The sequence below is a fragment of the Mesobacterium pallidum genome, assembly GCF_019966535.1.
Classification (GTDB): domain Bacteria; phylum Pseudomonadota; class Alphaproteobacteria; order Rhodobacterales; family Rhodobacteraceae; genus Mesobacterium; species Mesobacterium pallidum.
This window is the reverse complement of sequence record NZ_JAIMID010000019.1, coordinates 56,563-112,321: the sequence shown is the minus strand read 5'-3', so window position 1 is coordinate 112,321 and position 55,759 is coordinate 56,563. Positions and strand designations below refer to the sequence as shown.

The window sequence follows — 55,759 nt, the reverse complement described above, 5'->3', positions numbered from 1 at the left end:
GCCGTCGTGGATGGCCGCGACGCCCTCGGCGCTCAGCGGTTCGGTGGGGCGGTCGATGTTGCGGACCGGGCCCCAGGGCATCTGGTCGATGATGTCCACCCCGCGCCGGGTGGCATTGCCCGCCCGTCCGCCGGTGCGTTTCCTGCGCTGCACTGCCTTGTCCATGGCCGGCCTCCGTTCGCGCCCGTTCCCGTCATGGAACGCCTGCGCGGTGGCGCCTGCCTGCCCGTTTGCGACGCGATGTGTCGCGAATGACGGCTCAGAAGGCCTTGAAGGTCAGCGTGGTGAGGGTGCGTTCGATGCCCGCGATGTCGGCCACATGGTCGTTGATAAACTTGCCCACGTCTTCGCCCCGGGGAATGTAGAGCTTCATCATCAGGTCGTAATCGCCCGAGGTCGAGTAGAGCTCGGAATGGATCTCGCGCAACACGATGTCCTCGGCGACGCGGTAGGTGGCGCCGGGCTTGCAGCGGATCTGGACGAAAACGCAGGTGGTCATGGGGATCTTTCCGGATTGGGTCGCGGGCAAGGTGCCATGGGGCGCGGGGCGGTGCAACGGGGTTTGGTTCGCATCGCAGGACGGGCTTCTTTCTTACTACATGATGTGACGAGGCTGGCGTTAGCCCGGTGTGGACCAACCGTAGTAGAGATGTGCGAAGGGCTGCCCCCGGCCGCGGGTGGGGGTGAAGCCCCCGCCCGGGGGGGCGGTCGGGGGCTGCCCGGCGTGCCGCCGGGCGGAACATCTCCCAGAGGATGGCAACAACCAGGCTGGACGAACGTGCGCCCCTTACCCCGGCGGAAACTGCCGCAGGCAATCGTCCGCCTGCCGCATGAACTCATCCACCGTCTGCTGTGGGCTGCGCCGTTCGGACACGGCCTTCAGTGCCGCCATCTTCTGCCGGTCGGTCCCGCTGACATACCGCTGCAACACGATCGCGGCGTAAAGCTGCGCGAATTCCTTGTTCCGGGTCGAGGTCAGCCCCGCCCGCTCGGCCATGCTGACCGAGGCCGCGACGATCCAGGCGCATTTCAGCGCGGCCGCCTCCTCGCCCGCATAGACGCGCCGCTCGGCCTGGGCAGGGGCAGCGACACAAAGGGCAAGGCCCATGGCGAGGGTCAGGCGGCGCATGGGCGATGTCCTTTCAAGTCTCTTCAAGGACCGAGGTTGGCATGCGGGCCACGGCGCTGGCAAGACCTGCACGCTCGGCCTTGGCGCGCCCGCCCCCCGCGCCTATAAGGCCCGCGAGACCAGCCAAGGGAATGAGCCGATGCGCAAGGCCCAGATCATCCGCGAAACCGCCGAGACCAAGATCGATGTCGCCATCGACCTCGACGGAACCGGCCGCTACGACATGCAGACCGGCGTGGGCTTTTTTGACCACATGCTGGACCAGCTGTCGCGGCATTCGATGATCGACATGACCGTGCGGGCAAAGGGCGACTATCACATCGACGACCACCACACGGTCGAGGATACCGGCATCGCCCTGGGCCAGGCCCTGACGAAGGCGCTGGGCGACAAGACAGGGATCCGCCGCTACGGGTCGTGCCTGCTGCCCATGGACGACACGCTGGTGCGCTGTGCTCTGGACCTGTCGGCGCGGCCGTTCCTTGTCTGGAACGTCGACCTGCCCTCGCCCAAGATCGGCAGCTTCGACACCGAGTTGGTGCGCGAGTTTTTCCAGGCGCTGTCGACCCACGGCGGGATCACCCTGCACATCGACTGCCTGCATGGGTTCAATGCGCACCACATCGCCGAGGCCACGTTCAAGTCGGTCGCCCGCGCCCTGCGCGAGGCGGTCGAGCCCGACCCGCGCGCGGCCGGCTCCCTGCCCTCGACCAAGGGCGCGCTATGAGCACGGTCATCGTCGATTACGAGAGCGGCAACCTGCATTCGGCTGAAAAGGCCTTTCAATGCATGGCGCGCGAGGGCGATGCGGGTGCGGTCACGGTCACCTCGGACCCCGAGGTGATCCGCCGCGCCGACCGCGTGGTCCTTCCCGGCGATGGCGCCTTCCCGGCCTGCAAGCGCGCGCTTTTCGATCACCGTGGCGTCTTCGAGGCGATGGAAGAGGTCGTGGTCGCCCGCGGCCAGCCCTTCCTTGGCATCTGCATCGGCATGCAGATGATGGCGCGGCTCGGCCACGAGTTCGAAGAGACGACCGGCTTTGGCTGGATCGATGGAGAGGTGGTGCGGATCGCCCCCTCGGATGCGACGCTCAAGGTGCCGCACATGGGCTGGAACGACCTGGTGATCGACCAGCCGCACCCGGTCTTCGACGGGATCGAAACCGGTCACCACGCCTATTTCGTCCATTCCTACCATATGCAGGTCAGCTCGCCCGGCCAGCTTCTGGCGCACGTGGAGTACGGCGGGCCGATCACGGCGATTGTCGGGACGGGCAACATGGTCGGCACCCAGTTCCACCCGGAGAAAAGCCACGCCACCGGCCTGCGCCTGATCGCCAACTTCCTGGCTTGGAAGCCCTGAACCAGGACCCTTTGCGGGCCGCGCGGCGGTGAGCGGCCGGCCCCCTCGCACCAGAGGCGCGGCACAACAAAAGTCGAGGGGCCCTGCCCCTCGCGCCAAAGGCGCGGCACAACGAAAGTCGAGGGGCCAGCCCCTCGAGCTCCCCGGGATATTTATGGCAAGATGAAAGGGGATCGGCGGCTGCCTTTCATCTTTCTTCAAATATGCAAGCCGCCACCTCCGCGAGCGCCACGCAGGAAAAGAGGCGCCGCCTTGCCGCTGGCGCCCCTCCCTTTCACTTTTCTTCAAATACTCGATCCCCGGCCAGCCAAGCGCGGCCCAGCCAGCCAAGGCGCGCGTCAGTTCACGCGGCTCCAGGTGCCGCCATCGCGGCAAATGCCCAGCACGCAGCCTTCGACTTTCAGCCGGTCGCCGCTGAGCGTCAGCTTGGAATTGTAGGTCTTGTTCCGGTCCGGCGACCAGACCTTGCCACCGCCATAGGCGCCGCCGCCCTCGGGTTTCATGTCCCAGATGATCCGCTTGCCATTGTTGGGCGAATTGAGCGTCTTGCCGCTGCCGTCGAAGCTTTTGACCAGAACGCCGCAGAAGGCGCTGCCGCAGGGCGCGACCTGGATGTGGCCAAAGTTGCCATTGTCGTCGGGGATGGTCTTCCAGGTGCCCTCGATCGGGTCGGCCAGCGCCGCCCCCGCCCCGGCCAGCACCAGCGCCACCGCCATCACGATCCGTTTCATCGCCCTTGCCTCCAATTGGGTTCGATGGCCGCGATCCTGCGCGCCGGGCGTCCCCGGATCAAGCCTGACGTGACGCCGTTGCATTTCCGTGCTGCACGTGCAAAAGAGCGCCGATCTTACGATACGGCAAGGAACGCGCGCGAATGATCCTGTATCCCGCCATCGACCTCAAGGACGGCAAGGCCGTGCGCCTTCTGCGCGGCGACATGGAGGCGGCGACCGTCTTCAACGAGGACCCCGCCGCCCAGGCGCTGGCCTTTGTCGCGGCCGGCTGCGAATGGCTGCACCTTGTCGACCTGAACGGCGCCTTTGCCGGCCAGCCCGTGAATGCCGCCCCGGTCGAGCAGATCCTTGCCTCGACCAACACGCCCGCGCAGCTGGGCGGCGGGATCCGCGACATGGCCACGATCGAGATGTGGCTGAGCAAGGGCCTGGCCCGCGTCATCCTTGGCACCGTGGCGGTCGAGAACCCGGAACTGGTGCGCAATGCCTGCCGCGCCTTCCCGGGCAAGATCGCCGTCGGGATCGACGCCAAGGACGGCTGGGTCGCGACCAAGGGCTGGGCCGAGGTGACGGATGTGAACGCTGTGGACCTTGCCAAAAGCTACGAGGACGCGGGCGTCGGGGCGATCATCTACACCGACATCAACCGCGACGGCGCGATGCAGGGGCCCAATGTCGAGGCGACGGCCGCATTGGCCAACGCCGTGACGATCCCGGTAATCGCGAGCGGAGGCGTGTCGTCGCTGGCCGACCTGAAGGCCCTGCGCGATTGCGGCGCGGCGCTGAACGGCGCGATCTCGGGCCGCGCGCTGTATGACGGCGCGCTGGACCTCAAGCAGGCGCTCGAGGCGCTGGCAAAGTAAGCCCTGCGACATCCCGCGCCTTGCCCCCGGTGCGGGGCGGGCGCACCCTCCGCGTGCATTGATACCCGGAGGCCCCTGATGCCGCTAGATTTTTCCCACTCTCGCCCCGAGATCCGCAAGGAACCGCACCCGCAGGTGTCGCAGCTCTGGCGGCTGGTCCAGCCCGGCGATTTCATCGACGGCTACAGCGTCGAAAGCGGCGCCAGTGTCGCCGAGGCCGTTCAGACCGGGCTGTCCTTGCCCGGCTGGGCCGATGCGCTGCTGGCCCTGCGCAATGCGCTGATGAAGCCCTTCGGCCTCAAGACCGAGGTGTCGGATGCGCCCTCGGGCATCTTCCCCGTCCTGCATGACAGCGACGTGGAACGCATCCTCGGCACGAACGACAAGCACCTCGACTTCCGCATCTCGATCCTGCGCCAGGCCGGGCGCATCCACATGGCGACCTGGGTGCATCCGCATAACCTGGGCGGGCGCGCCTACCTGACGGCCGTGATGCCGTTCCACGTGGCGATCACCCGCAACGCGCTGGCGCGGGTGGCTCGCGCCTACCCGGCCTAGATCGACCCCGCATCCACCATGTAGTTGCTGGCCGTGCACATGGCCGCGTCGTCCGAGGCGAGGAACAACACCATCCGCGCCAGGTACACCGGGTCGATCAGCTGCGGCATGCACTGGCTTTGCTTGTGTGCCTCGAGCGCCTCGGGCGTGGCCCATTTTTCCAACTGCCGTTCGGTCATGATCCAGCCGGGCACGACGCAATTGACCCGGATCATGTGCGCCCCGAGGTCGCGCGCCATGGTGCGTGTCAGCCCGTGCACGGCCGACTTGGCGGTGGCGTAGGCCGGGAAACCGCCGACCGCCTCCCACCAACTGTTGGACCCCATGTTGATGATCGACCCGGCCTTTGCCGCGATCATGTCGGGGGCCACGGCCTGGATGGCAAAGAACATGTGGCGCAGGTTTGTCTGCATCCGCTCGTCCCAGTAGTCGGGCGTCACGTCCTGCCAGCCGTGGCGGTCGTCGCGGGCGGCGTTGTTGACCAGAACCTCGGCCGCGCCGATCCGGTCCCTGAGCCGCGCGAAAGCCCCCTGCAAGGCGCCGATGTCGCGCAGGTCGGCATACTCAAAAGCCGCGCCGGTCTCGTCCGCCATGGCAAGGCCCCCCTCTTCGTCGAAATCGACAAAGCCGACCTTTGCCCCCTGCTCGGCAAAGCCCCGCACGATCCGCGCGCCAATGCCCGAGGCGCCGCCGGTGACATAGACCGATTTTCCCTTGAGACTGGGGTAGATGGCGAATTGCGGCTCCATGGTGCGGCTCCCTTTTGCTGTTTCGCGGCAACTTGCCAGCCCCGGCGCCCGCGCGTAAAGGGAAGACATGCTCAAGACACGCATCATTCCCTGTCTCGATGTCGCCGATGGCCGCGTGGTCAAGGGCGTCAATTTCGTCGACCTGCGCGATGCAGGCGACCCGGTGGACGCCGCCCGCGCCTATGACGCGGCGGGCGCGGACGAGCTGTGTTTCCTCGACATCCACGCGACGCATGAGAACCGCGGCACCATGTTCGACGTGGTCACGCGCACGGCCGAGCAATGCTATATCCCGCTGACCGTCGGCGGGGGCGTGCGCACCCACGAAGATGTCCGCGCCCTGCTGCTCGCGGGCGCGGACAAGGTGTCGTTCAACTCGGCCGCCGTGGCCAACCCGGACGTGATCGCCGAGGCGGCAGACCGCTTTGGCAGCCAATGCATCGTCTGCGCCATCGACGCCAAGACGGTCGAACCCGGCCGGTGGGAGATCTTTACCCACGGCGGACGCAAGCCCACCGGGATCGACGCCGTGGACTTCGCCCGGACCGTGGCCGCGAAGGGCGCCGGAGAGATCCTGCTGACCTCGATGGACCGGGACGGCACCAAGGCGGGCTTCAACCTGCCGCTGACCCGCGCCATTTCCGACGCGGTGGACGTGCCGGTGATCGCATCGGGCGGCGTCGGCACGCTGGACCACCTGGTCGAAGGCGTGACCGAGGGCGGCGCCAGCGCCGTGCTCGCGGCGTCCATCTTCCATTTCGGCGAATTCACCATCGCCGAGGCCAAGGCCCACATGGCGGCCGCCGGCATCCCGGTGAGGATCGGCGCATGACCCTGGAAGAGCTGGAAACCATCGTCGCGGCCCGCGCCGCCGCCAGCCCGGATGACAGCTGGACCGCCAAGCTGCTGGGCAAGGGCCCGGAAAAATGTGCCGAGAAATTCGGCGAGGAAGCCATCGAAGCCGTGATCGAAGCGGTCAAGGGCGACCCGGAGCGCCTGGCGTCCGAGGCGGCGGATGTGCTGTTTCACCTGCTGGTCATGCTGAAATCGCGCGATGTCGCGTTGTCGGACGTCATGGACGAACTGGCCCGGCGGCAGGGCCAATCGGGTCTTGCGGAAAAGGCAGCCCGGCCGGCGAAATAGTGCCGACCCACTCAAACCCCTGAAATCATTGGCCATCATGCATGAACGCCGTCCCACCTGGGCGGCGTTTCTCGCACTTTCGTGTCCGTTCGTGAAAACAGGGCGACCTTCGGTGGAACCCGATGCCGCCCTGCACGTTGCCTCCCTGACCAGTCACCACAACGGTCGTTAAGCAACGATAGGAGGATACCATGAAACGTTTTCTGACGTCTACCGCACTTGCCCTTACCCTCGCAGGTCCAGTCCTTGCAGAAGCGCACATGTCTGCCGATGCAGAAGCCGGCGCCAAGTTCAGCGCCACCAGTGAACAAGGCGCCGTGATGGCGTCCGAGTTGATCGGCGCACGCCTGTACACGAGCGAAACCGAGGTCGACGAAACCGTCTTCGGCCTGAATGACAACTGGGAAGACGTGGGCGAGATCCACGACATCGTGCTCGGCAAGGACGGTGAAGTCGACCAGGTGATCGCCGATATCGGCGGCTTCCTCGGCATCGGCGAAAAGTCCGTGGCCGTGTCGATGAGCGAGCTGAAATTCATCAGCGATGGCGAGGACAGCGACGACTGGTTCGTCGTGATCCAGGCCGCCGCCGGCGATCTCGAGAACGCTCCGGCCTACGAATCGGCCGCCGTGATGGCGCCCGAGACCGACCTGAGCGCCCAGGCATCGGCCGAGATGGAAGAAATGGAGACGGATGCCGAGATGGCGGCCGAGGCCACCGGTGACGAGTTGCAGGACGCCGCAGCCGCGACCGGCGCCGCGCTGGACAATGCCGGCGAGGAAGTCGACCAGGCCGTCGATGCGACCGGCGAAGCGCTGGACAACACGGGTGAAGAGGTGGCCGAGGCCGCCGATGCCACCGGCGAAGCCATCGAGAACACCGGCGAGGCGATCGTCGCCGAGGCCGATGAAGCCACGGACGAGATGGCTGCCGAGATGAACGAGCCGGAATATGCCGCCGCCGAGTTCGGTGACATGCCCCGCGACGAGATCGTCGGCACCCGCGTCTATGACGCCAACGGCGAATGGATCGGCGAAGTCAACTCGCTGGTCGAGACCGATGGCACCATCAGCGAGGCCGTGATCGACGTGGGCGGCTTTCTTGGCATCGGCGAAAAGCCGGTCGCCGTCAGCATCGCCGACCTGCTGATCGAGCGTGAAGCCGAGGGCGACACCTTCCGCATCTCGATCAACGCGACCGAGGACGAGCTGAAGGCGATGCCCGAATACGAGGCGATGTAATCGCGTCGCCCCTGTAAACAGTACCCGCCGCCGGCCCTGCGCCGGCGGCTTTTTCATGCGCGCTCAGGTGCGCTTGGGCTGTTTCCAGCGCCAGAACTCGTCGATCGGAAACCCGGTCATCCGCGCCACTTCGTCGTAGACCGACTCGTAGCGCGACTTGAACGCCGCGTATTCCCCCTGCCCCAGCACGTTCGAGGTGCGCGAGACGTTCACCTCCTTGTCCACGGGGGGCTCGGACAGGGTCACGTCCAGGAATTGCCCCAGCCGGTCCAGCGCGGGCGTGTCGAAGAGCCGCTCGTAAAGCTCGACATAGACACCGTCGCGGCCAAAGACCTTGTAGAGGTTTTCCAGCGTGGTCTGGTAATTGGCGCGCATCCGCTCGCCCGGACTGTCCTGCGCCTTGCGCATCGCGGCCAGCTCGTCCTCGCGGGTCGGCTTGCGCTTGGTGTCGCGGAAATGCATCCGCACCATGCTTTGCAGCCGATAGACCGGGTCGCGCATCAGGAAGACCGGGCGCACCTCGACCCCGCGGCGGCGGAAGTTTCGGCGGATCGCGCGCAGCGTGTCGATGCTGAGCCCGGCATAGGAGGGCGTGATGTCGCCGGTGATCTTGATGCCTTCGGCGTTCAGCACCGAGCGGAAGTAATCATAGTAGCTTTGCGGGTTGGCGACAAAGTTCAGCCGGTACAGATGGGTGCTGTCGCGCAGGCCCTTCAGCCCGCCCTCCATCTGGGTCGCGACCTTCAACACCATGTTTTCAAGAAAGAACTCGCATTCCGGAAGGGTCCGGGCGTCGAAGATGTGGTATTCCTTCTCGAACCCGAAATCGACGAACTTATGCGTGCCGAGGTAATAGTGCAGCCAGGTCGTCCCGCATTTCTGACCACCGACGCCAAGGATGAATTGCGACAAGGGGCCCCCGTCCGTTCTGCCTGAAATGTTCCGGTGCCCGTTCTAGCCCGCCGCCCCCTGCGGCGCAATCCGTCAGAGCTTGGACGAGATGACGCCCGTGGCGAAACCGCCCATGCGCAGCTCACCGAAGAGGCGCTGGTACTCGATCTTGGGGCAGCGGTTCTGGATCACGTCGATGCCGCGCGCCTCGGCCCGGGCCGCCGCCTCGGGGTGGGTGACGCCGATCTGCATCCAGATGGTGCGGAGGTTCGGCAAGACCGCGAGCGCCTCGTCCACGATCGGCGGCACCGCCTCGGGGCGGCGGAAGATGTCGACCATGTCCACGGTGTCGGGGCAGTCCGCGAGGCTGGCCCGAACCTGCTGGCCAAACAGCAGCTTGCCGGCGTGGCCCGGGTTGACCGGCACCACCTTGTAGCCCTTGAGCGAGAGATACCGCGCCACGTAGTAGCTGGGGCGGACCGGGTTCATCGACACGCCGACCACCGCCACCGTCCTGGTGCGGGTCAGGATGTCTTTCAGGTAGATGTCGCTGTAGTCCATGCCCCCTCCATAGCGCGCCGCGCGGGCGCACGGAAGCGGGGCAAGAAAAAAGCGCCCAGGGCTTGAGCCTGGGCGCCAGTCACGGAACGAGGGACAGTGTGAAAGAACGCGGGGGTTCCGACCCCGCGCCTCATGACTGTGACATAAGTGACGCGATCCGTGTTTAAAGAGAATGTAAAGAATTCGTGATACTTCTCAGACCGCTGCGGGGGGCGCCGGGGCAGCGTCTGGCGTGCCCGGACCGCGCGTGGCCCGGCCATGGGCGGTGGGATGGATCCGCTCGGTCGGATCGCCACCGACCACCCGGCGCTTGCGCAACAGAAACAGCTTGCCCCAGGCGCGCCAGGTCCCGGCCGAGGGGGCGCCCGAATCCATCGGGAAGCGCGCCTGCCAGCCGGGCGGCAGCGGCAGGCCCGCCGCCTCGGCCCGGCCCAGCATCCAGGTCAACGGGATATGCGACAGGGGCCGCGCGGCGTCGAAGCCGCCGAGCTGCCCGCCGATATCGCCATGGGTGCCGGCAAACCACATCTGCTCGACCCGTTCGGGCCGGTCCTCGGGCGCGGTCCACATGACCGGCTCGAAGACCTCGCGGGTTTCGTCCAGCGCCAGCGCATGGAAACCGTGACGCACCTGCGCACCGATCTCGTGGTTGTGGAAGGCATGGCGCGCCTCTGTCCAGCGCCAGGCCAGCGGCAGGCGCAGGCCCAGTGACTTGACCGTGTCAAAGCAGCACAGCGCCTCGATCGGGGTCTCGGGGTGGCAATGCGCCTTGGCAAAGGCGCGGCCCGCGGCGGTCATGTTGGGCTGTTCATACAGGCGATAGACCTGCCGGATATTGCGCGTCAGCGCCTGTTCGGGCCGCAGCAACCCGACGCGGTCGATCACACCCGCCAGCGAGCGCACGGCATAGGCCCCGCGCGAATAGCCGATCAGAAAGATCTTGTCCCCCGGCCGGTAGCGCGAGGCAAGAACGCCGTAGGCGCGGCGGATCTGGCGGTTGATCCCCCGCCCCATCATCACGTGATGCGTGTGCTTCCAGTCGGCCCACTGGATGCCCGGTTCGTAATACAGCGACAGGCCCCGCACCTCGCGCAGGAGCTTGTAGGTGAGCCCGACGTTCGTCTCTTCGCCGTCGTCGAGCGAGGACAGCGTGCCGTCCAGCAAGATCACGTGGATGCGCGGGCCCCTGACGCGGACAGCCGGGCTCAGCTCACCGGGCGGGCGCCCGGTGAAGACCCAGCGGAAAAGGTTATTCAGCCGCCTCAGCATGTCCCTGCATCATCTGCCACACCCGGTGCGGGGTAAAGGGCATGTCGGCCTGGCGCACGCCGGCATCCCACAGCGCATCGCCCACCGCGTTGGCCACGGCGGCCATGGATCCGACGGTCCCCGCCTCGCCGCAGCCCTTCATGCCCATGATGTTCGCGGTGGAGGGCACGGGTTCGAATTCGAGATCGACAAAGGGCATGTCGGTGGCGCGCGGCATCCCGTAATCCATGAAGGAGGCGGTCAGAAGCTGCCCGTCCTCGTCATAGACCACGTGTTCCGTCAGCGCCTGGCCCAGCCCCTGCGCCACCCCGCCATGCACCTGGCCCGCGGCCAGCATCGGGTTGATGAGATTGCCGAAATCGTCGACGACCGAGTAGCGTTTGGCCGTCACCTGCCCGGTCTCGGGGTCGACCTCGACCTCGGCCACGTGGCAGCCATTGGGATAGGAGCGGCCCGGCAGCGTCGCCGTCTCCTGGTGGACCAGCAGATCCTCGCGCCCCGCCTCGCGCGCCATCGCGGCCGCCTCGAGGAAGGTCGGCGTCAGGTTCGAGCCGGGCGCACGGAAAGTTTCGTCATCGAACGTCACCGCGGCGGCATCCACGCCCATCTTGTCCGCAAGGAACGACGTGAAGGCCGCGATCATCTTGTCCACCGTCGCCAGCGTCGCCGTGTTCTGCGTGGTGACCGAGCGCGAGCCGCCTGTGCCGCCACCCGTCGCAATCAGGTCGCTGTCACCCTGGATGACCTTGATCCGGTCCATCGGGATGCCGGTCTGGTCGCTGAGGAAGGCGGCATAGACCGTCTCGTGCCCCTGGCCGTTGCTTTGCGTGCCCACGTAGATCGACACCGTCCCGTCCTCGTGAAATTCGACCTTCGCCGTTTCGGAAGGATCGCCGAGAATGCTTTCGATATAGTAACAGATGCCGAGGCCGCGCAGCTTGCCCGCCTGCGCACTGGCCGCCTTGCGGGCGGCAAAGCCGGGGATGTCGGCCAACGTCTCGGCATGACCCAGAACGCGGGCAAATTCGCCCACGTCGTAGTTTTCGCCCGTCGCGGTCTTGTAGGGGAACTGGTCCGGCTTGACGAAGTTCTTGCGCCGCAGCGCGCCCGGATCGACGCCCAGCTCGCGCGCGGCGCGGTCCATGATGCGTTCGAGCACGTAGATCGCCTCGGGCCGGCCGGCGCCGCGATAGGCGTCGACGGGGGTGGTGTTGGTGTAATAGCCCTCGACCGCCAGCCAGGTGGTCTGGATGTCGTAGGGGCCGGTCAGCACGCGGGCAAAGAGGTTGGTCTGGATCGCCTGGGCAAAGTTCGAATTGTAGGCGCCAAGGTTGCAGCGCGTGGTGACCCGGTAACCGGTGATCTTGTGATCGGCATCGAACGCCAGCTCGGCCACCGATTCGAGATCGCGGCCCGCGTTGTCGGTCAGCATCGCCTCGCTGCGGTCCGACATCCAGCGCACGGGCCGGTCCAGCACCCGCGCCGCATGGGCGACGGGGTAATATTCCTGGTAGGACGGCATCGACTTCATCCCGAAGGCGCCGCCGACGTCGGGGTTGGTGACGCGGATCATCTCGGGGTCCATCTTCAGGTACCTGGCCAGCGAGGCCTTGAACGACCAGACCCCCTGGCCGTTGACCGAGAAATGCAGCCTCTCGCCTTCCATCTCGGCATAGCAGCCGCGCGGCTCCATCGAGGCGACCATGATCCGGTTGTCGCCCACGTCCAGCCGGACCACGTGAGCGGCGGCGGCAAAGGCCGCCTTGGTCTCTTCCTCCTTGCCCAGGCCCCAGTCGAAGGCGCGGTTGTCCGGGGCCGCGTCATGCAGGGGCGTGTCACCGGCAGAAAGCGTCATCTGCGCGGGCAGGTCCTCGATCTCGACCTCGATCAACTCGGCCGCATCGCGGGCGGCATCGAGGCTCTCGGCCACGACCATGGCGATGGCGTCGCCCACGTGCCGGACCTTGTCGGAACAAAGGAACGGACGCACCACGTCGGCGGCCTTGGTCCCATCACGGTTGTCGACGATCGCCGCGCCGCGAATCCCCTCGGCCAGGCCCTGTTCGGCCAGGTCTGCCCCGGTCCAGACCAGGTGCACGCCCGGCACCTCGCGCGCCGCGGAGGCGTCGATCGAAACGATACGGCCGTGAGCCTGCATCGAGCGTAGGAAATAGGCGTGCAGCGCGCCATCGGGCGCGATGTCGTCCACGTAGCGCCCCTGCCCGGTCAGCAGGCGCAGGTCCTCGACCCGCTTGACCGACTGGCTCTTGCCGAATTTCTCCATGATCCCATCCCTCTCCCTGCTGCGGACGCGCCCAAAGTATCGCGCCGCTGCGCATAGTCCAGTGCCGGCGGGGCGCATTCACCCCCGCGTCACGAATTGTCGTCACAGGTGCCGCCATTGGGGGCGCTGCCCCCCGCGGCCTGACGGCCACGCCCCCCGAGGTACTTGGAAAACAATGAAGAGACGGGCGCCTTTGCCTTCATTGTTTCGAAAATACCTCCGCCGGAGGCCATGGCCCGGTTTCGGGCCATCCCGCGCGCGCCCTGGCGCGCGCGATCCCGTCAGAACGGGATGTCGTCGGCGGCCATGATGAACTTGGCGACCACCTTCTTGGTGCCCGCCTTCTCGAAGGCGATCTCGAGCTTGTCGCCCTCGATCCCGGTGATGGTGCCGTAGCCGAACTTCTGGTGGAACACCCGTTCGCCCGTTGTATGCGCGCTGACGGCGGTGGCGTCGATCACCATGTTGCGGCTTTCGCGCGGCTGGCTCACGCCGCGCTCGCCGGCGCGGGATTGCATGCGCTTCCAGCCGGGGGAATTGTAGACATTCGCCTCGGCCGCGCGGGTTTCCACGCTGGATTGCGCCGCGCCGAAGCCGCCGCCGTAGAGACCCGGCGGGGTCAGCACGTCGACATGCGCCTCGGGCAATTCGTCGATGAAGCGCGAGGGCAGCGCCGATTGCCATTGGCCGAAGACGCGCCGATTGGCAGCGAAGGAGATGGTGCAGACCTCCTCGGCCCGGGTGATGCCGACATAGGCCAGGCGGCGTTCCTCTTCGAGGCCCTTGAGGCCGCTTTCATCCATCGAGCGTTGCGAGGGGAACAGCCCGTCTTCCCAGCCGGGCAGGAAGACCGCCGGAAACTCGAGCCCCTTGGCCGCGTGCAGGGTCATGATCGACACCTTGGCGCCGTCGCTTTCCTGTTCGTTGTCCATGATCAGCGCGACATGTTCGAGAAAGCCCTGCAGGTTCTCGAAGCTTTCCAGCGCCTTGACCAGTTCCTTGAGGTTCTCGAGCCGCCCCGGCGCCTCGGGCGTCTTGTCGTTCTGCCACATCGCGGTGTAGCCGGATTCGTCCAGGATCATCTCGGCCAGCTCGATGTGGCTGACGTCCTTCGCGCCGACCAGCCCGCCCCAGCGGTCGAGATGCCCGATCAGCGCGCCCAGTTCGCCCGCGCCCTTGCCGGTGATCCCCTTGTCCTGCAAGAGCAGCCGCGCCCCGTCGAGCAGGCTGACGCCGTTCACCCGCGCCGTCACCTGGATCTTCTGCTGCGCCTTGTCGCCAAGGCCGCGCTTGGGCGTGTTGACGATCCGTTCGAACGCCAGGTCGTCGTCCGGGCTGACCACGACGCGGAAATAGGCCATGGCATCGCGGATCTCGAGCCGTTCATAGAAGCGCGGGCCGCCGATCACCCGGTAGGGCAGACCGATGGTCAGGAAGCGGTCCTCGAAGGCGCGCATCTGGTGCGAGGCGCGCACGAGGATTGCCATGTCGTCGAGATCGAACGGCCGCATCCCACGCGCGCCGCGCTGCATCGCCTCGATCTCTTCGCCGATCCAGCGCGCCTCTTCCTCGCCGTCCCAATGGCCGATCAGGCGGACCTTTTCGCCGCCCGCCGCGTCGGTCCACAGCTCCTTGCCCAGCCTCCCCTCGTTGCCGCGGATGACGCCCGAGGCGGCCTTGAGGATGTGTTCGGTCGAGCGGTAATTCTGTTCCAGCCGCACCACCTTGGCGCCCGGAAAATCCTTTTCGAACCGCAGGATATTGCCCACCTCGGCGCCGCGCCAGCCGTAGATCGACTGGTCGTCGTCGCCCACGCAGCAGATGTTCTTGTGCGCCGAGGCCAGCAGCCGCAGCCAGAGGTACTGCGCCACGTTGGTATCCTGGTACTCGTCCACGAGGATGTAGCGGAACCAGCGCTGGTATTGCTCGAGGATGTCCGGGTGGTCCTGGAAGATCGTGACCATGTGCAGCAGCAGGTCGCCGAAATCGACCGCGTTCAGCTCACGCAGGCGGGTCTGGTAGTAATCGTAAAGCTCCGTGCCACGGTGATTGAAGGCAGAGGCCTCGGCCGCCGGCACCTTGGCCGGGGTCCAGGCGCGGTTCTTCCAGTTGTCGATCAGGCTGGCCAGTTGCCGCGCGGGCCAGCGCTTTTCGTCGATGTTCTCGGCCGCGATCACCTGTTTCAGCAGGCGGACCTGGTCGTCGGTGTCGAGGATGGTGAAGTTCGACTTGAGCCCCACCAGCTCCGCGTGCCGCCGCAGCAGCTTGACGCAGATCGAGTGGAAGGTGCCCATCCAGGGCATCCCCTCGGCGGGCTGACCCAGCAGGCGGCCGACGCGGTCCTTCATCTCGCGCGCGGCCTTGTTGGTGAAGGTCACCGAAAGGATCTCGTTCGGACGCGCCCGGCCGGTGGTCAGCAGGTGCGCGATTCGCGTGGTCAGGGCCTTGGTCTTGCCCGTCCCCGCCCCGGCCAGCATCAGCACGGGGCCGTCCAGCGCCTCGACCGCGGCACGCTGCGCCGGGTTCAGGTCATCCAGGTACGGGGTCGGCCGCGCGGCCATGGCACGCGCGGACAGCGATGCGCCCTCGAAGGCGTCCATTTCGTCGAAACTGCTCATGCCGCCAAGGTAGCCGGTCATGCGCGAAAGGAAAAGGGTGTTCCACCTATGTTCCGCCTGCGCGGGCGCGGAACCGCGCGCTCGTTGCCTAGCCTTCGACCGTTTCCACCGGCAGGTCGGTGAAAGAGTTGAGGAAGCTGCGGATCAGCACCTTCACCTTCATGTCCGGTGCCGACATGCGCGGCCCGTCCTGTTTCAGCTGCGACAGGTGCTGCAGCATGCCCTGCATGTCGTCGTCGAACTTGCCGGGATCAGCGCAGGCCATGGAAAACTCGGGGAAGACGCGGTCCGCCACCTCCTCGCGCAGCAGGACGGTCGGGTTCTTGTGACGCCAGTTGTGCGAAATCCGCGCATACGAGGCCTGCACCGCCTCGGACGGCCCCTCGAGCACCTGGAGGAAACTGCCGTCGTGGTAGATCAGCAGCCCGGTCAGATCGTTGGCCGCGTTGCGCGCACGTGCGTTGGCGGCCAGGACCTGCACCTCTTCGGTGTCGAAATCCCGGACGGCGCTACTGATGTATAGAAGGCGACACAGCGACATGGCATACACCCGGATGACTTGTCGCGCCAAAGTGCGGACGCGGAGTTAAGTCCGGTTTAACAACGCCGCCCCTGTCGGAAAAAACCGCGCCCGGACCGCACTGGCGGTTTTCGCGGGCGCGGTGTCGCAGCCGGCCTTGCGCTGCGCTGCGGCGAAAGCGTAACCTCTCATCAACGGAAAGACCTTCGGGAGGCGTGCGAAGATGGCCGAATTCAAGAAAATCCTCATTGCGAACCGCGGCGAGATCGCGATCCGCATCATGCGGGCGGCGAACGAGATGGGCAAGAAGACCGTCGCCGTCTTCGCCGAGGAGGACAAGCTGGGCCTGCACCGCTTCAAGGCGGACGAGGCCTACCGCATCGGCGAGGGTCTGGGCCCGGTGGCTGCCTACCTCAGCATCCCCGAGATCATCCGGGTGGCAAAGGAATCGGGCGCCGACGCGATCCATCCGGGCTATGGCCTGCTGTCCGAGAACCCCGATTTCGTCGATGCCTGCGCTGCGGCCGGCATCACCTTCATCGGGCCCAAGGCCGATACCATGCGCGCGCTCGGCGACAAGGCCAGCGCCCGCAAGGTGGCGATCCAGGCCGGCGTGCCGGTGATCCCCGCGACCGAGGTGCTGGGCGACGATTTCGAGGCCATCGCCAGGGAGGCCAAGGAAATCGGCTATCCGCTGATGCTCAAGGCCAGCTGGGGCGGCGGCGGGCGCGGCATGCGCCCGATCAACGGCCCCGAAGAGCTGAAGGAAAAGGTGCTGGAAGGCCGGCGCGAGGCCGAGGCGGCATTCGGCAACGGCGAGGGCTACCTGGAAAAGATGATCACCCGCGCGCGCCACGTCGAGGTGCAGATCCTCGGCGACAGCCACGGCAACATCTACCACCTCTACGAACGCGACTGCTCGGTCCAGCGGCGCAACCAGAAGGTCGTCGAACGCGCCCCCGCGCCTTACCTCAGCGAGGCGCAACGCGAGGAGATCTGCGAGCTTGGCCGCAAGATCTGCGCCCATGTGAATTACGAATGCGCCGGCACGGTCGAGTTCCTGATGGATATGGAGACGGGCAAGTTCTACTTCATCGAGGTGAACCCGCGCGTGCAGGTCGAACATACCGTCACCGAGGAAGTGACGGGCATCGACATCGTTCAGGCGCAGATCATGATCGCCGAGGGCAAGAGCCTGTCGGAAGCGACCGGCAAGGCCAGCCAGTACGACATCCGTCTGACCGGCCATGCGCTGCAGACCCGGATCACCACCGAGGACCCGACCAACAACTTCATCCCCGATTACGGCCGCATCACCGCCTATCGCTCGGCCACGGGCATGGGCATCCGGCTTGACGGCGGCACGGCCTATGCCGGCGGGGTGATCACGCGCTACTACGATTCGCTGCTGGTCAAGGTTACGGCCAAGGCGCCCACGCCCGAAGCCGCGATCCGCCGCATGGACCGCGCGCTGCGCGAATTCCGCATCCGGGGCGTCAGCACCAACATCGACTTTGTCATCAACCTGCTGCGGCACCCAACCTTCTTGTCGAACCAGTATTCGACCAAGTTCATCGACACCACGCCCGAGCTTTTCGACTTCAAGCCGCGCCGCGACCGGGGCACCAAGGTGCTGACCTACATCGCCGATATCACGGTGAACGGCCACCCCGAGACCAAGGGCCGCGCCGAGTTGCCGGAGGGCTACAAGACCCCCGTGCCGCCCGCGCCCAAGGGTGAACCGGCCGCCGGCACGCGTAACCTGCTGGACGAAAAGGGCCCCAAGGCCGTCGCCGACTGGATGCTGGCGCAAAAGCAGCTGCTGATCACCGACACGACCATGCGCGACGGGCACCAGTCGCTGCTGGCGACCCGTATGCGGTCCATCGACATGATCCGCGTGGCGCCGACCTATGCCGCGAACCTGCCCTCGCTTTTCTCGGTCGAATGCTGGGGCGGCGCCACCTTCGACGTGGCGATGCGGTTCCTGCAGGAAGACCCCTGGCAGCGCTTGCGCGACATCCGCGCCAAGATGCCGAACATCCTGACGCAGATGCTGCTGCGCGGCTCGAACGGCGTGGGTTATACGAACTACCCCGACAACGTGGTGCAAAGCTTTGTCAAACAGGCGGCGGCCACGGGCATGGACGTCTTCCGCGTCTTCGATTCGCTGAACTGGGTCGAGAACATGCGCGTCGCCATGGATGCGGTCGTCGAGACCGGCAAGATCTGCGAAGGCACGGTCTGCTACACCGGCGACATCCTGAACCCCGACCGGGCCAAGTATGACCTCAAGTACTATGTCGGCATGGCCAAGGAACTGGAGGCAGCGGGCGCGCATGTCCTTGGCCTCAAGGACATGGCGGGGCTCTTGAAGCCATCCGCCGCGCGGGTGCTGATCAAGGCGCTGAAGGACGAGATCTCGATCCCGATCCATTTCCACACCCATGACACTTCCGGCATCGCCGGGGCGACGATCCTCGCCGCCGCCGAGATGGGGGTCGATGCGGCCGATGCGGCGATGGATGCGCTCTCGGGCAACACCTCGCAGCCGACGCTGGGGTCCATTGTCGAGGCGCTGATGCACACCGACCGCGACACCGGCCTCGACATCGAGACCATCCGTCAGGTCAGCGATTACTGGGAGGCCGTGCGCGGCCAATACGTGGCCTTCGAGAGCGGCATGCAGGCCCCGGCGTCGGAGGTCTACCTGCACGAGATGCCGGGCGGGCAGTTCACCAACCTCAAGGCCCAGGCCCGGTCCATGGGGCTGGAAGAGCGCTGGCACGAGGTCGCCCATACCTATGCCCAGGTGAACCAGATGTTCGGCGACATCGTGAAGGTGACGCCCTCGTCCAAGGTGGTCGGCGACATGGCGCTGATGATGGTGAGCCAGGGGATTTCGCGGGCCGAGGTCGAGGACCCCAAGCGCGACATCTCCTTCCCCGACAGCGTCATCGACATGATGCGGGGCAACCTTGGCCAACCCCCGGGCGGCTTCCCGGAAAAGCTGGTCAAGAAGATCCTGAAGGGCGAAAAGCCCAACACCGAACGGCCGGGCAAGCACCTGCCCCCGGTCGATTTCGAGGCCGTGCGGAAAGAGGTCAGCGACAAGCTCGAGGGGCGCGAGATCGACGACGAGGACCTGAACTCGTACCTGATGTATCCCAAGGTCTTCACCGACTACGCCCAGCGGCACGACATCTACGGGCCGGTGCGGACCCTGCCGACCAAGACCTTCTTCTACGGCATGGAACCGGGCGAAGAGATCACGGCCGAGATCGACCCCGGCAAGACGCTCGAGATCCGGATGCAGGCGCTTGGCGAGACGACCGAGGATGGCGAGGTCAAGGTGTTCTTTGAACTGAACGGCCAGCCGCGCACGATCCGCGTGCCGAACCGCGCCGCGACGGGCGGGGCCGCGGCGCGGCCCAAGGCGGACATGGCCAACCCCGACCACGTCGGCGCGCCCATGCCGGGCGTCGTCGCCTCGGTCGCCGTGCAGGCCGGGTCCAAGGTCGGCAAGGGCGATCTGTTGCTCACCATCGAGGCGATGAAGATGGAGACCGGCATCCACGCCGAGCGCGACGCGACCATCAAGGCCGTGCACGTCACGCCCGGCGGCCAGATCGACGCCAAGGACCTGTTGATCGAGCTGGAGTGATCGCCGGCCGATGAGAGCTTTGCGCGGCGCCTCCCCGGGGCGCCGCGTTTTCATTCAAGGGAGACCGCCATGCCCCGTATCGCGCTTTTTTCCGTGCTGGTGCCCGAGTACGATGCCGGGATCGCCTTTTTCATCGACGCGCTTGGCTTCACGCTGCTGGAAGACACCGACATGGGCGGTGGCAAGCGCTGGGTGCGCGTGGCCCCGCCGGGGGCCGAGACGGCGATCCTGCTGGCCCGTGCCGATGGCCCCCGACAGGAGGCCGCGATCGGCGAGCAAGGCGGCGGACGGGTCTGGCTGTTCCTGGAAACGGATAATTTCGCCCGCGATCATGCGGCCTTCACGGCGCGCGGCGTCACCTTCGAGGAAGCCCCGCGGCACGAGCCCTATGGCACGGTCGCGGTCTTCCGCGACCCCTTCGGCAACCGCTGGGACCTGATCCAGTTTGCCCCCGCCTGACCGCCGGGTTCCATCGCCCGGGACAGAGCAAGACAGGGGATCAGGTCGGCGCCTGCAGGTGCAGGACCGTGTCGAGCGCAGCCATCAGCCCCGCCGGGCCTGACCAGAGGCACCCGTGCCCGCCGTACATCGGGGGCGCATCCCGCGTGAAGTCCGCCGCCCCGAAGATCAGGTTCGGCTCGAGGATGAACCGGCCGTCCGCGCGCAACTGGGCGACGTTGCGCTGCACGCCCGCGTTGGTCCACATCGTGCCGTTCATCGCCGGCACCAGCAGAACCGGCGCCCGGCTGGCCGTGATGGTGAGCGACAGCAGGTCCGAGCAGGCAGAGCGCGCGATCCGGTCCAGCGAATCCGCCGTGGCCGGCAGCACGCAGATCACCTCGGCCTGCGCGGCCAGAGTCGCATGCGGAACCCGCACGTCGCCCTGGCTTTCGAACCCTTCCTGCCAGCAGCGCATGCCATAGGCCTCAAGCAGATCGCGCGTCACGAAGCGGGCCGCCGTGTCGGTCAGGATCACGTCGAGTTGCTTCTGGAAGCCGGCAAAGCGCAGGCTCAGCAGCGTCTGGGCCATCAGGCCGGCCACCACGCTGCCCGTCACGCCGACAAGCAGCGCCCCGCAGCGCGGCGCGGCCGCCTCGAGATGCAGGGCCGGCGCAGCGGACAGCGCCGCCTGGCGCAGCCCGCGCAGGGCTGAGGGGTCTTCCGCCTCGAGCAGGTGCCCGTCCGCGACCAGCGCGTCCACCAGCGCGGCATCCAGCCCCGTCCCCCAGCAGCTGCTCTCTCGGGCATGGGTCAACAAGGTCCTGCAGCAGGGCGGACCAGGCCGCGGGGCGATCGCTGCCAAGAACCTTCGCCGGTGACGGGCCGCCACAAAAGGCGACCTGCCGCGCGCCGGTGACCACGACCCGCGCCAGGTTGCGCATGACGTGGCGCCCGCCGCTCACGGCCGCGCGCCCCGCCGGGCGTCCCGGCAATAGACCAGCCGCGTCTGCCGCTCGCCGTGGAATTCCACCTCGAAGCGGCCGCACAATTCGAAACCGAAACTCTCGCTCAGGTGCTGGACCTGCCCGATCCTGGGACGGGTGCGGATGAACAGCCGCTCGCAGCTGCGGTCCCCGACCTGCCGCAGCCAGGCATCGAACAGCAGCCGCGCCAGGCTCGCGCCGCCCGGATCGGGGTGCAGAAGCTCCGCATCGGCCGGGCGATAACGCCGCCCCTGCGCATGCGGGACGATCCCGATGAAGCCAAGCAGCCCGTCACCCGGCCGCGCGCCGTAATCCGCCAAACCGTACCGGTCGATGATGTCCGCGTCGAGAACACTGCCGATGGCACTGCCGATCACCGCGTCCTCGTCCAGCGGCCGCGCGGCCACCATGCCGACCTGTGCGCCGAACCCGTGAATGATCCCCAGCGCCGACAAGGGGTCAGTCCGGCTGCCAAGGGGCATCGGCGCTGTCGCCCATAATCCCGAAGAGAATGCCTCTGACAGGCAGCCGGCGACCGCAGATAGGGCTCCGGCGTGTTCAGGCGCGGGGCGCCATAGTCGAACCGGTCCAAGCCTTGCGTGATGATCGCATGACTGCATCGCGTCCCGTCCCTTGGGATCTTAGCGGCGACTGCTTCCCCCAGAGGCGCTGAAACCCCTGAATGCATTGAATAAATGTTAGCATGGAACCGGCGGGAAAACAATCTGCCGAGAGGCTTGCACCGTGCCGAAACGGTCTCAAGCCGCAGCGGACCAAGGCTGCCGTGCGGGACCGATCACGGGCTGTCCGGGCCGTTGCGTCCCGCATCCGGCCCGTCCCGTTTCATAGCCAAGCCCGATCCGGGCCCGGCAGGAGGCCTCAGCCCTTCGCTTCGAGCGCGTCGAGCCGCGCCTTCAGCGCCTCGTTCTCCTCGCGGGCCTTCTGCGCCATGGCGCGGACCGCGTCGAATTCCTCGCGCGTGACGAAATCGCGATCGGCCAGCCAGCGGTCGATCATGCCCTTCACGGCGGTTTCCATCTCATCCTTCGCGCCCTGCGCCACGCCCATGGCATTGGTCATCAGCTGCGAAATGTCGTCGAACATCTTGTTGCGAGTCTGCATGGTCACTCCTGTTCGGCCCATTGCATTTCCCGACTATATGGGCTGCAAGGGGCCCAGCCGCAAGCAGCGAGGCCAAGGACCGCCCATGATCCCCTTTCCCGACATCTCGCCCGAGATCGTGTCGATCACCCTCTTCGGCGTGACGCTGTCGCTGCGCTGGTACGCCATGGCCTATATCGTCGGCATCCTCGTTGGCTGGGCACTGGCGCACCGCGCACTCAAGCGCCCCACGCTCTGGCAGGGCGACACGGCCCCGATGGCGCCCGGCAAGACCGAGGACCTCGTCACCTGGATCATCCTCGGGATCATCCTCGGCGGGCGGCTGGGCTACGTGCTGTTCTACCGGCTGTCCTATTACCTCGCCAACCCGCTCGAGATCCCGATGATCTGGACCGGCGGCATGTCCTTCCACGGCGGTTTCCTGGGCGTCGTGATCGCGGCCGTGATCTTCTACCGCCGCCACGGCGTCCCGCTGGCCTCGGGCGCGGACTTGATCGCGCTGGCGGTGCCGCCGGGCCTGCTGCTTGGGCGGCTGGCGAATTTCATCAACGCCGAGCTTTGGGGCCGTCCGACCGATGCGCCCTGGGGCGTGGTGTTTCCCGGCGAGGCCGCGCAATCCTGCGGCCAGGCGTTGGGCCAGCTTTGCGCCCGCCACCCCTCGCAGCTTTACGAGGCCGCACTGGAAGGTCTGCTGCTGGGCGGTGTGCTGCTGTGGCTCGCCTTCCGTCGCGGGGCGCTCAAGCGGCCGGGCCTCATCACCGGCCTCTTCCTTGCAGGCTACGGGCTGGCGCGGTTCCTCTTGGAATTCGTCCGCCAGCCGGATGCGCAATTCGTGACCGAGGGCAACCCGCTGGGCCTGGCCTGGCACATCGGCGGCTGGGGCCTCACGCAGGGCCAGGCGCTGTCGCTGCCGATGATCGCCGTGGGCCTCTGGCTGGTGCTGCGGGCGCGCCGATGACGCCGCTGGGCCAGATCCTTGCCGCGCGGATCGCCGCGACCGGGCCGATCACGCTGGCCGAGTACATGGCCGAGTGCCTGCTGCACCCGGCGCACGGCTACTACGCCACGCGGGACCCGCTGGGCGCGAGCGGAGACTTCATCACCGCGCCCGAGATCAGCCAGATGTTCGGTGAGCTGATCGGCCTCTCGCTGGCCCAGGCCTGGCTCGACCAGGGCGCGCCGGCACCCATCACGCTGGCCGAGCTTGGCCCCGGGCGTGGCACGCTGATGGTCGACGTGCTGCGCGCCACGCGCGGCGTGCCAGGCTTTCACGCGGCGCTGCGCCTGCACCTGGTCGAGGCCTCGCCCACCCTGCGGGCCGCGCAGGCGGAAACGCTCGCCGGTCAGGCCCCGACCTGGCACGACAGCGTCGACACCTTGCCCGAGGACGCGCCGCTGCTGCTGGTGGCGAACGAGTTCTTCGACGCCCTGCCGATCCGCCAGTTCCAGCGCGACGGGGACGGCTGGCGCGAACGGCATGTCGGTCTGGATGGCACGACCCTGACGCTGGGCCTTGGCCCGGCCGCGCCGCGGCCCGAGCTGGCTGCGCGCCTCGAGGACACCACTGACGGCGACATCGTCGAGACCTGCCCCGCCGCAGCGCCGATCACATCGGCCATCGCGCAGCGGATCGCGACGCAGGGTGGCGCGGCGCTGATCATCGATTACGGCGACTGGACCTCGCTCGGCGACACGTTCCAGGCCCTCAGGGCCCATGAACCGACCGACCCGTTCGCCGCGCCAGGCGAGGCGGATCTGACCGCCCATGTCGATTTCGCGGCCCTCGCCGCGGCCGCCGCACCGGCCCGCCACAGCCGGGTGACGCCGCAGGGCGTCTTTCTCGAACGGCTCGGGATCACGCCCCGCGCCCGGGCGCTGGCCGCGCGCGGGGACGCCGATGCCATCGCCGCCCAACATCGGCGGTTGACGCACCCCGATGAAATGGGAACCTTGTTCAAGGTGCTCGGGCTCTATCCCGACGGCGCCACGCCACCCCCGGGGCTCGAGCCCTGATCCCCTGCCGCCCGAAGCCGTGAAAGCCCGGACCATGACGCTGGAAATCATCACCGCCGACGCCCTCGCCCCGATGCGCCACGGGTTCTTTACCCGCCGCGGCGGTGCCTCTTCCGGCATATTCGAAGGGCTCAACTGCGGGCCAGGCTCGTCCGACCAGGCCGAGGTGGTGTCGATCAACCGTGCCCGTGTCGCCAGCGCGATGGAGGTCGCGCCCGCGGCCCTTGTCACCGTGCACCAGGTCCATTCGGCCAAGGTCGTCACCCTGGACGCGGCGCCCGGTGGCGATCGCCCCAAGGCCGATGCCATGGTCACCGATACCCCCGGCCTCGTGCTGGCGATCCTGACCGCCGATTGCCAGCCCGTGCTGTTCGCCGATGCCGAGGCGGGCGTGATCGGCGCCGCCCATGCGGGCTGGCGCGGGGCCCTGTCGGGCGTGCTCGAGAACACCGTCGACGCGATGGAGGCGCTCGGGGCCGACCGGGCGCGCATCACCGCCGTGATCGGGCCGACGATCAGCCAGCGCGCCTACGAGGTCGGGCCGGAATTCCTGGACGATTTCCTGGTCGAAGACCCGCAGAACGTCCGGTTCTTCGCCAATGGCGACGGCGACCGATTGCATTTCGACCTGCCCGCCTTCGGCCTGCACCGCCTGCGCAAGGCCGGCGTGGGCGGGGCCAGCTGGACGCGCCACTGCACCTACCACGACCCCGAGCGGTTCTATTCCTACCGCCGCGCGACCCACCGGAAGGAAGCCGACTACGGGCGGCTCATCTCGACGATTCGACTCTGAGCGGGGCACGAATGTGACGCTGCCACCTTGGCGCCACACTGATTTGGCCCATCGCGGTCGTCCTGACCGGCGCGGCGACGCCCCCGCTGCCCGATTTTAACCCTAATCCCGCGCCACAGCCCTTGTTTTCAAGGTCCGGACCACTGTCGGCACCGGCGCGACAAAAGCCATTCTTTGACGGATTTATCGCCCCATCCTCGCCCGAATGCGCCGCCAGATTGGTCCCATAGCACGACAGGCGCACCAGGACGGGTGCGCCGGTGAACCCGGAGGTCCCGCCATGAACAAGCGCAACCGCTTCATCCAGTCCATCCTTCGCACGGCCGAGGACCAGGCGGTCGAGCTGCCGTGGCAACGGGTCAAACGCCGGCTCGAGGACGCCGCCGAGGCGGCCGAGATCGAGAAGCTGCGCGCCAGCGCCTGACCGCACTTCGCGCATGACTCGTGGCGGCCCGTGTCGGGGGGCCGCCTGTCCCCACGAATGACCCCGACGTGTCGACTGCCCGGGAACACCGCCCGAAACAATACCGCCCTGCCAGGCTGTACTATCTCGAGTTTCGGAACCAGTACTTTGTTTTCCTTGACAGTTTCTTGATTATTGGCGCATTCTGGCGCCGTAGTGAAACAGCGTTGCTCTGTTGTCGTCGGTGGGGGCCGATGCGGACGCGGCCAACCTGTGATGGTACCTGCATGAATACGCCCCTCCGCTCGGACGATCTGCCCGCCCGATCCGATTCTACCCGCACCACGCCCGTTTCCCGCACGCAGGTCCTGCGTTCCCGCCCGGCCCGCGCCCCGTCGTCGCTGATGCGCAAGTACGAGGTGCAGTCGCTGAACGGCGAGGGCCACGCCGTGAGTTCGCATCACATCGCGCCGGCGACCCCGCTGTTCGAGGACGCGGCCTCGGCCTTTGCACGTGGCACGCTGATCACCACCGACACCGGCCCCATGGCGATCGAGGACCTGCTGCCCGGCGACCGCATCCAGACGCTGGATGACGGGCCGCAAAAGGTGATATGGATCGCCTCGACCATGCTGGTGCCCTCGGCCCCCGGCCAGTCGGACCGGATGAAGCGGCTGACCCGCGTGATGACCGATTCGCTGGGCCTTGCCCGGCCGATGTGCGACCTGGTGCTGGGCCCCGGCGCGCGGATGCTGCGCGACAAGTCGGCCTACGGCGCGCTGACCGGGTCGAACAAGCTGCTGATGCCGGTCACCGATTTCATCGACGGCATGGGGATCATCGAACTGACACCGCCCACGCCGGTGCGCGTCTACCACCTGGCGCTCGAGCAGCATTCGGTGATCCGGGTCGGCGGCATCGACATGGAAAGCTACCACCCAGGCCGCCACGCGACCGAGGGGCTTGGCCAGAACATGCTGTCGCTGTACCTGTCGCTGTTCCCGCATATCCACGACGTGGCCGATTTCGGCCCGCTCGCCTTCCCTCAGGCCGACATGGCGCTGCTCGAACAGATGTCGCAAGCATGATGCCTGCGCGAACGGCCCTGCCCGCCTGAAAGATGGCCCGAGCAATCAAGTAACGGCGCAGCCCCGGCGGAGGGGGTCGCGCCGTTCGCTCGTCAGGGGGTCAGGCGCTGCGGGCCAGCCGCTCTTCGAGCACCTCGAAGGGCACGCCGGGTTCGTCTTTGGCGCAACGGATCACCAGCGAGGTCTTGACCGAGCCCACGTTGTCCGCGGTCAGCAGTTCGTCGGTCAGGAAGTTCTGGAAGGTCGACAGGTCCGGCGCCGCGCATTTCAGGATGAAATCCACCTCGCCGTTCAGCATGTGGCATTCGCGGACCAGCGGCCAGGCGGCGCAGAGCGCCTCGAAGGCGTGCAGGTCGGCCTGGGCCTGGCTTTGCAACCCGACCATGGCAAAGACCTGCACCTCGAACCCCAGCTCGCGCGCATCGACATCGGCGTGGTAGCCCTTGATGTACCCCTGCTCTTCCAGCGTGCGGACGCGGCGCAGGCAGGGCGGGGCCGAGATGCCGACCCGCCGGGCCAGTTCGACATTGGTCATGCGGCCATCCGCCTGCAGTTCGGCCAGGATCTTGCGATCGATCGGATCAAGCCGGGTGCCGGGCATTTGGGGAAACCTCCGATGGGTCTGAATTTGCACTTCTTATAGCACCGCCGTTCGCTTGCGCAACTTTATTACGCAAAACCGCAAGATTCTTGTGCGACCGGGCGGGGCCTTGCCGAATCTCTCTGCATCCCTCAGGGGGTGGCAGAAATGGGTCGCGGCGCATATCTATGCTGCGACCGGAATATCATGCGAGGAACCAGACATGTCCGAGACGCGCAAAACCAAGGTGCTCATCATCGGCTCGGGCCCGGCGGGCTACACGGCCGGTGTCTATGCAAGCCGCGCCATGCTGGAGCCGATCCTGGTGCAGGGCGTCGAGCCCGGCGGCCAGCTGACCACCACGACCGAGGTCGAGAACTGGCCCGGCAACACCGAGATCCAGGGCCCCGACCTTATGGTCAACATGGAGGCCCATGCCAAGGCCATGGGGACCGAGATCATCGGTGACATCATCGTGGACCTCGACCTCAGCAAGCGGCCCTTCGTGGCAAAGGGCGATTCAGGCACGACCTACGTGGCCGATGCCGTGATCCTGGCGACGGGTGCGCGGGCCAAGTGGCTGGGCCTGCCGTCGGAAGAGGCGTTCAAGGGCTTTGGCGTGTCGGCCTGCGCCACCTGTGACGGCTTTTTCTACCGCGGGCAGGAGATCGTGGTGATCGGCGGCGGCAACACGGCCGTCGAAGAGGCGCTGTTCCTCACCAACTTCGCCAGCAAGGTGACGCTGATCCACCGCCGCGACGAACTGCGCGCGGAAAAGATCCTGATCGACCGGCTGATGAAGAACCCCAAGATCGAACCCCTCTGGCACCACGTGCTGGACGAGGTGGTCGGCACCGACAGTCCCAAGGGCGTCGAGGCGGTGCGGGTCAAGCATGTCGACACCGGCGAAGTGACCGAGATCCCCGCCAAGGGTGTCTTCGTCGCCATCGGCCATGCGCCCGCGTCCGAGCTGGTCAAGGACCAGCTCGAGCTGCACAACGGCGGGTACGTCAAGGTCAAGGCCGGCTCGACCGAAACCTCGATCCCGGGTGTCTTCGCCGCCGGTGACCTGACCGACCACAAGTACCGCCAGGCCGTGACCTCGGCCGGGATGGGCTGCATGGCCGCGCTCGACGCCGAACATTTCCTCGCCGCGCAGGGCGATGCCGAGGTCGCCCCCGAGGCGACCGTCGTCGCCGCCAGCTGAGGGTCGCACATGGCACATGATTTCGCCGCCCAGAAGGCCGAGACCCTCTCGGCCTTCGCCGATCTCGACGGCGCGCAGGACCTGCCCGATGCGGCGGACGTGGATTTCTTTTTCGTCCCCGGCGGGCCCGAGGCCGACTGGCGCCCGCTGGCCGACCGGCTGACCCGCGAGGGCTATGAATGCGAATGGGTCGACGGCACCGCCGGGGACGAGGACGCAGAGCCCGACGAGGAGCCCTACCTTGTCGCCACCCTGCCCGACCAGCCGCTCTCGGCCCAGTCGATCTGGATGGCCGAAGAACACGCAAGCCGCATCGCACTGGAACACGGCTTTGCCCCCGACGGCTGGGGCTTTGAAAGTTAACGCGCCTGAAAGCACCTGTTAACCCTGCCGGAAAGCATGGTTAACAGACCCCTGCGGGCAACGCGGCCGGGTGAATAAAACCGCGCAACGCGCTGTAAACGCCCGTATTTTACGGTGGCAAATCGAGGAGATTTGCCATGAGCCACGCCGACGCCCTGTCCCACATCCCCGCCCCGCGCCAGCTGCCCTTCTTCGGCAACACGCTGGATTGCATCCACGACAGCGACGGGTTGCAGGCGCGCTGCGTGCGCGACTTCGGCGAGCTTTACCGCATCTCCCTGCTGGGGCGCTGGCGGGTCACCTTCGCCTCGGCCGATGCGATCGACTACATCCTGACGGACCCCGATCACATCTTTTCCGCCGCCGGCGGGTGGGAGATGATCGCGCCCCTCTTCGGCGGCGGGTTGATGCTGCGTGACGGGGCCGATCACAAGGCGCATCGCCGCATCATGCAGGCCGCCTTCCGCAAGCCGGCGATGGACAGTTACCTTGCCATGATGGCGCCGGCGCTGGAAAATCTGCTCAAGGACTGGCCGCAGGGGAAACGCTTGCGCTTTTTCCCCGCAGTCAAGGATCTGACCCTCAGGATGGGGGCGCATGTGTTCATGGGGCTGGCGGTGGACGACCCGCAGGCCGAGGTGCTGAACCGTGCGTTCCGGGCAGAACTGGCGGGCGCGCTGACCCCGATCCGGCGGCCCCTGCCCTTCACCGCCTTCCGCCGCGGGCTGCGCGGCAAGGCCGAGCTGACCGCCACCTTCCGCGCATTGATCGCCGAACGCCGCGCCGCGGGCGGCGACGACTTCTTTTCCCGCATGTGCCGGGCCGAGGACGAGGCGGGCCGGGCCTGGACCGACGACGAGATCGTGACCCATTTCAACTTCCTCATGATGGCGGCGCATGACACCACCGCCTCCGGCCTCACGACCATGGCCTGGGCCCTGGCCCAGCATCCCCACTGGCAGGACCGGCTGGCCGCCGAGGTCGACGCCCTGGACGACGGGCCGATGACGCCCGCCATGCTGGGCGCCATGCCCTTGACGGAACAGGTGTTTCGCGAGGCGTTGCGGCTGATCCCGCCGGTTCCCTTCATCCCGCGCCGGGCCACGCGCGCCTTTGACTGGCGGGGCACGCATATTCCGGCGGGCACCGAACTGACGCTGGCGATGGGCTGGGTGATGCGCAGCCCCGCGCATTTCACCGATCCCGAGACCTTCGATCCCGACCGCTTTGCCGAGGGCCGCGCCGAACACCTGTCGCACCGCTATGCCTGGGCACCCTTCGGCGGCGGCATGCACAAGTGCATCGGGCTGCATTTCTCGATGATGCAGGTCAAGGCCTTCACCCGCGCGCTGCTTTCGCGCCACCGGATCGAGCCGGCGCGCCCCGGCCCGACCACCTGGGCGATGATGCCGATTCCGCGCCCCAGGGGCGACTTGCCCCTGCGTCTGGTGCCCCGCCTGGGCTGAGGCGCGCCCGCGCAACAATCGCATACGTCGGGCCACCGGCCCGACATTTCGCGAAAGCCGCTCAATTCGTGACCATGCTGCAGCGCGGCATTTGCGCACCAGCCCGCCGTTTCACCGCCATTCCTCTTGCGTCATGCAGTTTGCCCGATTAAGGCACGGCCAATCGCAGTGGCCTTGTCCGGGCCGCCATTCATATTCAACGCGAGAGACTTGACCACATGAATACGCCCAACCTGGCCCCGATCCCCGAACTTTACGTCTCGCACGAAAGTGCCCAGAAGATGAAGCTCGAGGCGGCGGACCTCACCAGCTGGGATCTGAGCCCGCGCCAGATCTGCGACCTCGAACTGCTGATGAACGGCGGCTTCAACCCGCTCAAGGGGTTCCTGTCCGAAGCCGATTACAACGGCGTCGTGGACGACATGCGTCTCGCCAACGGCGCGCTCTGGCCGATGCCGATCACGCTGGACGTGTCGGAAAAGTTCGCCGAGGGCCTCGAGCTGGGCCAGGACATCGCGCTGCGCGACCAGGAAGGCGTGATCCTCGCCACCATGACGGTCACCGACCGCTGGACCCCGGACAAGTCGAAAGAGGCCGAAAAAGTCTTTGGCGCCGATGACCAGGCCCACCCGGCCGTCAACTACCTGCACAACACCGCCGGCAAGGTGTACCTGGGCGGTCCGATCGTCGGCATCCAGCCGCCGATGCACTACGACTTCCGCGCCCGCCGCGACACCCCGAACGAGCTGCGCGCCTATTTCCGCAAGCTTGGCTGGCGCCGCGTCGTCGCGTTCCAGACCCGGAACCCGCTGCACCGCGCCCACCAGGAGCTGACCTTCCGCGCCGCGCGCGAAGCCCAGGCCAACCTGCTGATCCACCCGGTCGTCGGCATGACCAAGCCGGGCGACGTCGACCACTTCACCCGCGTGCGCTGCTACGAGGCCGTGCTGGACAAGTACCCGGCCTCGACCACCACGATGTCGCTGCTGCCGCTTGCCATGCGCATGGCCGGCCCGCGCGAGGCGGTCTGGCACGGGCTGATCCGCGCCAACTATGGCTGCACCCATTTCATCGTCGGTCGTGACCACGCCGGCCCGGGCTCGAACAGCCAGGGCGAGGATTTCTACGGCCCCTACGATGCGCAGGACCTCTTCCGCGAGCACCAGGAAGAGATGGGCATCGAGATGGTGGACTTCAAACACATGGTCTGGGTCCAGGAACGCGCCCAGTACGAAGCCATCGACGAGATCGAGGACAAGGACAAGATCACCATCCTCAACATCTCGGGCACCGAGCTGCGCCGCCGCCTGGCCGAGGGCCTCGAGATCCCCGAGTGGTTCTCGTTCCCCGAGGTGGTCAAGGAACTGCGCCGCACCAAGCCGCCGCGCTCCAAGCAGGGCTTTACCGTGTTCTTCACGGGCTTCTCGGGGTCGGGCAAGTCGACCATCGCCAACGCGCTGATGGTCAAGCTGATGGAGATGGGCGGCCGCCCGGTGACCCTGCTCGATGGTGACATCGTGCGGAAGAACCTCAGCTCCGAGCTGGGCTTCTCGAAAGAACACCGCGACCTGAACATCCGCCGCATCGGCTATGTCGCGTCCGAGATCACCAAGAACGGCGGCATCGCGATCTGTGCGCCCATCGCGCCCTACGCGACCACCCGCCGCGCCGTCCGCGAGGACATCGAGGCCTACGGCGCCTTTGTCGAGGTGCACGTGGCCACGACCATCGAGGAATGCGAGAAGCGTGACCGCAAGGGGCTCTACAAGCTGGCGCGCGAGGGCAAGATCAAGGAATTCACCGGGATCTCCGACCCCTACGACGTGCCCGCCAACCCCGAGCTGCGTCTCGAGACCGAGGGCGTGGACGTGGACAACTGCGCCCACCAGGTCGTTCTCAAGCTGGAAAGCATGGGGCTGATCGGCGCGGAATAAGCGCCGCGAGACCGCTGGAATGATGGAAGGCCGGGCACCATGCCCGGCCTTCTTGCTTTCAGTGCCACGGCCCTGCCCGCAGGTGCGGGCGCCGCGCCTGCGCGGTCAGAAAATGAAGTCGGACGCGTCGAGGTTGCCCACCGAGAAGCCCTGCAGGCCGATGATGTTGTCGGTCGTGTCGAAGCTGACGATGGTCAGCCCGCCCAGCCCCTGGAAGGCATTCACATTGGCCCAGCCAAAGGGCAGTGCCAGGGCGCTGACGTCCAGCTTGTCCTCGCCATTGGTGAAATCGGTGATCGTGTCGCTGTCGGTGCCGGGCTCGAAGACAAAGACATCCGCGCCGCCCCCGCCGGTCATCGTGTCGTCGCCCGCGCCACCGACCAGCGTGTCGATCCAGCTGCCGCCGTCGAGACTGTCGTCGCCGTCGCCGCCCATCAGCGTGTCGCGCCCGGCGTCGCCCCACAGCGTGTCCGCGCCGTTCTCGCCCTGAAGCAGGTCGTGGTCTTCGCCGCCGCGGATCGAATCCGTGCCCCAGCCGCCAAAGACCGTGTCGTTCCCCGTCCCGCCCAGCACCGTGTCCGCGCCCGAGCTGCCGTCGATCAGGTCGTGGCCCTGCCGGCCCTCGATCAGATCGTCGCCCAGCGCGCCGCCGATCTCGTTGTCCTGCGCGTCGCCCCTGAGCGTGTCGTTGCCGAAGCCGCCCAGCAGGTCGCGGATGCCGAAGAAGGTGGTGGTCGAGGTCTCGCCGCTGGCCGTGGTCAGCACGATCTCGGAGGCGTTGAGGTCGAGCGTGCCCGCGATGCCGAGCTCGAGCGCGATGCGGTTCGCCCCGATGCCGCCGTAGATACTGTCGTGCCCCGGCCCGTCGCCCAGGACGAACAGGTCGTCCCCCGCGCCGCCATACATCGTGTCGTCCCCTTCGCCACCGCGCAGCGTGTCGTCGCCGCCGCGGCCCGCAAGCACGTTGTGTCCGATGTTGCCGATCAGGTTGTCGCCCGCGTCGGTGCCAAAGCCCTTGATGTCCTCGGTGCCCATCAGCTCGAGATATTCGACATTCTCGGCCGCCGTGGTGGTGTGCCACGACAGGATGCGATCATAGCCGCTGTCGCCGGCCGCCTCGGTGATCTCGACGCCGCCCCAGGCCCGCAGCTCGTAGGTGTCGCCGCCGTCGCCGCCCGTGACCGGCCCGGTCACGGTGCCGCCGCGATAGACAAAGGTGTCGGTGCCCGCGCCCATGTCCACCGCGCCCATGATCGTGCCCGAGGTGTCGATCAGGTCCGCGCCGCGATCCAGCTGGACCTGGCCGGCCAGGACGCCGGAATTGAAGATCGTCACCGGTCCTTCGGATGCGTCGGTGCTCTGATCGACCGCCCAGATCGCGTGATTGCCCTGGATCTCGCCCGAGTTGCGGATCGTCAGGCTGCCGTCGCCGACCGCCGCGCGGATGGCGGCAGTCTGGCCCAGGATCTGCCCGGTATTGTCAATGGTCGCATCCCCGATCCCGTCCGGGTTGGAGGCATAGACCGGGGCGAGGTAGATCGCGTATTCGTAGTCCTCGACGGCGCCTCCGATCAAACCGGCATTCGAGATGGCGGTGTCCCGCCCATAGGCGCTCATCTGTCCGACGCCGCCGGTGTTCGCCAAGGACACTTCGGCATGGGCCGAAAGAATGCCGAAGGTGCCGGTGTTCTGAAGGGTGACGGAATCGTAGAAATAGGCGGATTCGACAGACCCGGCGTTCTCGAGGCTGCTCGCGGCTTGCCCGCCGTCGAGGTCGTGGCCGGTGAAGTACCGCATCAGGCCCGTGTTCACGACATCGAACCAATGCAGTTGGACATGGCCCTGGATATGGCCCGTGTTCGACAGGTAGCTGATGCTGTCGACAAAGGAATCGTCGTAGCGGTAATCGGTCACGCCGCCTTCGATGAGGCCCGCGTTGACAATGTCCACCATTCCGGTCGCGGCGACGGTCCCGATGATCTCGCCGGTGTTGTTGAGCGCCAGGGAAAAGCCCAGAACCGCCCCGGACATCGAGCCGGTCGCGGAAATCGTACCGGTGTTGGTGACCTCGTCGGCGCCGTAGATGGCCCAGCGTTCCTCGAAGGGGCTGCTTGTGCCGGAATGGACATCCGCGATGATCGCGCCATCGTTGAGGATATGGCCATAACCGCCCGTGATCACGGTGTATTCGCCCATCAGGGTGCCGGTGGCCGAGACGTGGATGACGTTGCCGAAGTGCCCCCGCTCGTCAATGGCGCCCGCGGCGCCGTAGACGAAGCCGTCGATCTGGAATTCCGTGTCACCTGACCCATCGGCCCCGGCAAAGCTGAGACCCGCGCCGGATTCGGCCGCGATATAGGTGCCTGCGGTGACGATGGCGACATCGCCGGCTGTAACGGTCTGGGTCGTGGTCTGGTTGGTGTCGAAGATGCGGACGGCCATGGCAGGTTCCTGTGCGATACGTGATGAAATCGGTCGGCGGGACCCGACCAGCTTACGGAACGTCAGGCGAGCGCGTCACGGGGAGCCCTCGGCGGCCTTTCCCCGGCCACATGCACAAGAAAGCCGCACCCGGGCGGGCGCGGCTTTCAATTCGGTCGTCTCGGTCGTCTCGGCAGAGGTGCGGCGTCAGTGCACCGTCACCGGCGCCAAGTCGTTCTGGCGGGCGAGGATGAAGGCCAGGCTGCGGTCCTTGACCAGAGCGAGGCGTTCGCCGTCGGCCTTGTGGACGGCGTAGAGGGTTTCGAGCCCGCCCGCCTGCTCGCGCACCTCCTCGGGCAGGTCGGCGACCTTGACCTCGCGCACGTAGACGATGGGCGCGTCGGCCGGAATGTCGTGCCTGTAGTTCATGTCATTTACCCCGCTTGTTGATCTGGATCGTCTGGACGATGGTTTCGGGCCGCGACCGTTCGAGATCGATGTGCAGCAGCCCGTTTTCCATGCTGGCGGCGCCCACCTCGACCCCGTCGGCCAGCACGAAACTGCGCTGGAACTGGCGGGCGGCGATGCCGCGGTGCAGGAAGACGCGGTCGCTCATGTCCTCGGCCTGGCGGCCGCGGATCACCAGCTGTCGGTCCTCGACGGTGATCGACAGGTCGTCTTCGGCGAAACCGGCCACGGCAAGCGTGATGCGGTAGGCGTAATCCGACACCTGTTCGATGTTGAAGGGGGGGTAGCCTTCGTTCCCGGACTTGGCCGTCCGTTCCAGCAGGCGTTCCAGTTGCTCGAACCCCAGCATATGCGGGTAGGAGCCGAGGCTCATCTTGGTCATCGACACGTCCTTATCAAGTCAAGCGACAGTCAGCTCCCGGCCCCGTTTCGGCGACCGGTTCGTGATCAATATGGGAAGGGATTTTGCGACACGCAAGGGTCTGGCAAGGGGTATGCGCAACTCTGTCAGCGGGATAGACTGACGTGAAACGACTCGATGGCGGATATGAACGCACCCAATGACATCGCGATGAAGAACGACGAGGTCCTGCGCGTGGAGCTCGAAGTCTTCAAGCGCGAGCACCGAGACCTCGACGACGCGATCACCGCGCTCGAAGCGACGGGCACCTTCGACCAGCTGACCCTGCGCCGGCTGAAGAAGAAGAAGCTTGGCCTGAAGGACAGGATCCGGATCATCGAGGACCGGCTGTACCCCGACATCATCGCCTGACGCCGGTTCGGCCGGAAAATTCTTCTGGCGAAGAATTTTGCGGGGCCGTCGTGCACCGGTCCGGCCGGGCGGGCCCTGAAATCCTTCGTCAGAAGGATTTCAGGTCGATTGACGCGTCAGTAGGAATAGTCGCCGAAGACCCGGGTGACGTCCCCGCTCCAGGGCCCGTTGTACTTGGCCAGCAGCTCGTCCGCCGGCACCTGGCCGGTCTCGATGCTTTCCTTCAGCGCGTTCAGGAAATGCGTCTCGTCCGGGACCAGCCCGCCGCTGCCGGGCCGCGCCCGCGCCTTGAGGCCGGCATCGGCGATCGCCACCGCCTCGCGCGCGAGGTCATGCATCGACACGCCGCCGACCTTGGCGTCCAGCGCCTTGATCCCGGCCTCCACGTGCCAGGCGGCGCGGGTTTCCGCGTCCCAGCCCTTGACCAGGTCCCAGGCCGCATCCAGCGCGCCCTGATCGTACATCAGCCCCACCCAGAAGGCCGGCAGCGCACAAAGCCGCCGCCAGGGCCCGCCGTCGGCGCCGCGCATCTCGATGAATTTCTTCAGCCGCGCCTCGGGGAAGATCGTCGTCAGGTGATCGGCCCAGTCCGACAGGGTCGGCTTTTCGCCCGGCAACGCCGGCAGCTCGCCCTTGAGGAAATCGCGGAAGGACATCCCCAGCGCGTCGATATACTTGCCTTCGCGGTAGACGAAGTACATCGGCACATCGAGCGCATAGTCCGCCCAGGCCTCGAAACCGAAGCCGTCTTCGAAGACGAAGGGCAGCATGCCCGTGCGATCGGCATCGAGGTTGCGCCAGACGAAGTTGCGGAAGCTCTTCACCCCGTTCGGCCGCCCCTCGAAGAAGGGCGAATTTGCGAAAAGCGCATTGGCCACCGGCTGCAGCGCCAGCGCCACGCGCATCTTCTGCACCATGTCCGCCTCTGAGCCGAAGTCGAGATTGACCTGCACGGTGCAGGTGCGCCGCATCATGGTCGTGCCCATGGTGCCCACCTTGTCCATGTAGGCATCCATCAGCTTGTAGCGCCCCTTGGGCATCAGTGGCATCTGCTCATGCGTCCAGTGCGGCGCCGCCCCCAGCCCGATGAAGCCGACGCCGATCTCGTCGGCGATGCTTTTCACCTCGGCCAGGTGTTCGTTCACCTCGTCGCAGGTCTGGTGGATCGTCTCGAGCGGCGCGCCCGACAGCTCGAGCGCCCCGCCCGGCTCGAGGCTGACGTTGGCGCCGTCCTTTTCCAGCCCGATCAGGTAATCGCCCTCGCGCACCTCGGCCCAGCCGTAACGGTCGCGCAGCCCTTCCAGCACCGCGCGGATCGACCGCTCACCGTCATAGGGCAGCGGCTTCAGCGTATCCTTGCAATAGCCGAACTTCTCGTGCTCGGTGCCGATGCGCCAGTCTTGCTTGGGCTTGCAGCCCGAGGCCAGGTACTCGGCCAGTTGCTCGTGCCGTTCGATCGGCCCGCCGCCGGATTGGGGAATGGACAAGGTGGGCCTCCGGGCTCTGCTCTGTTCGCGTGGGTCTTTGGATGGGCTTTCCGCGCGCGGGTGTCAATGCAGGCGCGGCACGTCGATCTGTGCGCTGGTGCGCTGCCATATGGTGACGGGCGCCTCGGGCGGCATCTCGAGCAGGCGCAGCATGCGTTCGGTCCTCAGCCCCGGCAGGTGCTGGAAGGCGTCGAACAGCGCCTCGGCCCCCTCCGCGTTCACCGGAATGTCCAGCCGCGGCTGGCCGGGCTGGGTCAGTTGCCAGTGCAGCGGCCGGCCCGACGGGTCGAGCGTGACACGGGACAGCTCGCTCAGCGCGACGGCCCCGCCCGAGAGCGGGCCGAAATAGCTGATCTGCCCCTCGACCACCTGCACGACGCCCGCGCCGCCGGCCCCGCGGCGGAATCGCACGCGTTGCAGACCGGCCAGCACCAGCGCGGCGGCCACGGCCAGCAACAGGCCGCCGATCCAGGGCATGATGCCACGGGCAAAGACCCAGTTCAGCCCCAGCACCGCCACCGGCAGCGCCACCAGCACCTCGCGCCAGCGCCAAAGCTGCGCGCGCGCCTCGGGGCGAAGAAAGCTCACCGCCAATCCCCCAAGTGCGCCTGCCAGAGCGTCAGCGCGGCCACGGCCGCCGTCTCGGCCCGCAGAATCCGCGGGCCCAGCCGGATCGGGTGCGCGAAATCCAGCCCGCGCAGCCGGCTGCGTTCGGCCTCGGAGAACCCACCCTCAGGGCCGATCAGCACCGCCCAGGGGCCGGGTTCGAGACCGTCGAGGCCAAGCCCCGTGGCGCCATCCGCCAGCGTCTCGTCGCAAAAGGCGATCCGCCGCGCCGGGTCCCAGCCGTCCAGCAGCGGACCCAGCTTTGCCAGTTCGGCCACCTCGGGCACCCAGGTCGCCTCGCATTGCTCGGCCGCCTCGCGGGCATGGGCCTGCTGGCGGTCGATGCGAATCCGTTCGGAATTGGTGTAGTCGGTCGCCACCGGCACGATCCGCGCCGCGCCCAGCTCGACCGCCTTTTCGACGATGAAATCGGTGTTGGCCTTCTTGACCGGCGCGAAGAGCAGCCAGACATCCGGTGGCGCGCCCTGCGGACGCGTCTGGTCGAAACAGGTCAGCACTCCGCCGCGCTTACCGGCCAGCGTCACCTCGGCCCGCCATTCGCCGTCGCGCCCGTTGAACAGGGCCACCTGCTGGCCCGCCTCGGTCCGCATCACGCCAAAGACGTAATGCGCCTGGTCGCGGTCCAGAGGAACCGTTTGCCCCGCCCCCAGCGGGTGGTCTACATACAGGCGCAACTTGAGGCTCATGGGATCCTTCTATGCAAGGCACGTCCGACAGACCAGAGGCAACGGGCCAGGTGGCCGACGCCGTCAAGGGGAACTGGGTCGACCGGCTGGCCCCGGCGCGCACCCGCCCCTACCTGCGCCTGTCGCGCGCCGACCGGCCGATCGGCACATGGCTCTTGCTGCTGCCCTGCTGGTGGGGCCTCTTGCTGGCGATGCTCAGCGACGGGCGCGCCAGCTGGCACGACGCTTGGATCTTTGCCGGCTGCGGCATCGGCGCCATCCTGATGCGCGGCGCGGGCTGCACCTGGAACGACATCACCGACCGGCATATCGACGGCTCGGTCGCGCGGACGGCCTCGCGGCCGATCCCCTCTGGGCAGGTCACGGCGAAGCAGGCGCTGGCCTGGGCCGTGGTGCAATCGCTGATCAGCTTCGCGATCCTGCTGACCTTCAACCCCGCCGCCATCGCCTTGGGCGTGCTTAGCCTTGCCCCCGTCGCGATCTACCCCTTTGCCAAGCGCTTCACCTGGTGGCCGCAGATCTTCCTGGGCCTTGCGTTCAACTGGGGCGCCCTGCTGGCCTGGACGGCGCATACCGGCAGCCTTGGCTGGCCAGCGGTCGCGCTCTACCTCGCGGGCATCTGCTGGACGCTCTTCTACGACACGATCTATGCCCACCAGGACCGCGAGGATGACGCGCTGATCGGCGTCAAATCCACCGCGCGGCTCTTCGACCACGACACGCCCGCCTGGCTGAAACGCTTCCTTGTCGGCACCGTCGTGCTGATGGGTACGGCCGTCGCGCTGGCCGTGCCGCGGGGCGAGATCCTGCTGCTGGTGGTCGCCCTGGCCGCCCCCTGGGCGATGGGCTGGCACCTGACCTGGCAGCTTGCGCGCTTTGACCGCGACGACTCGGACCGGCTGCTCATGCTGTTCCGGTCCAACCGCGACGCCGGCCTGATCCCTGTGCTGTTTTTCGCCGCCCTGCTGCTGGCCTGATTGCGTGCCCCCCACCCGGGCGGTAAGACCAAGGCCACGCGAACTTAAGCGAGGCCCGCCATGCGCCTGTCATCCCTGGTTTATCCTGCCGTTGCCTTTCTCGTCGCCGCCGTCCTCTTCATCTTCGTGGCCAGCTTCTCGGCCCGACTGATCGAGGACAGCTCGGTCACCGGCGTGCGCGATGCGCTGGACCGCGAGGGGCTGGCCTGGGCCGATGCGGATGCCAACGGGCTGCAGCTGTTCCTCATCGGCACGGCGCCCAGCGAGGCAGAGCGCTTCCAGGCGGTCTCGGTCGCCGGCACGGTGGTCGATGCGGCGCGGGTGATCGACCAGATGAACGTGGCCGAATCCGAGGCGCTGGTGCCGCCGCGCTTTTCCATAGAGATCCTGCGCAACGACAGCGGCATCTCGCTGATCGGGCTGATCCCCGCCGGCAGCGGCCGGGACGAGCTGCTCAGCGCCGTGGGCCGGCTGGAATCCGAGGACAACATCAGCGACCTGCTGGACGTGGCGAACTACCCGGTGACCAAGGGATGGCGCGATGCCCAGGACTACGCGCTGCGCTCGCTGCGCAGCCTGCCACGGGCCAAGATCTCGGTCGAATCGGGACGCGTGGCGATCACCGCCATGGCCGAAAGCCCCGAGGACAAGGCCATGCTCGAGGCGCAGCTGGTGCGTACCCTGCCGGACGGGGTCGACCTGGCCATGGACATCTCTGCCCCGCGGCCCGTCATCACGCCCTTCACCCTGCGCTTCCTGATGGATGCCGAGCGCGGGCCGCGCTTTGACGCCTGCGCCGCCGATACCGAAGAGGCGCGCGAGCGCATCCTCGCCGCCGCCCGCCGCGTGGGCCTCGAGGGCCAGGCCGGCTGCACCATCGGGCTTGGCGTGCCCTCGACCCGCTGGGCCGAGGCCGTCGAGGACACGATCGTGGCGCTGAACACGCTGGGCGGCGGGTCGGTCACCTTCTCGGATGCCGACATCTCGCTGGTGGCGCTGGAAGGCACCGCGCAGGACGCCTTTGACAGCGCGATCGGAGAGCTGGAAAGCCGTCTGCCGGACGTCTTCGCGCTTGACGCGGTCCTGCCTCAGCCCCCCGAACAGCAGGCGGCGCGTGGCCCGGCCGAGTTCATCGCCATCCGCAGCCCCGAGGGCATGGTGCAGCTGCGCGGCCGCGTCGCCAGCGACAGCGCCCGCACCACCGCCGAAAGCTACGCCAAGGCGCGGTTCGGATCGGACATCGTGCACATGTCGGCCCGGGTGGACGACATGCTGCCGACCGGCTGGCAGGTCCGCGTCCTGGCCGCGATGGAGGCGCTGAGCTATCTCGCCAACGGCGCGGTCACCGTGACGCCCGACAGCGTCACCATCACCGGCAACACCGGGATCCAGGATGCCCGCGCCCAGATCGCCACCCTGCTGGCCGACAAGCTGGGCGAAGGCCAGGAGTTCGAGATCGACGTGACCTATCGCGAGGTGCTCGACCCGATCTCGGACCAGCCCACGCCCGAGGAATGCGAGAACGCCATCGCCGCCATCGTCGCCGAGCGCAAGATCAATTTCGAGCCGGGCAGCGCCACGCCGGATGCCGAGGCGCGCGCGATCCTCGACGACATCGCGGATGTGCTCAAGCAATGCGGACAGATCCGGCTCGAGATCCAGGGCTATACCGACAGCCAGGGACGCGAATCGATGAACCTGTCGCTGAGCCAGCAGCGCGCCCAGTCGGTGTTGAACGAATTGCGCAACCGCCGGGTGCTGACCTCGTCCTTCACGGCCAAGGGCTACGGCGAGGAAAGCCCGATCGCCGACAATGGCACCGAAGAGGGACGCGAGGCCAACCGCCGGATCGAGTTCCACCTGGTCCGCCCCGAGCCGGTGGCCGATCAGCAGACAACGCTTGAAAGCCTCGCCGAAACCGCCCAAGAAGACGCCGCGGCCGAGGATGACGGGTCGTCAGCAGAAGAACCGGCGGATGAACAGAACTGAATTTATCGTTGCGACGGCCATCGTCCTCTTCGCGGCCTTCCTCATGGGCTGGTTCGCCCACTGGCTGATCAACCGCTTCACCCGGGTCTCGCGGTCGGACATGGGCGAGCTCGACCGCATGGCGCAAGAGCTGCACGAGGCCGAGGAGGTCCGCGACCAGGCGATCACCTACCTGCAGCAGCGCGAGGCCGAGCTGACCAACCAGCTGACCCAGACCGAGGCGGAACTGCGCGCCGCCATGGACGGTCTGCGCGACGCCCGGCACGAGACCGAGGAACTGCGCGCCTATGTCGAGCGCGTCCAGAACGGCTGACCCCGCCGCCGCCCGGCCGGAAACTCCGCGCGCCATCTGCGAGCACACCGTTCCCCCTTCATCTTTCCATGAATATCCCGGGGAGCGCGAGCGGCAGCGCCCCTCACCTTATCTGGTCGCCGCGCCTTTGGCGCGAGGGCCTGGCCCCTTGCTCCCTCCCACTCCTGCCCGCGCGCCATTGGCGGCTCGATTTCGCGCCAAGGCGCGAAAGCCTCCGGCGGGAGTATTTTGGGAAAAGTGAAAGCAGGGCGCTGAGCAAATATCCGACGGCCCGCCCGGCCACGCTGCCGGAGCGCCTGCGGCGCGCATATTTGTGGAAAGATGAAAGCAGGCGCCCCCGATCCCCTTTCATCTTGCCGATAAACTCCGGGGGAGTCTCCGCAGGAGACGGGGGCAGCGCCCCCAACCGGCACGGCGCAGCCGTGCTCAGGACCTTGCTGCGGCGCAGCCGCCGCGCCGCGCGGATCAGCGCCGGCGAGGGGCCTACCAGCGCGTGAGCGCGTCCTCGTCCTCGTCGCGGGCGGCGACCCAGCCGTCGCCCTGGCCCGTGGTTTCCTTCTTCCAGAAGGGCGCGCGGGACTTGAGGTAATCCATCAGGAACTCTGCCGCCTGGAAGGCATCGACCCGGTGGCGCGAGGCGGTCGCGACCATCATGATCGTGTCCCCGGCCGCCAGCGCCCCGTAGCGGTGGATCACCAGCGCATCGCCCAGCGACCAGCGGGTCATCGCCTCTTCGCAGATCGCCGCGATCGCCTTCTCGGTCATGCCGGGGTAATGCTCGATCTCCATCCCCGCGAGCCCACCGGCGACGTCGCGCACGAGGCCGGTGAAGCTGACCACCGCGCCCATGTTCCCCAACCCCGCCGAAAAGGCGTTGAGCTCGGCCCCGGCGTCGAACGCCGCCTCTTGCACGACCACGCGCATCGGCTCAGCCCCCCGTCATCGGCGGAAAGAAGGCGACCTCGCGCGCGCCGGCCAAGGGCGCGTCGAAATCCGTCAGCTCCTGGTCCACGGCCACGCGCAGGGCCGAGATGTCGGCAAAGGCCGCGGCATAGCGCTCCTCGCGCGCCTTCAGCTCCTCGACGAGGTCCAGCACCGTGGCGGCCGAGGTCACGACCTGTTCCTTCGGCAGGCCGATCCGTTCGCGCACCCAGGCGAAATAAAGCACATCCATCGCGTCAATCCTTCAAATGCGGCAGGGCCTTGCGGAAGTAATCCCACCCCGTCACCAGCGTCAGCGCGGCGGCGATCCACAGAAGGATCAGCCCGATCCGCCCCGACCAGATCATCCCGGCGTATTTCCAGCCCAGTCCCAGCTCATCTGCCTCGGCGCCGGTCATGATGGAATCGAACATCTCCTGGTCCATGCCAAATGTCGACATGCCGAGGTAGTGCTCGAACACCCCCTGCCCGAAAAGCACCGCGATGGCGATCATCTGCGCCGTGGTCTTCAGCTTGGCCAGCTTGGTGACCTTGAGCGTGCCCGCCACGTCGCCCAGGAATTCGCGCAACCCCGACACGAAGACCTCGCGGAAGAGGATCATCGTCGCCGGCAGCACCAGCCAGGCCGAGTAGGACGAATAGCCCACGATCACCATCAGCGCGATCACCACCATGGCCTTGTCGGCGATCGGGTCCAGCATCGTCCCCAGCCGCGTCTGCTGCTTCCAGAGCCGCGCCAGGTAGCCGTCGAACCAGTCGGTCACGGCCGCGCCGACAAACAGCAGCAGCGCGAACCAGTCGGCATAGGGCCGGGTGAAATACAGGAACATCACGGCCACCCCGGGGGCTGCAAGCAGCCGGAGCGTGGTGAGGATATTCGGGATCGTCCATGTCATGGCCCAAGACCTAGCGCCTTTGCCGGGCGGGGGAAAGATGCCGCGAGAAAAGGCAGAGTGGCACGAATGCCGCATCGGCGGGCGATCACCGGAAGGTCGCAGTAGGTGGGTCGGCCAATTCGTGCTACAGTCGTTGTCAAGGCGTCTCAGAGCGCCTGCAGCGCGGCGTGTTCGCGCACCTTTTCGAGCAGGGCGCCGGTCCCTCCCTACGGCGCGACGCAAGGACGGCCAGTCATGGGGACACGGCCGTCTTTTTCTTGTCACGGACAGGTTTGCAGGGCGTCGTTCACTCGGCCGGCGCGGCCATGGCGGCAGGGCGCGCAGCGGCCCCCTGCTCGGCCCGGGCCAGCAGGCGCGTCACCAGGATTACCAGCACGAGGATGCCGAACATGCCGGTCGAGACCGGGTCGATCCGCGCCACCGCGCTGCCGGGCCCGCCCGAGACCGCATCGCGCAGGGCCGAGGCCACCAGGCCCGATCCGCTGGCCACCCAGGAGGCGACGAAGATCAGCGCGATCTCGCGACCCTTCGCAAAGCGCACCATGTCGGGCATCACGAGGGCAAAGGCCACGGCCAGCATGGAGAGGTCGTAGTCGTAATTGTAGGGGCTGATCATGGTGGAGGCGAGGACCATGACGCCCAGTACCCGGCGGATCTCCCACCCCTTGATCTGCACGTAAGCGACCAGCGCCAGCCCGGCGAGGGCCGAGGCGGTCTGGGCGGCAAAGGCGATCTCGGACGGCGCGCCGAAGCTGCGCAGCCCGGCATAGACCGAGGACATGCGATAAAGCGGATAGGCGCCAGCCTCGAGGAAGGCGGAGCTGTCGCGGACCGAGCCGAGGAAGGCGCCCCAGATCGCTGGCCCGAAGGCCCAGGTGGCGATCCCCAGCGCGGCGGCGGTGAAGGCCGCGGCCCAGAGGAGCGCGCGGATCTGCAGCGTCATCACCGTGTGCAGCGTCATGGCGACAGCCAGGTGCGGCTTGACCGCCATCAGGCCCAGGAAGATGCCGCGCTTGTCGGAGTTCTTGAGAACCATCAGGCAGAAGGCCCCGATGAGGGCGGCGATCAGCAGCCCGTTCTGGCCGCAACGGATGGTCACGGCCACCGCCGGCAGGGCGATGATCATGGTGGGCAGCATGTGCACGCCCGCCAGCCGTTTGATGACCCAGAGAAACAGCCCCAACGTGACGGTGATGAAGACCAGGTAGCTCAGCCCCACCGGCATCAGGGCCAGCGCCGCCATCACCAGGTTGTAATGCGGCGGGTAGGTCCAGGGCATGAAATCGTCCGCCCCGGTCTGCGCCTTCTGGTAGGCGTGGAACGATTCGAACACATAGGCCTCGGCGAGGTCGCCGCGCAGGGTCAGCTCTCCGGCCAGGTGGAAGACATGGAAATCGACGAGGGAGAAGATCTTGCCCAGGATCGTCGGGTCCCAGATTTCGAGCGCCGAGAACACGACCAGCACCGCCAGCAGCAGCTGGAGTATACGCACGGTCATGGGCCGCAGGCGGAACAGCGGGCGCTCTTCGGTCATATCTTCATCCTCTTGAAAACCTGCTCGGGGATGTTCCGGATGATGGCCATGATGACCCGCCAAATGGGCTTGACGTAGACCACATTGCGGCGTTTTTCGTGCGCCTTCCAGATCGCCTCGGCCACCTCTTCGGGGCTGGCCGTCAGCTTTCCGGGCAGTTCCATGCCTTCGGTCATCTTGGTGTCGACGAAACCCGGCAGGATGGTCGCCACATGCACGCCCTGCCCCGCAAGGCGGTTGCGCAGGCCCGAGAGGTAGGCGGTAAAGCCCGCCTTGGCCGAGCCGTAGATGTAATTCGTCGCCCGCCCCCGGTCGCCCGCGACGGAAGAGACGCCGATCAGCGTGCCCGACCCGCGCGAGGCGAAGGCGTTGGCCAGAAGGCCCAGCGTCTGCGCCGGCCCCTCGAAGTTCGAGCGGATCGTGAGTTCGGCCAGCAGCGGGTCGGCCTCGGCATCGGCCTGCGTCTCCATCGTGCCGACGGCGCAGATCGCCACGTCAGGCAGCGGCTGCAAGGCATCGACGAACCCGCGCAGCACGGCCGTGTCGAGCGCGTCGTAATCGAGCAGCTGCACCTCGATCTTGTGGCGCAGTTCCAGGTCGGCCTTGTCGCCTTCCAGCGTCGCGGAATTGCGCGCGGCGAGTTGGATGGCATAGCCTTCGGCGGCAAAGCGGTGGGCTGCGGCCAGGCCGATATCGGATCGGCCGCCAAGGATCAGGGCGGTTTTCATAGCTGCAACCTCTGGCTCTGGGCAGAGGCGAGGTGCGGCGTCAGCCCCTCGCGTGCCCGCATGTCGTGAAAGGCGCCCATCCGCGGATCGGCGGCGCGCAGGGTGTTGGGGGTCAGGCGGGAATCCTTGGCAAGGTAGTAGCGCCCGCCGTGGTCCAGCGTGATCTTGTCCAGCCGGTCGCAGAGCGCCAAGGCATTGGCCGAGCGCGGGAAATCCATGGCGAGCGTGTACCCTTCCATCGGGAAGGAGATGTTGCCGCCCTGTGGCCCCATGCGTTTCAGTACCGACAGGAAGGCGCCCTGCCCGCTGGCCGCGATGGCGTCCAGCATGGCGGTCAGCCCGGCCTCGGACCGGTCCAGCGGCAGCACGGTCTGGTACTGGATCAGCCCCTTGCGGCCGTAGATCCGGTTCCAGTGCAGGATGGCGTCGAGCGGGTAGAAATAACTGTCCCAATCGACCAGCGAGGTCCCCGCCCCCGCCTTGCCCCGCGCGTAGTAGAGCGCGTTGAAGGCGCCGACCGAATAGCGGTTCAGCGAGACACCCGGCGCGCTGAAGGGCACGGTCTTCGTCCCCTTGCGCGGGATCTCATAGGGCCGCGCGCGCTGCTCCGGCCCCAGCATGTCGCGGGTCGCATGTTCGCCCAGCATGACCAGTGACCGGCCCCGCTGCGCCCCCGTCGCGAGGCAGTCGATCCAGGCGACGGAATAGGGCGCGTCGAGGCTTTCCTCGAAACAGGCCATGGTCTCGGCCAGTGAGCCCGTCGCGACCACGCGCTGCCGGATCCAGGCGCTTTCCACTGGGATCAGCCGGATCGCGGCGCGCAGGATCACGCCGGTCAGGCCCATGCCGCCCCGCGTCCATTGGAACAGCGGCGAATTGGGACCGAGGCGCTGCACCTCTCCGTCCGGGCCCATCAGGTCGATCCAGTCGACGAAATCGCAGAAGGACCCGTCGTGGTGGTGGTTCTTGCCGTGCACATCCGCCGCGATGGCCCCGCCGAGGGTCACGAACTTGGTGCCGGGCGTCACCGCCGGGAACCAGCCGCGCGGCAGGAAGGCGGCGATCACGTCGGCCAGCAGCACGCCGGCCTCGGCCTCGAGCAGGCCGGTCGTGGCGTCGAAGGCGATCATCCGTCCCATCCGCCGCATCGCCAGCGTGGTGCCGGGGCTGGCGGCGCTGTCGCCATAGGCGCGGCCATTGCCTCGCGCGATCAGCGGGTTGATCAGCCCCGATTGCGCGACGGCGCGGCGGGCGTCGTCCTCGCCCCGCGCATGGCGCAGGGTGGTGCGTGTGCGCGGGAAGCGGCCCCAGCCCTCGACGATCATGACGCCGCCTCCGTCCGGGTGAAGACGAAGGCGCGGTCGAGCCGGTACTTGGTCACGTAGCCGATCCCGAGGCCGATCACCGCGCCCAGCTCGCGCATGGCATGGCTTTCGGTGGCGTACCAGAAGGCCGCCTCGAACCCCCAGAAGATCGCCGTGGTGGCGACGCCCATCAGCGTGTAGCCGGCGAATTTCTTTGTATGCGCTTTCGCCCCGGTCTCGCGGTCATCGAAGATCCAGCGCTTGTCGAGGATGTACTTGATGACCAGCCCCACGCCCGTGCCCAGCACGAGGCCCGCGATGAAACGTGGCCCGGTCAGCGCCTCGCCGATCACCAGCCGCTGGGTGCCCAGGTTGGCCAGCGTCGCGATCACCGCGAAGAGCGTATAGAGAAGCACCAGCTTCACAGCACCGCCCCGGCAAAGGCGAGGCCGAGGATCAGCAGCGCGCAGACCTGGGATGCCCGGTCGCGGGCGGCAAAGACGACCGGGTCGTCATGCATCTCGCCCCGGTGCGTGATGACGGCGACGCGCGCGAACCAGTAGAGCAGGACAAGGCAGACGCCCAGCAGCATCTCGGGGTTGGAATAGAGCGCCGAGACCTTGGGCGAGGTCACGTAAAGCGCCATCACCAGCACCGCGATGAAGCCCGAGGCGACGGCAAGCATCTGCACCACCACGAGGTCATCCGCCCGGTAGCCGCGCCCATGCGCCATGGCCTTCCCGCTGGCGCGGGCCTGTTCCAGTTCCGCCTGCCGCTTGATCGCGGCGAGGCCGAAGAAGAGGAAGACCGAGAAGGCCAGCAACCAGACCGAGATCGGCACACCGGCGGCGGCGCCGCCTGCGAGGATGCGCAGGGTGTAGAGGATGGCGAGGACGCAGATGTCGATCACCACCAGCCGCTTTAGCTGTAGCGAATAGGCCATTGTGATCGCGAAATAAACCAGCAGCAGGACGAAGAAGGCCGGGTTGACCGCCAGCGCCAGAAGCAGCCCCGCCCCCAGCAGCACCGGCGCCATGGCGGTGCCATGGGCGATGGGGATGTCCCCGCTGGCGAAGGGCCGGTTGCGCTTGCGCGGATGGGCGCGGTCAGAGGCGAGGTCGAGCATGTCGTTCAGCACGTAGACGCCCGACGCGGTCAGGCTGAATGCGGCAAAGGCCAGGAGCGCCAGCAGCAGCGTTGCCGGTTCGAACCGGTGGCCGGCCAGCAGCGGGATCAGCACCAGCAGGTTCTTGAGCCATTGATGCGGGCGCAGCGCGTCGATGTAGCGGCGCAGGCGCGGGGCGGCCGCGTCGATGTGATGGGCGTCTGCATGCAGCGCCGTGGCACGGCCGCGCAGGCCCGCGTCCGGCGTGACCGTGACGGCGCCCGAGGAGGCCTCCCACACCGCGACATCGGCCGTGCTGTCGCCCATGTAGATGAAGGGCGTATCGCCGAGATGTTCGCGCAGGAACCGGGCCTTGGCTTCGCCCTTGAGGTTCTCTCCGTTCGTGCCATGCGCCTCGTCGAAAAGGCCGAGGTAGCGCGCCACCTCCTGCACCACGCCATCGTCTGCGGCCGAGACCAGCGCCGTGCGCCCTCCCTCGGCCCGCCAATTCTCGACATAGGCGCGCGCGTCCTGGTTCCAGGGCAGCGCCGGAATGTCCACCGCGCTGAGGTCGGCCATGCGGGTCTTAAGCGCGGCACGCCCCCGCATCAGCGCGGCCGTGGCGACAAAGGGCATCTTCCAGTCGCGCGAAAAGGCGGACCAGAAGGTCTCGTACAGCATGTCGCTTTTCAGCAAGGTGCCGTCGAGATCGACCACAAGCACGGGTTTGCTGCTCATACCTCATTCCCGGCGGGTCACCCGCCGCCCCCGGCGCGTCGCCACGCCGAAATGGGCGACCGACGCCGCCAACCTGCCTCTGCCCGGCCGCTGCCCTTGTCGGGTCTGTCGATGGCCGGATTGCTCTGCCATCCGGTCTAGAGCATCCCGCGAATCGCGTAAAGCGCGACAAGGCCGGCGGCGGGCCGTCCGGCGCCCCGGTTGCAGAATGAGCGCAAGAGTGTTGCCAAAAGGTTGACAAAAGGCCGTCCGCGCGCGGCGCCGCACCGGCGCGCCGTGATCGCCGGACACCACCCTGACGTTTGCGCATACCCTGCATCGCGCGCCAAGCGGGCAATCGCGCGGCCGTGAACCAGATTTTCAACAATTCCATCAATGTCCCTGATGTCACGACCGTTTACCCGCGTCTCGAATTCCATTATCTGCAAGTCGGGGATTGGCTGACTGGCGGGGCCCCTGCACGGCGCAGCCCGACGGACGCAGCGTGACATCCGGCCGGGTGGGATTGTGGGGCGGATTTGCGCCCGCAGGCCGGGACAGCGGCACGCCCGCGGTCGACTGAGAGGACCGGCGCAGGACGTTTTCGCTTTTGCGCCATGGATGTTAGACTGCCCGGGGCACCCGAGTGCCACGAGATTCAAGGAGCCACGGCCATCAATTTTCACGCCGTCATCGTTTCCTGGACCGGTATGCACGACCAGGCCGACACCATCGCACAGGGTCTTGTCGGCGCCTGCGACGCCGTGACCGTGGTCTATTCCAACTCCATGGGCGAGCGCGAGGATGGCGCCGGCGACTGGGTCGGCGTGCCGCAATCGGTCTATTTCGGGGGCAAGTTCCGCGCGGGCCTCGACCGGGTGGCCGAGGACGAGGTCATGCTGCTGGTGCAGGCCGATGCCGAATGCGACGACTGGCCCCGGCTGGTCGAGGCGGCGCGCGGCGCCTTTGAGCGGCACGAGGGGCTGGGCCTCTGGGCGCCGCAGATCCACCACACGCCCTACAACGATGCCGCCGTCTGCCTGCGCCCCGTGCCCGGCGAAAAGGACCTGTGGCACGTGGCCCAGACCGACGGCATCGTGCTGGCGATCCATCCGCAGGTGGTGAGCGATCTCAAGGGGCTCGATTTCGGCTCGAATTCCTACGGTTGGGGCGTGGACTGGGCGGCCATCGGCTATGCGCTGGGGCATGAGCGGATGATCCTGCGCGACCGGGGCATCCTGGTGCGCCACCCCAAGTCGCGCGGCTATCCCGATGGTGCCGCTCTCGAGCAGATGGAGGCGTTCCTGTCCCAGCTGCCGCAGAACGAGGCGCGCATGTACCGCCAGGTCCGCGATTTCGTCGCGGCGCGGGAAAGCGACATGGCCGGCACGCTGACGGCGCAATCGGCCGCCGCGGCCGCCCCGGCCGAGGGCAAGGCATCGCCCTACCCGTCCGGCCCCCTGCCCGACGCGCTGCGCGGCGCGATGCTGCTGGACGGAGAGGCGTTCCTGAAGCTCGACTGCGCGCCCGACCTTGCCGTGCTCGAATGGGCCAACGGCGGCAGCGCCCAGCTCGAGCCCGTCGACATCGCGCCCGGCCGGCGGGGCGGCCCGCCCATCGTCATGCCGTTCCAGCCCTTCGACAACGGGGCCGCCGATTTCGGCGAGGAAAAGAACACCGACTGGGGCTTTCCCGGCCAGACGACCTACCACCTGATCGTCGAAAAGCGCTACGAGGAATCGCAGTTCGAGATCGGCCGCCCGGTCGAGATCCCGGCCCATTCCGAGGGCCTGCATTTCTACTGCGCGCTGGCCGTGCATCGGGCGCGGGCGCTCTTGCGCGTCTCGCTCGACCCGATGGACGGGTCCGAGCCGGAAGAGCTGGACACCAAGTTCGACCCGACGTTCCGGGGCCGCACAGACAAGGCCGATTTCCAGATCGTGCGCCTGGCCGTGCCGCCCAGCGACAAGCCGCGCCGCCTGCGGGTGTCGATCGTCTACATCTCGACCAATTCGACCAACCCGAACGAGCCGCCGACGCTGTTCGTCACCTGCCCCGTGTTGGCCCATGTCGGCCCCGAGGGGCGTCACCTGCGCCCGACGCTCGTCACCCGCCAGGGCGGCGGCGACGGGCAATGGCACGTCGCCCGGGTGCGCAACGCACAGGGGCCGATTAAGCTGACCCTCGGCGGGACCGAGGTGCAGCTGGCCCCCGCCCGGCCCGATCACCTGGACATCGAGGTGTCGAAGCGCGGCGTGGTGCGGCTGAAGGCGGGGCGCGTCAGCCAGGTGGTCCTGGCGCTGAACGGCCAGGTCATCATGGGCCCGACCCTGTCGGAAAGCCCGCTCAAGCTGCCGCTGCCGCGAGAGCTGCTGTTCGACACCGCCAACCGGCTGGAGCTGCGCGATGCCTCGGGCACGCTGTCGCTGCTGACCGAGGTCTTCGACCGCCCGGACGAGATCGACCTGCAGGACGAGGAAGAGATCCGGCATCCGGACGCCAAGACAGTGGCGCCGGTGTTCGACACGCTTTTCTATCTGGGCAGTTTCGGCCCCGGGCAAAAGCCCGAGGACCCGATCAGCCATTACCTCGAAACCGGCTGGAAGGAAGGGCGCGACCCTGCCCCTTGGTTCTCGACCTGGCATTACCTGGCGGACAACCAGGACGTGGCGGCCTCGGGGCTCAACCCCTTTGTGCATTATGTGCTCTCGGGCCAGAAGGAAGGGCGCAAGCTGCGCACGCTGGGGCGCGCGACGGACAACGTCTATGCCGCCCATGCCCAGGCGCTGGCGCCGGGTGAGCATTACGAGGATTTCGACCCCAAGATCGCCACCGGCCGCAAGCAGCGCGCCAAGGTGCTGGCCTATTACCTGCCGCAGTTCCACCCCGTGCCGGCCAATGACCAGGCCTGGGGCAAGGGGTTCACGGAATGGAACAACATCGCCCGTGGCATGCCCCGCTTCGAGGGCCACGTGCAGCCGCGCCAGCCGCGTGATCTGGGCTTCTACGACCTGCGCGATACCGACGCCATGCGCCGCCAGGTCGAGATTGCGCAGGCCGCCGGCATCCACGGGTTCTGCTTCTACCACTACTGGTTCGACGGCGAGCGGGTGCTGGAACGGCCGATGAATGCCCTGCTGGCCGACCCCTCGATCGAGATGCCCTTCTGCCTGATGTGGGCGAACGAGAACTGGACGCGCACCTGGGACGGCCATGACCGCGACGTGCTGCTGCGCCAGACCTACCGGAAAGAGGACGACGCCGCCTTCTGCGCCGACCTCGCCCGGCATTTCGACGATCCGCGCTACATCCGCGTCGGCGGGCGGCCGCTGTTCTTCATCTACCGCCCCGGCCAGATCCCCGAGCCGCGCGAGACCATCGCGCGCTGGCGCAAGCTGCTCAAGGACACCTTCGGGCACGACCCGGTGATCTTCATGGCGCAGGGGTTCGACGATTACGACCCGCGCCGCTATGGCCTTGACGGGGCGATCGAATTCCCGCCGCACAAGCTGGCCAAGGACCTGCCGGACATCCAGAAGTCGCTGAACATGCTCGACCCCGAGTATGCGGGCACCGTCGTCTCCTACGACGCGGTGGTGGACCGCGCCGCCAAGGTCGAACGCCCGCCCTACCCGCTGATCCGCACGGCGTCCCCGTCCTGGGACAACGAGGCTCGGCGCCCGGGCCGGTCGATGGTCTTTGCCGGCTCGACCCCGGAAAAGTTCGAGGACTGGATGCGCCAGGCCATCGACTTTTCCCATGCCAACCCGGTCTGGAACGAGAACTTCGTCTGCGTGAACGCCTGGAACGAATGGGCCGAGGGCGCGTACCTTGAACCCGACGTGCATTACGGCGCGGCCTATCTCAACGCGGTCGCCCGAGCGGTGCACAACCACGTGCCGCGCAACAGCGGCGAGCGGATGAAGGTCGTCGTCATCAGCCACGATGCCCATTCCAACGGCGCGCAGATCCTGGCCGCGAACATGGCCGGCGTGCTCGCCCGCAACTTCGGGGTCGAGGTCGCCTGCATCGTCGGCGGCGAGGGTCCGATGCTGCCGCGCTTCCGCGCGCTTGGCCCCACCTACGTGGTGCAGCGCACCGACGCCGACCGGATCGAGTCGGTCATGCAGGACCTCGCGCGCATGGGCTACACCCATGCCATCGCCAACACCACCGTCGCGGGCGCCTTTGTCCCGGCGCTGAAAAAGCACGGCTTCCGCGTCACCTCGCTGATCCACGAGCTGCCGGCGCTGATGGCCTCCTACAAGCTGGAACAGCCCGCCGCCGCCATCGCCCAGCAGGCCGATCACGTGATCTTTCCGGCCGACGTGGTGCGGCATGGCTTTGACGGTTTTGTCGGCCAGCCGATCCACGGCACGGTCGAGGTCAGGCCGCAGGGGCTTTACTTCGACGCGCTGCTCGACCGTCCGCGGGGCGATCATGGGCTGCGCACGCAGCTTGGCCTGCCCGAGGACTGCAAGATCGTCCTGAACGTTGGTTATGCCGACCTGCGCAAGGGCATCGACCTTTTCGTCGCCACGGCCCTGTCGCATTGCGCCGAGCGCGAGGATGTCGCCTATGTCTGGGTCGGAAACCCCGCGCAGGAGGCGCTGGACTGGTACCTGCCCGAGATCAGGCGCGCGGGCCTGACGGATCGCATCCTCATCACCGGCCACGTCGACGAGGTGGCGCCCTATTACGCCGCCGCCGACCTCTTCTTCCTGACCTCGCGCGAAGACCCCTTCCCCTCGGTCGTGCTCGAGGCGATGGCGATGGGCCTGCCCATCGTCGGCTATGAGGGCACGGGCGGCTGCGACGCGCTGATCGACGCCTATGGCTTCCTTGTCCCGCCGCGCCCCTCGCGCCACGGGATCGAGGCGATCGACACCTTCCTGGCCCAGCCCGAGGCCGAGCGGATAGAGGCCGAGGCGCTGCGCCGCGCCGCCATCGACCGCGAGTTCCGGTTCGACGATTACGTCTTCGGCATGCTCGAACGATTCCAGCCGGGGCTGGCCCGCGTGTCGGTCGTGCTGCCGAACTACAAGTATGAACAGCACTTGGGCGACCGGCTGCGCACGATCTTCCAGCAGACCCACCCGGTGACCGAGATCATCGTGCTTGACGATGCCTCGCCCGACGGATCGGTGGCCGAGATCACCCGCGTGGCCGAGGCGGAGGATCGCGTGATCCGGCTCGAGGTGAACGAGGTCAATTCCGGCTCGCCCTTCCCGCAATGGCGCAAGGGCGTTCAGATGGCGCGGGGCGATTACGTCTGGATCGCCGAGGCCGACGATGTGGCCAGCGCGGACCTGGTGGAAAAGCTGGTGCAGCAGATGCAGGACAGCGGGGCCGCCATCGGGTTCTGCGACAGTTGGGCGATGGATCAGAACGACCAGAAGCTGTCCGACAGCTACATCCCCTATATCGACGAGATCGCGCCGGGCAGCTTCACCCGCAGCTTCGACATGGAGGGGCCCGAGTTCCTGGCGCGGTTCCTGTCGGTCAAGAACGTGATCCTGAACGTCTCGGGCGTGGTCTTCCGCCGCGACGCGCTGCTGGCGGCGATGGACAAGCTGGGCGATGCGCTGACCGGCTACGCCGTTGCGGGCGACTGGCGCCTCTATGCCGAGATCTGCGCGGCGGGCGGCAAGGTCAGCTGGCTGGCACGCGCCCTGAACGGGCACCGGCGGCACGCGACCAGCGTGACCCATGCGCTGGACACCGACAAGCACCTGTCCGAGATCACCGAGATGCAGGGCTTTGCCGCGGCGCATGGCATCCCCGTCGGGGCTGAGGTGAAGGCGGCGCAGGCGAAACACCTGGCCGATGCCCGCGCCCACCTGGGCGTCAGCGAAGAGGCCGAAGAGCCGGCGCCGGGCGAATAGGCCCGGCGCGCCCCAAGGCGTCAGGGCCATGCCCCCGCGCGGGACGGCGCTGGCGCGGGGCGCAGGGTCAGTCCGTGTCCGGCCCGGCCTTGCCTTCCAGCTCCTCGAACTTGCGCTCGAGCACGCGCAGGCGCAGCGACTGGTCGATGTTCAGCTCGATCAGGTAGTCGATGAGCCGGTCCCGCACCGCGTCCATGTCGGGCGGCGGCGGGGCCACCGCCTCGGGATCGCGCAGCTCGAAACCGAAGACGCGGCTGAAATTGTCGAAGATATGCGCATTCTCTTCGATGATGGCACCGGTTTCCGAAAAGTCCTGCGTCTGCGTGGCCAGCGCGTCAAGGTGCGGCACGCCCTTGCGGAAACTGCGCCCCAACACGGCAAGAAAGCGCGGCGGCTCGACCGGTTCGTCAAAGCGGTTGTTGAACCAGGCGCGCAGCAGCGTGTCGGCGGTCTCGCCGCTGGAATAGACCCGTTCCTCGGGCACCTTCATGCGCAGCCCGCATTGGCCAAGGAAATGCTGTGTCACGTCGCCGATTCCGTCGTAGGGCAGCACGGTCAGCTTGTCGCCAAAGCGGCGGTGCCATTTCAGCAACTCGCCGTATTGCTTGACGTGCTTGCGCGCCAGCTCGGGATAGGGCGGGATCTTGCCCTTGGCCGTCTTGTGGCGCACGCCCCACTGGTTGTAGGCTGAAGGCAACCAGCGCTGCGGATTGCGGGCATAGGCGATGGCGCGGATTTTTCCGAACTTGCCGAACTCGTCAAAGAACGCCTCGAACTCATCGGCGTTGTGAAAGAAGCTTTCGTTGGAATAGATGCCGATCGACGGGCCGCCCTCGACCTCGCGGCGCTGCATGTAGGCAGCCACGGTGCGGGCCCGCTCGCGCCAGACCTCGGGCGGCTGCTTGAAGAACTCGGCATAGGCCGGCCAA

General features: G+C 67.2%; 54 protein-coding genes (2 of these 54 running past the window's edge). 23 read left to right on the top strand and 31 right to left on the bottom strand.

The features are described from left to right. The 3 genes from MF270_RS22495 to MF270_RS22485 form a co-directional block, all read right to left on the bottom strand. Positions 1-165, bottom strand: the 5' portion of a protein-coding gene (locus MF270_RS22495) for a trimethylamine methyltransferase family protein (RefSeq protein WP_238368033.1). It extends 1,395 nt beyond the left edge of the window; only the first 165 of its 1,560 coding nucleotides appear in the window; its start codon is at positions 163-165; the stop codon falls past the left edge of the window. A 94-nt stretch (positions 166-259) separates the two neighbouring features. Beyond that, positions 260-499, bottom strand: a complete 240-nt coding sequence (locus MF270_RS22490) for an Lrp/AsnC ligand binding domain-containing protein (RefSeq protein WP_238368032.1) — start codon at positions 497-499, stop codon at positions 260-262. 288 nt (positions 500-787) lie between these two features. After that, entirely contained in the window at positions 788-1,129 is a 342-nt protein-coding gene (locus tag MF270_RS22485) for a hypothetical protein (protein ID WP_238368031.1), read from the bottom strand. Positions 1,130-1,268: 139 nt separating this feature from the next. Between MF270_RS22485 and hisB the strand changes: the two genes are divergently transcribed. Further along, a complete protein-coding gene (gene hisB / locus MF270_RS22480; protein ID WP_238368048.1) occupies positions 1,269-1,856 on the top strand; it encodes an imidazoleglycerol-phosphate dehydratase HisB in 588 nt (195 codons plus the stop codon). Next, positions 1,853-2,491, top strand: coding sequence for an imidazole glycerol phosphate synthase subunit HisH (gene hisH, locus MF270_RS22475; protein ID WP_238368030.1), 639 nt, complete (start codon positions 1,853-1,855; stop codon positions 2,489-2,491). Before hisB ends, hisH begins: the two co-directional genes overlap by 4 nt. Before the next feature lie 338 nt (positions 2,492-2,829). Here the strand turns inward: hisH and MF270_RS22470 are convergent, their stop codons facing one another. After that, positions 2,830-3,222 (bottom strand): DUF2147 domain-containing protein, encoded by a 393-nt coding sequence (locus MF270_RS22470; protein WP_238368029.1) that lies wholly within the window; start codon positions 3,220-3,222, stop codon positions 2,830-2,832. Between the two features lie 143 nt (positions 3,223-3,365). Between MF270_RS22470 and hisA the strand changes: the two genes are divergently transcribed. Both hisA and MF270_RS22460 read left to right on the top strand, forming a co-directional pair. Further along, positions 3,366-4,088: a 1-(5-phosphoribosyl)-5-[(5-phosphoribosylamino)methylideneamino]imidazole-4-carboxamide isomerase gene (hisA, locus tag MF270_RS22465; RefSeq protein WP_238368028.1), complete on the top strand. Its 723-nt coding sequence runs from the start codon at positions 3,366-3,368 to the stop codon at positions 4,086-4,088. 78 nt (positions 4,089-4,166) lie between these two features. Next, a complete protein-coding gene (locus tag MF270_RS22460; protein ID WP_238368027.1) occupies positions 4,167-4,646 on the top strand; it encodes a DUF2867 domain-containing protein in 480 nt (159 codons plus the stop codon). On the opposite strand, the gene MF270_RS22455 is transcribed toward MF270_RS22460, so the two are convergent. After that, positions 4,643-5,395, bottom strand: a complete 753-nt coding sequence (locus tag MF270_RS22455) for an SDR family NAD(P)-dependent oxidoreductase (RefSeq protein WP_238368026.1) — start codon at positions 5,393-5,395, stop codon at positions 4,643-4,645. The genes MF270_RS22460 and MF270_RS22455 overlap by 4 nt on opposite strands. A gap of 67 nt (positions 5,396-5,462) precedes the next feature. Between MF270_RS22455 and hisF the strand changes: the two genes are divergently transcribed. From hisF to MF270_RS22440, 3 genes are all read left to right on the top strand, one after another. Beyond that, entirely contained in the window at positions 5,463-6,227 is a 765-nt protein-coding gene (gene hisF / locus MF270_RS22450) for an imidazole glycerol phosphate synthase subunit HisF (RefSeq protein ID WP_238368025.1), read from the top strand. Beyond that, the gene (locus MF270_RS22445; RefSeq protein ID WP_238368024.1) at positions 6,224-6,538 is read left to right on the top strand and encodes a phosphoribosyl-ATP diphosphatase; all 315 of its coding nucleotides are present in this window, start codon (positions 6,224-6,226) and stop codon (positions 6,536-6,538) included. Before hisF ends, MF270_RS22445 begins: the two co-directional genes overlap by 4 nt. A 260-nt stretch (positions 6,539-6,798) precedes the next feature. After that, entirely contained in the window at positions 6,799-7,779 is a 981-nt protein-coding gene (locus MF270_RS22440) for a PRC-barrel domain-containing protein (RefSeq protein WP_238368023.1), read from the top strand. 63 nt (positions 7,780-7,842) lie between these two features. Here MF270_RS22440 and MF270_RS22435 read toward each other — a convergent pair whose 3' ends face one another. The 6 genes from MF270_RS22435 to MF270_RS22410 form a co-directional block, all read right to left on the bottom strand. After that, positions 7,843-8,691 carry a sulfotransferase gene (locus MF270_RS22435; RefSeq protein WP_238368022.1) on the bottom strand — a complete coding sequence of 283 codons (849 nt, stop codon included), beginning with the start codon at positions 8,689-8,691 and terminating at the stop codon, positions 7,843-7,845. 72 nt (positions 8,692-8,763) lie between these two features. Continuing rightward, a complete protein-coding gene (locus MF270_RS22430) occupies positions 8,764-9,231 on the bottom strand; it encodes a CoA-binding protein (protein WP_238368021.1) in 468 nt (155 codons plus the stop codon). A 195-nt stretch (positions 9,232-9,426) separates the two neighbouring features. Continuing rightward, positions 9,427-10,500 carry a DUF2235 domain-containing protein gene (locus tag MF270_RS22425; RefSeq protein ID WP_238368020.1) on the bottom strand — a complete coding sequence of 358 codons (1,074 nt, stop codon included), beginning with the start codon at positions 10,498-10,500 and terminating at the stop codon, positions 9,427-9,429. Continuing rightward, positions 10,481-12,784, bottom strand: coding sequence for a xanthine dehydrogenase family protein molybdopterin-binding subunit (locus MF270_RS22420; protein WP_238368019.1), 2,304 nt, complete (start codon positions 12,782-12,784; stop codon positions 10,481-10,483). The genes MF270_RS22425 and MF270_RS22420 overlap by 20 nt, the downstream gene beginning before the upstream one ends. 281 nt (positions 12,785-13,065) lie before the next feature. After that, the gene (locus MF270_RS22415; RefSeq protein ID WP_238368047.1) at positions 13,066-15,402 is read right to left on the bottom strand and encodes an ATP-dependent helicase; all 2,337 of its coding nucleotides are present in this window, start codon (positions 15,400-15,402) and stop codon (positions 13,066-13,068) included. An 88-nt stretch (positions 15,403-15,490) separates the two neighbouring features. Beyond that, positions 15,491-15,943: a BLUF domain-containing protein gene (locus MF270_RS22410; protein ID WP_238368018.1), complete on the bottom strand. Its 453-nt coding sequence runs from the start codon at positions 15,941-15,943 to the stop codon at positions 15,491-15,493. A gap of 202 nt (positions 15,944-16,145) precedes the next feature. On the opposite strand from MF270_RS22410, the gene MF270_RS22405 reads away from it, so the two are divergent. Together MF270_RS22405 and MF270_RS22400 are read left to right on the top strand one after the other, a co-directional pair. Continuing rightward, positions 16,146-19,586 carry a pyruvate carboxylase gene (locus MF270_RS22405; protein WP_238368017.1) on the top strand — a complete coding sequence of 1,147 codons (3,441 nt, stop codon included), beginning with the start codon at positions 16,146-16,148 and terminating at the stop codon, positions 19,584-19,586. Between the two features lie 69 nt (positions 19,587-19,655). Then, positions 19,656-20,045: a VOC family protein gene (locus MF270_RS22400; RefSeq protein ID WP_238368016.1), complete on the top strand. Its 390-nt coding sequence runs from the start codon at positions 19,656-19,658 to the stop codon at positions 20,043-20,045. Positions 20,046-20,085: 40 nt separating this feature from the next. Here the strand turns inward: MF270_RS22400 and MF270_RS22395 are convergent, their stop codons facing one another. From MF270_RS22395 to MF270_RS22385, 3 genes are all read right to left on the bottom strand, one after another. After that, complete coding sequence (locus MF270_RS22395) at positions 20,086-20,844, bottom strand: flavoprotein (protein ID WP_238368015.1); 759 nt, start codon at positions 20,842-20,844, stop codon at positions 20,086-20,088. 141 nt (positions 20,845-20,985) lie between these two features. After that, positions 20,986-21,465, bottom strand: a complete 480-nt coding sequence (locus MF270_RS22390; protein WP_238368014.1) for a hypothetical protein — start codon at positions 21,463-21,465, stop codon at positions 20,986-20,988. Between the two features lie 424 nt (positions 21,466-21,889). Further along, positions 21,890-22,132, bottom strand: a complete 243-nt coding sequence (locus MF270_RS22385; protein WP_238368013.1) for an accessory factor UbiK family protein — start codon at positions 22,130-22,132, stop codon at positions 21,890-21,892. An 85-nt stretch (positions 22,133-22,217) separates the two neighbouring features. Here MF270_RS22385 and lgt point away from each other — a divergent pair, with 85 nt between their 5' ends. The 5 genes from lgt to MF270_RS22360 all read left to right on the top strand — a co-directional run bounded on the left by lgt (position 22,218) and on the right by MF270_RS22360 (position 26,429). After that, a complete protein-coding gene (gene lgt, locus MF270_RS22380; protein WP_238368012.1) occupies positions 22,218-23,090 on the top strand; it encodes a prolipoprotein diacylglyceryl transferase in 873 nt (290 codons plus the stop codon). Continuing rightward, the gene (locus MF270_RS22375; protein WP_238368011.1) at positions 23,087-24,145 is read left to right on the top strand and encodes a class I SAM-dependent methyltransferase; all 1,059 of its coding nucleotides are present in this window, start codon (positions 23,087-23,089) and stop codon (positions 24,143-24,145) included. The genes lgt and MF270_RS22375 overlap by 4 nt, the downstream gene beginning before the upstream one ends. Before the next feature lie 34 nt (positions 24,146-24,179). Next, positions 24,180-24,938: a peptidoglycan editing factor PgeF gene (gene pgeF / locus MF270_RS22370; RefSeq protein WP_238368010.1), complete on the top strand. Its 759-nt coding sequence runs from the start codon at positions 24,180-24,182 to the stop codon at positions 24,936-24,938. A 280-nt stretch (positions 24,939-25,218) separates the two neighbouring features. Continuing rightward, positions 25,219-25,362, top strand: a complete 144-nt coding sequence (locus MF270_RS22365) for a hypothetical protein (protein ID WP_238368009.1) — start codon at positions 25,219-25,221, stop codon at positions 25,360-25,362. A gap of 266 nt (positions 25,363-25,628) precedes the next feature. Beyond that, the gene (locus MF270_RS22360) at positions 25,629-26,429 is read left to right on the top strand and encodes a Hint domain-containing protein (protein ID WP_238368008.1); all 801 of its coding nucleotides are present in this window, start codon (positions 25,629-25,631) and stop codon (positions 26,427-26,429) included. A gap of 100 nt (positions 26,430-26,529) precedes the next feature. Here MF270_RS22360 and MF270_RS22355 read toward each other — a convergent pair whose 3' ends face one another. Beyond that, positions 26,530-27,030: an Lrp/AsnC family transcriptional regulator gene (locus tag MF270_RS22355; RefSeq protein ID WP_238368007.1), complete on the bottom strand. Its 501-nt coding sequence runs from the start codon at positions 27,028-27,030 to the stop codon at positions 26,530-26,532. A gap of 202 nt (positions 27,031-27,232) precedes the next feature. Between MF270_RS22355 and trxB the strand changes: the two genes are divergently transcribed. From trxB to MF270_RS22335, 4 genes are all read left to right on the top strand, one after another. Next, positions 27,233-28,216: a thioredoxin-disulfide reductase gene (gene trxB / locus MF270_RS22350; protein WP_238368006.1), complete on the top strand. Its 984-nt coding sequence runs from the start codon at positions 27,233-27,235 to the stop codon at positions 28,214-28,216. A 9-nt stretch (positions 28,217-28,225) separates the two neighbouring features. Then, a complete protein-coding gene (locus tag MF270_RS22345) occupies positions 28,226-28,579 on the top strand; it encodes a ribonuclease E inhibitor RraB (protein ID WP_238368005.1) in 354 nt (117 codons plus the stop codon). A 137-nt stretch (positions 28,580-28,716) separates the two neighbouring features. Continuing rightward, a complete protein-coding gene (locus MF270_RS22340) occupies positions 28,717-30,045 on the top strand; it encodes a cytochrome P450 (RefSeq protein ID WP_238368004.1) in 1,329 nt (442 codons plus the stop codon). Positions 30,046-30,263: 218 nt separating this feature from the next. Next, complete coding sequence (locus MF270_RS22335) at positions 30,264-31,979, top strand: bifunctional sulfate adenylyltransferase/adenylylsulfate kinase (RefSeq protein WP_238368003.1); 1,716 nt, start codon at positions 30,264-30,266, stop codon at positions 31,977-31,979. 105 nt (positions 31,980-32,084) lie between these two features. On the opposite strand, the gene MF270_RS22330 is transcribed toward MF270_RS22335, so the two are convergent. The 3 genes from MF270_RS22330 to MF270_RS22320 all read right to left on the bottom strand — a co-directional run bounded on the left by MF270_RS22330 (position 32,085) and on the right by MF270_RS22320 (position 35,250). Further along, positions 32,085-34,421, bottom strand: coding sequence for a calcium-binding protein (locus tag MF270_RS22330; protein WP_238368002.1), 2,337 nt, complete (start codon positions 34,419-34,421; stop codon positions 32,085-32,087). 186 nt (positions 34,422-34,607) lie between these two features. After that, complete coding sequence (locus MF270_RS22325) at positions 34,608-34,829, bottom strand: DUF1150 family protein (protein WP_238368001.1); 222 nt, start codon at positions 34,827-34,829, stop codon at positions 34,608-34,610. Between the two features lies 1 nt (position 34,830). Then, positions 34,831-35,250 (bottom strand): Hsp20 family protein, encoded by a 420-nt coding sequence (locus MF270_RS22320; protein WP_238368000.1) that lies wholly within the window; start codon positions 35,248-35,250, stop codon positions 34,831-34,833. A 165-nt stretch (positions 35,251-35,415) separates the two neighbouring features. Here MF270_RS22320 and MF270_RS22315 point away from each other — a divergent pair, with 165 nt between their 5' ends. Continuing rightward, on the top strand, positions 35,416-35,640 hold the full coding sequence (locus MF270_RS22315) for a YdcH family protein (protein ID WP_238367999.1): 225 nt from the start codon (positions 35,416-35,418) through the stop codon (positions 35,638-35,640). Between the two features lie 116 nt (positions 35,641-35,756). On the opposite strand, the gene MF270_RS22310 is transcribed toward MF270_RS22315, so the two are convergent. From MF270_RS22310 to MF270_RS22300, 3 genes are all read right to left on the bottom strand, one after another. Beyond that, positions 35,757-37,127: a glutamate--cysteine ligase gene (locus MF270_RS22310; protein ID WP_238367998.1), complete on the bottom strand. Its 1,371-nt coding sequence runs from the start codon at positions 37,125-37,127 to the stop codon at positions 35,757-35,759. Between the two features lie 63 nt (positions 37,128-37,190). Then, positions 37,191-37,715 carry a hypothetical protein gene (locus MF270_RS22305; protein ID WP_238367997.1) on the bottom strand — a complete coding sequence of 175 codons (525 nt, stop codon included), beginning with the start codon at positions 37,713-37,715 and terminating at the stop codon, positions 37,191-37,193. Further along, complete coding sequence (locus MF270_RS22300; RefSeq protein ID WP_238367996.1) at positions 37,712-38,440, bottom strand: 16S rRNA (uracil(1498)-N(3))-methyltransferase; 729 nt, start codon at positions 38,438-38,440, stop codon at positions 37,712-37,714. Before MF270_RS22300 ends, MF270_RS22305 begins: the two co-directional genes overlap by 4 nt. Before the next feature lie 11 nt (positions 38,441-38,451). Here MF270_RS22300 and ubiA point away from each other — a divergent pair, with 11 nt between their 5' ends. Genes ubiA through MF270_RS22285 form a run of 3 tightly spaced genes read left to right on the top strand, consistent with a single transcriptional unit; the run spans position 38,452 to position 41,719 of the window. Beyond that, complete coding sequence (gene ubiA, locus MF270_RS22295) at positions 38,452-39,417, top strand: 4-hydroxybenzoate octaprenyltransferase (protein ID WP_238367995.1); 966 nt, start codon at positions 38,452-38,454, stop codon at positions 39,415-39,417. A 60-nt stretch (positions 39,418-39,477) separates the two neighbouring features. Beyond that, a complete protein-coding gene (locus MF270_RS22290; RefSeq protein WP_238367994.1) occupies positions 39,478-41,406 on the top strand; it encodes an OmpA family protein in 1,929 nt (642 codons plus the stop codon). Then, positions 41,393-41,719: a hypothetical protein gene (locus MF270_RS22285; RefSeq protein WP_238367993.1), complete on the top strand. Its 327-nt coding sequence runs from the start codon at positions 41,393-41,395 to the stop codon at positions 41,717-41,719. Before MF270_RS22290 ends, MF270_RS22285 begins: the two co-directional genes overlap by 14 nt. 483 nt (positions 41,720-42,202) lie before the next feature. Here MF270_RS22285 and MF270_RS22280 read toward each other — a convergent pair whose 3' ends face one another. The 9 genes from MF270_RS22280 to MF270_RS22240 all read right to left on the bottom strand — a co-directional run bounded on the left by MF270_RS22280 (position 42,203) and on the right by MF270_RS22240 (position 49,385). Continuing rightward, the gene (locus MF270_RS22280) at positions 42,203-42,643 is read right to left on the bottom strand and encodes a molybdenum cofactor biosynthesis protein MoaE (RefSeq protein ID WP_238367992.1); all 441 of its coding nucleotides are present in this window, start codon (positions 42,641-42,643) and stop codon (positions 42,203-42,205) included. Positions 42,644-42,647: 4 nt separating this feature from the next. Next, positions 42,648-42,893 carry a molybdopterin converting factor subunit 1 gene (gene moaD, locus MF270_RS22275; RefSeq protein WP_238367991.1) on the bottom strand — a complete coding sequence of 82 codons (246 nt, stop codon included), beginning with the start codon at positions 42,891-42,893 and terminating at the stop codon, positions 42,648-42,650. 4 nt (positions 42,894-42,897) lie between these two features. Continuing rightward, the gene (gene pgsA / locus MF270_RS22270) at positions 42,898-43,557 is read right to left on the bottom strand and encodes a CDP-diacylglycerol--glycerol-3-phosphate 3-phosphatidyltransferase (RefSeq protein ID WP_238367990.1); all 660 of its coding nucleotides are present in this window, start codon (positions 43,555-43,557) and stop codon (positions 42,898-42,900) included. 286 nt (positions 43,558-43,843) lie between these two features. Further along, entirely contained in the window at positions 43,844-45,091 is a 1,248-nt protein-coding gene (locus MF270_RS22265; protein ID WP_238367989.1) for a glycosyltransferase family 87 protein, read from the bottom strand. Next, entirely contained in the window at positions 45,088-45,819 is a 732-nt protein-coding gene (locus MF270_RS22260; protein ID WP_238367988.1) for an SDR family oxidoreductase, read from the bottom strand. The genes MF270_RS22265 and MF270_RS22260 overlap by 4 nt, the downstream gene beginning before the upstream one ends. Further along, on the bottom strand, positions 45,816-47,144 hold the full coding sequence (locus tag MF270_RS22255) for an FAD-binding oxidoreductase (RefSeq protein WP_238367987.1): 1,329 nt from the start codon (positions 47,142-47,144) through the stop codon (positions 45,816-45,818). Before MF270_RS22255 ends, MF270_RS22260 begins: the two co-directional genes overlap by 4 nt. Beyond that, positions 47,141-47,548, bottom strand: a complete 408-nt coding sequence (locus tag MF270_RS22250) for a GtrA family protein (protein ID WP_238367986.1) — start codon at positions 47,546-47,548, stop codon at positions 47,141-47,143. Before MF270_RS22250 ends, MF270_RS22255 begins: the two co-directional genes overlap by 4 nt. Next, positions 47,545-48,966 carry a UbiA family prenyltransferase gene (locus MF270_RS22245; protein WP_238367985.1) on the bottom strand — a complete coding sequence of 474 codons (1,422 nt, stop codon included), beginning with the start codon at positions 48,964-48,966 and terminating at the stop codon, positions 47,545-47,547. Before MF270_RS22245 ends, MF270_RS22250 begins: the two co-directional genes overlap by 4 nt. Before the next feature lie 137 nt (positions 48,967-49,103). Then, positions 49,104-49,385 carry a hypothetical protein gene (locus MF270_RS22240; RefSeq protein ID WP_238367984.1) on the bottom strand — a complete coding sequence of 94 codons (282 nt, stop codon included), beginning with the start codon at positions 49,383-49,385 and terminating at the stop codon, positions 49,104-49,106. 270 nt (positions 49,386-49,655) lie between these two features. Between MF270_RS22240 and MF270_RS22235 the strand changes: the two genes are divergently transcribed. After that, on the top strand, positions 49,656-54,830 hold the full coding sequence (locus MF270_RS22235; protein ID WP_238367983.1) for a glycoside hydrolase family 99-like domain-containing protein: 5,175 nt from the start codon (positions 49,656-49,658) through the stop codon (positions 54,828-54,830). A gap of 67 nt (positions 54,831-54,897) precedes the next feature. Here MF270_RS22235 and MF270_RS22230 read toward each other — a convergent pair whose 3' ends face one another. Next, positions 54,898-55,759: the 3' portion of a hypothetical protein gene (locus MF270_RS22230; RefSeq protein ID WP_238367982.1), read on the bottom strand. 143 nt of this gene lie beyond the right edge of the window; only the last 862 of its 1,005 coding nucleotides appear in the window; its start codon lies off the right edge, out of view; it ends in the stop codon at positions 54,898-54,900.

Excerpts from the sequence above, each read along its gene's own strand:
- MF270_RS22490 (WP_238368032.1), bottom strand. The coding sequence starts at position 499 with ATGACCACCTGCGTTTTCGTCCAGATCCGCTGCAAGCCCGGCGCCACC.
- MF270_RS22485 (WP_238368031.1), bottom strand. The coding sequence starts at position 1,129 with ATGCGCCGCCTGACCCTCGCCATGGGCCTTGCCCTTTGTGTCGCTGCC.
- hisB (WP_238368048.1), top strand. The coding sequence starts at position 1,269 with ATGCGCAAGGCCCAGATCATCCGCGAAACCGCCGAGACCAAGATCGAT.
- hisH (WP_238368030.1), top strand. The coding sequence starts at position 1,853 with ATGAGCACGGTCATCGTCGATTACGAGAGCGGCAACCTGCATTCGGCT.
- MF270_RS22470 (WP_238368029.1), bottom strand. The coding sequence starts at position 3,222 with ATGAAACGGATCGTGATGGCGGTGGCGCTGGTGCTGGCCGGGGCGGGG.
- hisA (WP_238368028.1), top strand. The coding sequence starts at position 3,366 with ATGATCCTGTATCCCGCCATCGACCTCAAGGACGGCAAGGCCGTGCGC.
- MF270_RS22460 (WP_238368027.1), top strand. The coding sequence starts at position 4,167 with ATGCCGCTAGATTTTTCCCACTCTCGCCCCGAGATCCGCAAGGAACCG.
- MF270_RS22455 (WP_238368026.1), bottom strand. The coding sequence starts at position 5,395 with ATGGAGCCGCAATTCGCCATCTACCCCAGTCTCAAGGGAAAATCGGTC.
- hisF (WP_238368025.1), top strand. The coding sequence starts at position 5,463 with ATGCTCAAGACACGCATCATTCCCTGTCTCGATGTCGCCGATGGCCGC.
- MF270_RS22445 (WP_238368024.1), top strand. The coding sequence starts at position 6,224 with ATGACCCTGGAAGAGCTGGAAACCATCGTCGCGGCCCGCGCCGCCGCC.
- MF270_RS22440 (WP_238368023.1), top strand. The coding sequence starts at position 6,799 with ATGTCTGCCGATGCAGAAGCCGGCGCCAAGTTCAGCGCCACCAGTGAA.
- MF270_RS22430 (WP_238368021.1), bottom strand. The coding sequence starts at position 9,231 with ATGGACTACAGCGACATCTACCTGAAAGACATCCTGACCCGCACCAGG.
- MF270_RS22425 (WP_238368020.1), bottom strand. The coding sequence starts at position 10,500 with ATGCTGAGGCGGCTGAATAACCTTTTCCGCTGGGTCTTCACCGGGCGC.
- MF270_RS22420 (WP_238368019.1), bottom strand. The coding sequence starts at position 12,784 with ATGGAGAAATTCGGCAAGAGCCAGTCGGTCAAGCGGGTCGAGGACCTG.
- MF270_RS22415 (WP_238368047.1), bottom strand. The coding sequence starts at position 15,402 with ATGAGCAGTTTCGACGAAATGGACGCCTTCGAGGGCGCATCGCTGTCC.
- MF270_RS22410 (WP_238368018.1), bottom strand. The coding sequence starts at position 15,943 with ATGTCGCTGTGTCGCCTTCTATACATCAGTAGCGCCGTCCGGGATTTC.
- MF270_RS22405 (WP_238368017.1), top strand. The coding sequence starts at position 16,146 with ATGGCCGAATTCAAGAAAATCCTCATTGCGAACCGCGGCGAGATCGCG.
- MF270_RS22400 (WP_238368016.1), top strand. The coding sequence starts at position 19,656 with ATGCCCCGTATCGCGCTTTTTTCCGTGCTGGTGCCCGAGTACGATGCC.
- MF270_RS22385 (WP_238368013.1), bottom strand. The coding sequence starts at position 22,132 with ATGCAGACTCGCAACAAGATGTTCGACGACATTTCGCAGCTGATGACC.
- lgt (WP_238368012.1), top strand. The coding sequence starts at position 22,218 with ATGATCCCCTTTCCCGACATCTCGCCCGAGATCGTGTCGATCACCCTC.
- MF270_RS22375 (WP_238368011.1), top strand. The coding sequence starts at position 23,087 with ATGACGCCGCTGGGCCAGATCCTTGCCGCGCGGATCGCCGCGACCGGG.
- pgeF (WP_238368010.1), top strand. The coding sequence starts at position 24,180 with ATGACGCTGGAAATCATCACCGCCGACGCCCTCGCCCCGATGCGCCAC.
- MF270_RS22365 (WP_238368009.1), top strand. The coding sequence starts at position 25,219 with ATGAACAAGCGCAACCGCTTCATCCAGTCCATCCTTCGCACGGCCGAG.
- MF270_RS22360 (WP_238368008.1), top strand. The coding sequence starts at position 25,629 with ATGAATACGCCCCTCCGCTCGGACGATCTGCCCGCCCGATCCGATTCT.
- MF270_RS22355 (WP_238368007.1), bottom strand. The coding sequence starts at position 27,030 with ATGCCCGGCACCCGGCTTGATCCGATCGATCGCAAGATCCTGGCCGAA.
- trxB (WP_238368006.1), top strand. The coding sequence starts at position 27,233 with ATGTCCGAGACGCGCAAAACCAAGGTGCTCATCATCGGCTCGGGCCCG.
- MF270_RS22345 (WP_238368005.1), top strand. The coding sequence starts at position 28,226 with ATGGCACATGATTTCGCCGCCCAGAAGGCCGAGACCCTCTCGGCCTTC.
- MF270_RS22340 (WP_238368004.1), top strand. The coding sequence starts at position 28,717 with ATGAGCCACGCCGACGCCCTGTCCCACATCCCCGCCCCGCGCCAGCTG.
- MF270_RS22335 (WP_238368003.1), top strand. The coding sequence starts at position 30,264 with ATGAATACGCCCAACCTGGCCCCGATCCCCGAACTTTACGTCTCGCAC.
- MF270_RS22330 (WP_238368002.1), bottom strand. The coding sequence starts at position 34,421 with ATGGCCGTCCGCATCTTCGACACCAACCAGACCACGACCCAGACCGTT.
- MF270_RS22325 (WP_238368001.1), bottom strand. The coding sequence starts at position 34,829 with ATGAACTACAGGCACGACATTCCGGCCGACGCGCCCATCGTCTACGTG.
- MF270_RS22320 (WP_238368000.1), bottom strand. The coding sequence starts at position 35,250 with ATGACCAAGATGAGCCTCGGCTCCTACCCGCATATGCTGGGGTTCGAG.
- MF270_RS22315 (WP_238367999.1), top strand. The coding sequence starts at position 35,416 with ATGAACGCACCCAATGACATCGCGATGAAGAACGACGAGGTCCTGCGC.
- MF270_RS22300 (WP_238367996.1), bottom strand. The coding sequence starts at position 38,440 with ATGAGCCTCAAGTTGCGCCTGTATGTAGACCACCCGCTGGGGGCGGGG.
- ubiA (WP_238367995.1), top strand. The coding sequence starts at position 38,452 with ATGCAAGGCACGTCCGACAGACCAGAGGCAACGGGCCAGGTGGCCGAC.
- MF270_RS22290 (WP_238367994.1), top strand. The coding sequence starts at position 39,478 with ATGCGCCTGTCATCCCTGGTTTATCCTGCCGTTGCCTTTCTCGTCGCC.
- MF270_RS22285 (WP_238367993.1), top strand. The coding sequence starts at position 41,393 with ATGAACAGAACTGAATTTATCGTTGCGACGGCCATCGTCCTCTTCGCG.
- MF270_RS22280 (WP_238367992.1), bottom strand. The coding sequence starts at position 42,643 with ATGCGCGTGGTCGTGCAAGAGGCGGCGTTCGACGCCGGGGCCGAGCTC.
- moaD (WP_238367991.1), bottom strand. The coding sequence starts at position 42,893 with ATGGATGTGCTTTATTTCGCCTGGGTGCGCGAACGGATCGGCCTGCCG.
- pgsA (WP_238367990.1), bottom strand. The coding sequence starts at position 43,557 with ATGACATGGACGATCCCGAATATCCTCACCACGCTCCGGCTGCTTGCA.
- MF270_RS22265 (WP_238367989.1), bottom strand. The coding sequence starts at position 45,091 with ATGACCGAAGAGCGCCCGCTGTTCCGCCTGCGGCCCATGACCGTGCGT.
- MF270_RS22260 (WP_238367988.1), bottom strand. The coding sequence starts at position 45,819 with ATGAAAACCGCCCTGATCCTTGGCGGCCGATCCGATATCGGCCTGGCC.
- MF270_RS22255 (WP_238367987.1), bottom strand. The coding sequence starts at position 47,144 with ATGATCGTCGAGGGCTGGGGCCGCTTCCCGCGCACACGCACCACCCTG.
- MF270_RS22245 (WP_238367985.1), bottom strand. The coding sequence starts at position 48,966 with ATGAGCAGCAAACCCGTGCTTGTGGTCGATCTCGACGGCACCTTGCTG.
- MF270_RS22240 (WP_238367984.1), bottom strand. The coding sequence starts at position 49,385 with ATGGAATTCGAGACGCGGGTAAACGGTCGTGACATCAGGGACATTGAT.
- MF270_RS22235 (WP_238367983.1), top strand. The coding sequence starts at position 49,656 with ATGCACGACCAGGCCGACACCATCGCACAGGGTCTTGTCGGCGCCTGC.